Raw genomic sequence first — 57,671 nt, 5'->3', positions numbered from 1 at the left:
TTCGAGATAATTATAATTGTCAATAAAATTCAATAACTCCTGTCTATCTTCTTTCCTAGTGGTTCTAAATATTTTTATCAGAATATGCTCGGAATCTGCGTCTAAATCAAAATAACCATCAAAAATAAGACCTGCGTCGGAAAAAGTTCTAATAATCTGTTTCCTATCATTTATATCTAATTGATTCCAAAAGCAATCCCAATTATCACTATAGATATTATTATTTACATTCGAATCTTTAAATAAATCAACGATTCCATCGGCAGATGCATCTTCAGGAAGCCTGAAACTTTTCACAGCCTCCGCAATAATAGGGTAGTAATTGACGTCGTATAGCTTCCAATGATTAACCAAGCTATTTACATTATTTTTTTCTGCATCTGGCTCAAAAGTATCTTTAAAGGCTGGCACCTCGCTTGTTGATGCATATTCTCCAGCATAATGACCAGATGTATATGTAGTTACATTCTTAGTTATAAATTTCAACATTTCTCCGGGCACTCCTGTTTTAAAGCATCCTTTTAAAATATCATAATACTCTAATTGGGTAGCATGAATAAAAATATAGGCATCGTTCTCGTAAGACCTTTGACCATTAAAAACTTGTTTATCCAATTGGTCATAAATAAATTGTCTTACCTCTAGACTATATTCTGGTGAATACCTTGCATAGAGCTTCTCAAAACTTGCTATGGCATTAATTTTTTCAATTAAGAAGTCATATTCCTGAATCATTCCAGAGCCTCTATATTCAGAAGATCCTCCTTGTGGTTCTATTGGAACCATTCCAACTTTATAATGGATACTTCCCGAAGGCTCAACAGTAGGTATACCAGTGATAGCATTCTTGATAGAATTATTAGTGAATGTATCTATGTAATATGAGCTACCTCCCTCAGGGATATAGCCAAGAAATCTCTCATCACAATCCCACCGACCGGTATATTCTTTGTTATCAAGAGAAAAAGACATCAATATTCCGAAAGGAATAATGTTGAATTTGGAATTATTACTGCAGCGATCCTTGTTATATATGTCCCCAGTGCTAAAACTAGCTGCAGTTATATTAGCAGGCACTGTAATTGGGTTTCCTGCTGATGTGATAAATGTAAATGTGCCATCCGCATTCCTAAAGCCATTTAAGGCCTCAATATTAGTAACTACCGCTTTTTCCCCTTCCTCATCCTTATCAAAGAAATACAGACGGATGCCTTCAAAGCCAAGGCTTTTCCAATTTTCTTGTGATAAGGCCGTACCATTACCATAGTCCATTAACCAATCGGTTCCTGCTCCATCTACGCCTGCCTTAAACGGATGTTTTAAATCGAACACCCCGTGGCCTATTTCATGGGCCACCACCTCTTGAACACTACTTTTGCCTTCAACTTGACCGTTGGTTATGCTCGTAAATACAAAGCCAAACTGGCTGCCTCTAGGCATAAAACCAGCAATGTCTTTGCTAGGGATTATCCCTTCGTCTAAAACAAACACATAATAGGTTTGCTGTGCATAGGAAGCATACTCTTGCTTAAAGGTCTGGTATATTTTTCTGAATTCCTCTGGATGGTTGGATAGCAATCCACTGCCATCATAATTTAAATGACCGTTCCCATCCAAATCCCATGTACTTGGGCTCAAAGAAAAATTGGTAGTAGGGGCAACGGTAATATTGGCTCCTGCGGATGTAAACAAATCACGTACCTGGTCCTTTATTCCAGATACGTTTGCACCGTTTACGGGAACCAAGGTTACATTGATATTGTTCCATGGTTTTAGATGATGTATAAAGAAACTGGCTACCACCACTTGGGTACCATCTTCTTTTTTATAAGTAATAATGGCTTCTTCACTGTGGTACCCATTATAACCGCTAATATTTATTTTAAAGGTGTTCTCGTCTGTATTCTCAGCGGTTAATTCAAGACCATTTACTGTTTTAAAGACCAAATCTTCTTTGGTAATAGTTTGTTCTTTAAATTCAATATCCACTAAAAAAGTATCGGCCTGCCCATCTGCTACTGCTTTGTGAATTGGATAGGCTTTTTCGCCACTGGCTAGGTCTACTTTTGGGTAATTGGATTCTTCATAATCATTGTTTACCGCATCATATCCATAGCTTGCAGAAGCGTCTTCTCTAAAGGATACAACTACATCTGTATCTTCCCAAATCGTCACCTTTGGGTCTTCTGCAGTGCCTCCATCTCCGCTACCCAAACCAACGGTATTATCTGAATTTGGCACCCCACCCTCGGCTAGATCTCCTATCCGAGTAGTTCCATCTGGACCCACATCAAAAACACCATTGGTTCCGGTAAGTTGGTAGGAATCAGTGTCATCATAAGGCACTCTATGTTCTACTTCATTTCCGTTTGCATCGGTTCCTGTAATGATAAGTTCCTCTCCGTCTTCACTAACCCTTGCGTCTGTAATATCAAAGTCTACTGGATCTAGAACAAGGGCATCTCCTCCATTAATAATATCACCTACATCATCTATAAAATCCCATGGGTCTATAATCCCTTTTAAACTTGGGTCGTATAGTGTTTGTACATTTCCTTGTTTTAGCTCTCGTAATTCATTGATAAATATATTTGTAAACTCAACCGCTACTTTTATGTTTTTTAAATAAGGAATGCTTACATAGCCCTTGCCATTGAAATAGCCATTACTGCCGTTAACTTCTGTAACCGTTACAGGAAAATCGCCTGCTGTAAATTTTTCACCTGTGTTTAAATTAGCTAAAGGCGTTTCATTGGTTACATTAATATCAGGTGCAATACCACATTCATAAGCGCTGTCATCAGCATCAAAAAGAGTTGTTCTAAAGGTTTTAACAGGAGAATAATCACTTTCCGATAAAGTACAGGTTTTAGCCAATTGGTATTCGTATTCAGTACCCGCTTCCAAGTCCCAAAGGGTTACTAAATTGGCAGTGGTTTTGGAGTAGAACCATTCTTTATTGGCTCCTAATTCCCGATATCGTATTTGAAATTCTGGAGATTCCGTTGTAATATCGTCCCAAAAAATATTGGCATTGGTAGCGCCTTTTACTTCGTGTTTGATACCCAATGGCAAATCACAAACGCTCGTATTTCCAAAAACGAAAATAGTGCTATAACCTTGGTTTTCAAATAATCCAATTTCTTCTGCACCTTGTTTCGCCTTTGCTTGAACACGCCAAGCATAATTTTTATCAGAGAGTAAGGGCGGGTCAGCAGGTCCATATATATAAGTGGTTGCTTGGGTTGTAGTTGTAAAAATAGGAGGGGAGCTTAAAAATGCTGCCTGATGGTCTATTTGATTATCCCATATTTCAACAATACTCAACTCATATTCTACATTACTAACATTAATATGTCTGGGTGTCCATTGGAAAACAATATTTTGCGGATTTCGTTCTTCAACAATTGATTTATTCAATGGGGTAATTAGTATGGGTGGATCATTCTGAAAGATCACTGTACCAGCACAAGTTCTATCACTAATACGGTTCCCAGAAAAGGCATCAAAAACTTCAAAACAAAAACGATAAGAACCTTCAGGAATGGGTTGCCCATAGACATTTGGAGAGATCCCAATGATATTTTCAAATTTAAAGTAAGGAGCAAGTTCTACATTAGTGAGGTTTAATGGAATACCAGATTCTAAAAATAATAATGGGGCTCCAGAAACAATGGTATTACTTTCAAACGCTATTCCATTTCCCTCAAACGAAGTTTTTAAGCGAACTTCTTTACTAGCTACTTGTAAATCGTTAAGAATAAGCTGTACTCTTAACGGACTACTCACAGTACTTTCGTTTGCATAATCCGAAAAATAGATAGGTGCTGGTGGAAGTGCTTGCGGTATCACTTGTACAGGAAAAGACTGCGCACAAATTATTTGCGTTCCTGTTAAGAACATAGTAAGGATAAAATGAAAAAGAAGGATAAGCTTCTTCATAGTCTGGTTTGTTTAGTTTTTGTTGATATATTTTAATTCAAAAGTTTCTGGATTTACAATATCCAAAGATTTTTTATAATAAAAATCAATAAGTTCTTGTTCTAAAAAGGACTTTAATTTTTGTAAGTTAGGGGCTTCCTCAAACATTTGATATGTTTTTTCAGTCATCCCCTTTTTAAATTCTAATAAATAGCCATTTGGGTGTTCAATGGTCTCTTTAGAAGTAAAATTGGTAAACTGATTTTGCATCCACCGATGGCCTACCAATTTTTCCAAACGTTCTTTTTGCTCTGCAATAAGTGCTACAAAATTTGCTTCTAGTTTTTTATCTTCATCAGTATAATGCTGTTTTGCTTTATCTTTTAAGGAGTGTTCATCATACGCTAATTTTTTTTCTACAAAACGCTTTTCTAAAGCGATATCTATTCTTTGCATATCTTTCTGAATTTTTAGAACAACAGCATACAAAGCCTCATCATATAATTTTAAGAAGTCTGTATAGCTATAGAGTTCATCTAAGAAAATAATAGCATTTTCTTTAAAAGGGGCTTCTTTGCGTTGTTTTTTAACGGTAGAAAGATTCTGATTGAGTTGTTCTTTTTTAAATGAAGGGATATCAGAAAATTTTGAGCTTCCGTACACGTTTGTGAGCTGGGTATTTATTTCTTCCATTGTTCCATTATACGTTACCCCTCGATGTCTAAAACTTAAAGTACGCAGTGGGTTGTTAGGAACTTTTTCACGTTTTTTAAGTTTTAATTTAAAATTATCAAACGCATAACTATACCCAAAAGTTACTGTAAAATCGTTGTTTTTTGCTAGCATTGTATTTCTAAATAAAGACAAAGCATTTAAATTAAAATTATGCCGTTCTAACCATACATATGTAGCACTTACTCTAAAGTTATAAACATTATTTTGTTGTGTACCATTAGTAAAAGAAGTATTGTATGAGCTAGAAAAATTAGTACGAAGCTTTTTATCAAAAAATTGTTTTGATATGGCTAGAGTAGGTCCAAGCGTTAGGTTTTGATCTTCTGGGCCAATTACATTATAAGATGTATTTGCCGCTAAGGAAATATTTAAAGTGTTTTTTGGAAAGCCCCATGTATGAGATATAAGACCATTATAAAAACTGCTATTGCCTCCTTCTACCGTTTCTCCTTGTTGCTGATTTTCAGAATTTTGATAGATAAGATTTAAATTTGCACTATGTTGCTTTGCTTCTGTTTTTTTGGTGATTAGATTAATACCAATATTTGCATTTTGTGAGATTTGACGGTAATTTAAAGTATCTACATTATCTAATGCACCAACTTGATTGATAAAGTCGAATTGATCTTGAATATTAGTAAAAGACTGAAAATTAGAATAAGAACCGTTAATACCAAGCCGTTCTGATGCGGTATAGTTAAGATTAATAGAAGCAACAATACGCTGTAATTCTGATGATTTGCTTTTATCTAAATTATCTTGTTGTAAACCTGTATCTACACTTATGTTAACTTTATTATCAAAAATACTTTGACTGGCATTTATGGTGATATTTTCTAAATCATTATTAAAAAAATAAGCCCCTAATGTATTATAGTTAGGATCTATACGTTCGTATCCTACACCTAAGGCACCGTTTCCTGCGGGGTAATTAAATGAAGCATTAAATGCATTATAATAATTGGTAGTGATATTTTCTTTTAGTAGAAATGATAATAGTCCTGGATTGCCGCTTCTTTCTGTTAGTCGAGCATCTTCTGTAACCCCAGAAATGGCATATTCAAATCTAAATTGTGCTTTTTCGAATAACCGGAATTCTGACTCTAATGAAACTACAGCATTGTCTTTAGGAGCTAGTCCTATTTCTACTGGAAACGGGTTTTCTAAAGAACTTTCATCATCACTAGCTTTAAAAAAAATAAGACCTAATTTTATTTTTTTAAAATCGTAAGCAGTTTTTATTCCATATCCAGTTCTTCTGTAAGCGGTTATTGCCTGTGGCTCCTCACTATTGTATTCGGTTGCTCTTAAAAAACGCCCATACATAGCACTGATTTGAAAAGGACCTTCTGGAGTTAAATCAACTCCAACACCTGTAAACTGATGACCACTCAGGGTATAAGGCGAAAATGTCATATTAGCGTCACCAATATGTGCTGCTACCCACTTATAAGAAGGGTTAAAACTAAGTCTGTTAAATTTAAACGGACTTGGAAAATTAAAATCTTGATTAGAATAGGTAAATGAAAGAGGAATATTGTATAGACCTGCAATATTAAAATTAAGATTACCCGTTAAAAAATAGGTAAGTGCTTGTCTATTTGCAGTACCGTCATAATATACTGCATTAGCAGCTACGCCGCCGTTATAGCGTAGTAACTTATCTTTTCCTACCTCATCAAAATTAACGCTTTGAGAAAAGCAATTATTGACAACAAAAAGTAGAACAATTATATACTGAAATAGGGTGAGTTTTTTAATTAGTTGCAATTTTTAGGTTGACGAGCTTCGTGAGAAAGCTCTTATCAATAATAGAAATAATGCTTTACTAGTATAAGTTTTTGTTGTATAAGTGCTTTTTTTATGGTTTTTAAAAGGTAAAGTTGTGGTTTAACTCCTAAAACCATTAAAATTAGTCATAATTTTAATGTGTAATTGTAATTTAAATCTTACAAATATTAATTGTGATTATAAGAATATTTATATATGGACTTTGGATGACTTTTTAAATAAAGAAAAGAGAATAAGTTTAGTTTTCTCGTTCAATTTACTTTTAAGTATTTTAAACCCTTTACTAATATGACCTTCAACAGTTTTTACCGAAATGCCTAAAAATTCGGAGATCTCTATATTAGAGAGTCCTTCTTTTTTACTCATAATAAATATTTGCTTGCATTTACGAGGTAATTTTTCAATTTCATTATTAATCATCTTTATAGCCTTCTCCGTAGGTATTGTTTCATTTTGATGAAAAACACGATGCTGCGAATTGCTATACATTATTTCTAGCTTACTCATTTGCTGCTTGTGTTTATATTGATTAATAAACTCATTATATAAAGCCTTATATAAAAAGCTTTGCATAGAGAAATCTGGATTTAGTTTTTTACGGTGCCTCCAAGTTTTTAAGTAAACATTTTGGAGGATGTCTTCTGCAAATGCATGATCATCAACTAGCGTAAGGGCATAAGCATAAAGCTTTCGGGAATAGGTGTTTACCAAATGTATATACGCTTCTTCTTTCCCTTCTTTAAGGGCAGTTACTAAAGCTTTATTACTTTTAAGATCTTCCATTCTCATCAATAATTAAGTAATTATAGTAAAAAAAAAAAACAAAAAGCAAGGGTTGTTCAAATTTGTTTTGTTTTAGTAGTATAGAATCAAATTAAATGGTTGAGAAAAAAATAGAAGCTATTATTATTAAATGCCTTAGTCGCTCATTAACGGCAAGTGAAATAGAAGTATTGACAGATTGGTTGTCTAAACCAGAAAACGAAGTTTTATTTGATGAATATGTAAAAACGAATATAGACATCACTATGGCACTAAATGAGCCAAATGTTGAAGCCATCAAAGAAAAATTATTTTCTGAAATTAAAAAAGAACGATCAGTAGTAAAACTTCCTAAAAACTGGTCAATTATGAGATTGGCTGTTGCTGCTGCTATTGCATTACTTATTACTACGGCTATTTTCTTTTTTACTGAATCACCAGAAGCAGAGTCAATACCTTTGGTTAAAACCGATACTGCCATACAGCCAGGCGCTAATAAGGCTACGCTTACTTTAGCAAATGGTAATCATGTTATCTTGCAAAAAGGAAAAACTTTTCAAACTACTACTGTAAAAAGTGAAGGCGAGACCCTTCTTTATGCACAAAACACAGCTAATAATGAAGAAGAGTTAGCATATAATTATTTAACCATACCTAGGGGAGGGCAATTTTTTATTAAGTTATCTGATGGCACTCAGGTTTGGCTCAATGCTGCATCTAAAATTAAATACCCAGTAACTTTTGCAAATCAAAAAGATAGAGTTGTTGAATTAGTCTATGGGGAAGCTTATTTTGATGTTTCTCCAAGTAGTGCCCATAATGGTTCTCCATTTAAAGTAGTAACAAAAACGCAATTACTAGAAGTTCAAGGAACTGAGTTTAATATTAAAGCAATTAAGGAAAAAGATAAAGTATTTACTACGCTGGTAGAAGGTAAAGTAGCCATAAGTAATGGTGTTAAAAACCAAACTTTAGCACCAGGACAACAGTCTGTTGTAAGTGTTGCTGATGAAAATTTGAATGTTGAAATTGTAGATGTTGAGGTTGAAGTAGCTTGGAAAAATGGATATTTCATTTTTAATAAAATGCCTCTAAAGGATATTATGGAGGAGCTATCAAGGTGGTACGCTTTTGAACCTATTTTTCAAGATAAAGAAAAAGAAACAATCACTTTTTCTGGAAAATTAAAACGATCTGATCATATTTCTGAACTTTTAGATTTTATAGAAAAAACTGGAACAGTAGGTTTTGAAAATACTGGTGAAAAATTAATTATAAACTAAAAAACAAATAACTAAACTAAAAATATACAGATAACTAAACTAAAAATAAAGGAATAAAGGCCATAAACTTTCCACGGCTTCGGCTTTATTCCTTTGTATATGCTAATTAAACTAATGTCTAACTAACTTTTCAAATTTATGAAATTAAAATTAACCCATGCGCCGTTTTATTTTAAAACGAGTTTCTATCGTATAATTATGAGAGCATTTATTTTCTTTTTTTGTACATCATTATTAAGTTTTAGTCCAAAATACACCTTCTCACAGGACGCAAAAATTACTATTGATGCCGATTTTACAGCCTCAATTGAAGAGATTTTTAATCTTATCAAAACACAAACAGATTATAGATTTGTGTATAGTAATGAACAAATTGAAAATGCACCTTTGGTAAAATTAAAGAGAGGTATTATTTCTACAAGAAAATTATTAAATATGGGCTTAGGTCCTATTAATAGTTCGTATGAATTTATCAATAATACAATTATATTAACTAAAAAACCTTTAGTACAGGATTACTTTACTATAGAAGGAGTTGTATTGGATGAGAATGGAGATCCTATTCCTCAAGTTACCATATATACCAGTAAAATAGAACCTATTAATGGTACAGATAGGACCCAAGACAAAATTATTAGAGGTACTACTACAGATTTTGATGGTAATTTCGCAATAGAAGTTGCTTTAAATGAGTATGTAGGTTTCGTAAGCTTAGGCTATGAGTTCTATTACCAAAAAATTACATCTACACAAGAATCATATACTATTACCATGAATTCACAAGTAGATGAATTGGAAGAGGTGATTTTAGTAGGGTATGGTTCTACACGAAAAAAAGACCTTACAGGTACTGTAGGATCTATAGAAGCAGAAGAAATTACACAATTAAAAGCACAAACACTAGATCAAGCCTTAGTGGGTAGAATACCTGGTGTATTTGTACAATCAGCAGGCGGTGCTCCCGGTAGTGGTGCTACCATAAACATTAGAGGTTTAAGTCAGATTAATGGAACCAACCAACCTCTTTATGTAATAGATGGAATACCAATACAAGTAATTCAAAATTCTAACTCAAATGGTTTGGCTACATTTAATGAGCGTGAGAGTCCATTACTTTCTATTAACCCTAATGATATTGAGCGTATTGATGTACTTAAAGATGCTTCTTCAACAGCTATCTATGGATCTAGAGCAGCTAATGGAGTAATTATAGTAACCACTAAGCGTGGAAAAAAGAATCAGGCACCAAAATTAACTTTTTCGCATAATGCAACAGTTCAATTTCCTACTGCTGTTTTTGATGCACTCAATGCAGAACAATACAGAGAGGTTGCTACTGAGCAAACGAATTTAACTGTAGATTTTCTTGAAAGAGGACTACCAGATTATCTGCTTCCGTTCTTACCTCTGTTTTTAGAACAAATTTCTCCAGGACAAGCAGCCATTTTTAATGATCCTGATGGTTTTTTTGGGAATGCAGATACGGATTGGCAAAACGAGATTATCAATAATGCTGCCTTATGGACCGAATATAGTCTTGGCGTAAATGGAGGTACAGAAAATGTAAATTATAATCTGTCATCACGGGTATCTAGCCAAGATGGAGTGCTTAATGGGGTTAATCTTACGCGATATAATATTATTAGTAATATCGATGCCCAAGCAACCAAAAAGCTGCGTTTAGGTGCAACTTTTAATTATAATTATTCGGTAAACAAACAATCAGGTTTTGGTACAAGTGGCTTAAGTCAAGGCTTATTTAGACCAGACCTAGCCATATTTGATGAAAATGGAGATTTTACTTCATCTAATCTTTTGGGTATAGGCAATACACGTAATCCGTTAGGTGATGGTGCTACAATACGGAATAGGGCTATCTCGCAAAACATTATTGGTAATTTATATGCAGAGTACCAATTGGTTAAAAATCTTAAATTTAGGTCTCAATTCAGTACTAACCTTAATAGCAACAGAAGATCCATATTTAGCCCATCAGGAACGCAAAGCGCACGTTTTAATAACAATGCGTTTGGTAATAATGTACCGATACCAGCTACTTTAGATATTAACCGATCGGAAAGCTACAACAATTCGTTTGCAAATACCTTAAGTTATAATGCCTTGTTTAATGCAGATCATCGTATAGATGCCGTGGCAGGAGTTTCTTGGGATCGTAATTTTGTAGAATTCGAAAGTCAAACTTATAGTGGTTTTCCTGATGACGAATTTTTAACTGATATTCGTTCTGCTGAAGAGATCATTGCGTTTAGTAGTGATGCAGTTGAGGCAGGTCTTAATTCATTATTCGCTCGTTTCAATTATGGCTATAAAAATCGTTATTTGTTAACCTTTACTGGGCGTTCAGATACTTCAACCAAATTTGGACCCAATAACCAAAGAGCATTTTTCCCTTCTGGAGCATTTGCTTGGAATGCGCATAATGAATCTTTTTTAAAGGAAAGTAATTTTTTAAGCCAATTAAAATTACGGGCTAGTTTAGGACGCACAGGTTCTGACAACTTACCTTCTTTTTCTTTTATACCCTCTATACGAGCAGAGGCACTTAATCGTTCCACCTATAATGGCAGAGCTGGTATTGTACCTATCAATGTACCAAATCCAAATATTCAATGGGAAACTACTGATCTGTTTGATTTAGGATTGGAGTTTGGCTTATTGAATAATAGGGTTTTTGGAGAAGTGGTTTATTTTGAACGAAAAACAAATGGTGTTATTTTACCAACACCTATCCCAGCAGAAACCGGATTTTTATCTGTGAATACTAATGTTGCTGATGTAAGCAATACAGGTTGGGAATTTTCGTTAACAGCAGACCTTATAAAAACTAAAAACTTTATATGGAATTCTTCTTTTAATATTTCGTTTGTAGATAACAATGTAGATGCTTTAAATGGTAGTTTAGCACCAAATAATGTACGCGAAGGCCAGCCGATTGGATTTATTTTAGGCTTTGATGTAGCATCAATTGCGCAAACAGATGAAGAGGTTACCGCTTTAAACGATGCAGCTCCTAATGGCCAATACCAAGAAGGTTTAGGAGTGGCAGGAGATTATATTTATAGAGATGTAGATGGCGATGGCGAAATTACTCCAGAGGATAGAGTGTCTTTAGGGGATATTAATCCTGATTATTTTGGAGGATGGAGCAATACCTTTACCTATAAGAATTTTGATTTATTCGTTAACTGGCAATTTGTACAAGGTAATGATAGGCTATGGATAAGACCACAAAGTTTAGCAAACTTTGATCCAAGTCTTAATTATACTACTTTAGTTTTTGAAACTTGGACTCCAGAAAATACTGATGCCAACTTTGCAAGATTAGGTTCGGATACTCATTTTGATGCGAATTCTAGGGCTGTAGTAGATGGTTCTTATATGAGATTACGTTCTGCTGGATTAAGCTATAATTTTCCAAAAAAATTACTTCAAAATATTGGACTCAGCAGTGCACGTTTAACCTTAAATGGAAATAATCTTATTACTATTTCTAACTATCCTGGTATAGATCCAGAAGCAGTAGATCAGCCAAGAGGTGGTGCAACTTTAGATTTAACTACTGATTCTGGTATTGCATTTCCACAGGCAAGAACATACAGTCTTGGACTTAACATAAGTTTTTAAAATAAAAAAATAAACTAATGAAAAAAATATATAAATACATTTCAATTACGCTATTAACAATTATGCTGTCCTTAGCATTTTCTTGTGAACTAAGCAGAGATATAGACGATTTTGAACCTTTATTTACCTTACCAGCAGATACTGGTATTGATTCTGAAGCTATAGCAGAACTTACTTTAAACGGGGCTTACGCTGCATTTAGAAGAAATTCAATTAGTAGCGGTTTTCCAGATTTATGGTATGTGCCCTCCAGATTAAGTGGTGTAGCCACTATTACGGTAGACAATCAAGGTAACTCAGAACAAGAAGGTTTTGATGAAAATAATCCTGTAGTGTTTAATGGTGATGTTAATTTAGGAATGTACACTAATTTGTATAACCTAATCAATCGTACCAACTTAATTATTGAAACTGTACCAGCATTAGACAATGCTATTTTTAGCACAGAAACCCGCAGGGATGAAATTGTTGGCGAAGCTCAAATTTTAAGAGCTACAGCTTACTTTTATTTACTGCGTTTGTATGGTCAGTTTTACGATGCAAATTCTACTTTTGGTGTAGTGGTTAGAACAAATTTTGCTAGAGATTTGGAAATATTACCAAGAAATACCGTAGCAGAAACCTATGCGCAAATTATGCAAGATTTGGATGCCGGTATCGCTACGGCACCAGAATTTAGAGAAGCTAAATTTTTTGTAAGTAAAACCTATGCCAATGCACTAAAAGCTAAAGTATTGCTATACCAAGGTGATTATACACAAGCAGCAACTTTAGCAAGTAATATTATTAATAATCTTGATTCCAATTTTGGACTTTCACCTACCTACGATGAGTTATTTGATAATACTTCAGAGGCCTTATTTAATAATCCTGAAATCCTGTTTGGTTCTAGAGGTGATGCACGTACAGAAAGTTTAGGTCTTGGTGATGCATGGAATGATGCTGATGCAAGAGTTAATGTTCAATTTGCTAGTAATATAGTTAATGGAGAAGTAGCTATTAACGGACAAGCTATTACGCTTGATGGGTCTAGGGTAGAGACACAATTAGGGTATTTCTATGACGATTATTATTACGAAGAGGCAGCAGCAATGCAAAAATTCAGTAATAATCGTGTCAGCGAACCTTTTGAAATGATATACCACCTGCGTTTGGCAGAGTTGTACTTAATTTTTGCAGAAGCAGAGGCACGGTCAAATAATACCGTCTCTATTGCTGCATTAGATGCTTTAAATGCTATTAGAACACGTGCTGGTGCAACTACAACAGGCGATGACGGATTTGAAACCTATCCTGCAAGTATTTCATTGGCTGAATTCTTAGAAGCTGTACGTGTTGAAAAAAGAATTGAACTTGCTGGCGAAATGGGTGAAGATTGGTTTGATTTAATACGATATGATTTTGCAGATGGTTTTGGTACAGGATTTCAGGTGTCTGATGTAAAGGAAACTGCAACCGATTCGGATCGGTTTATTTTACCAATAGCCCAAGAGAATATAGATGCAACTAATAGTGTTGTTGTACAAAACCCTGGGTATTAATAAATAGGCTATCATTATTATAATATGATGCGATAAAGCTTCATTAAAGGCAAAGACAATTTTTTAGTTGTCTAAAAGCAATTGTCTTTGCCTAAAATGTACATTCCAAGTGTAATTACATAAAATTGTTTTAAGAAATAGAATTATAAATAAAAAAATAAAATGAAACAGATTAAAAAAATAGGAACACTATTGACATTAATTTTAGTATTGCTATCATGTACAGAAAAAGAACCTCAAGGGTATAGCGTTACAGGCGAGATAAAAGGCGCTGAAGACAGCATGGTTTTATTATACTATTATGATTATGTAGAAAAAGAACCAAAAGTAATTGATAGTACTGAAATGAAGGCTGGTAAGTTTAGCTTTAAAGGGCATATTGATCAACCCGTTTATGTAGACCTAAAATTAGCGGAGACAGCAGCAATTGGTTTCTTTTTAGAAAACAGTCCTATACATATAAAGGCAGACCTTAATCAAGAACGAGGTCCTTATGAGCCTGTAAAAGGTGAAATAACTGGATCAAAATCTGAAGACCTTTTGGCTTCTTTAACAGAAAAATTAGATGCCATTTTCAATGAACCTAAATACAATGCGTTCACTAGCTTAGTGAAAGACTATGAGGAAGCTGCAGAAAAGGAAGACGATTCCTTAGCAAAACAAATTTATGATCAAATAAATGAATTAAATCACTTAAGTCAAGAAATTGATGATCGTAAGCTGAATACTACTTTAGATTTTGTGAAGACAAATGCCTCATCTGTTGTGGCACCTTATGCCTTACAGGGCTATTTTACGGAATATGCAATGGATTTTGATCAAATGACAGAAACCATAGGACTTTTTAGCGGTGCTGCTAAAAACACTGGTGTTTACAAAGCTTTTGAAGATGAATATACTATTATTAAAAGAATGCGTCCAGGGAACAAGGCTCCAAATTTCACCTTGAAAAGCCCTGAAGGAAAAGATATTTCATTAGGTGATATTAAAGATAAATATGTACTCCTTGATTTTTGGGCTTTTTGGTGTGGACCTTGCCGAGCATCATATCCGCATTTAAAAGAGGTATACAGTAAATATAAAGATGCTGGTTTTGAAGTGTTAGCTATTTCTACAGATGTTAATGAGAAGAAATGGAAAAAGGCCATTGATGAAGACCAAACAGATTGGATTCATGTAGTAGATACACGGGCAGATGAGAATTCTACCACAGACGTGGCCAACATTTATGCAGTGCCGTATCTCCCCACAACATATCTTCTGGACAAAGAAGGAAATATTCTTGCCAAAAACCTCAGCGAAGAAGAATTAGATGACAAACTCAAAGAAATATTTGAATTCTAATCCAATAATCTAATGAAACATAAACTACATATTTTCTTCATATTATCCGCTATAATTTTTTTGTCGGGATGCGCTTCGGAAACACTTAAGAGCTATACCATTGATGGAAAGATAAAAGGTTCTAAGGATGGTACTAAGGTTCGTTTAAAACTTGTGGAAGATGATTTTATACACAGTGTTTTTGATACCACATTTGTTGATGTAGCTGTCATAAAAAATGAAGAATTTCAATTTACAGGAATCGTAGAAAACCCTGATTTATATACTGTTACTATTGATCATATTAAAAATGAAAAAGATGAAGATCTTGTATACCAACCTGTAATTCCAATTTTTTTAGAAAATACTAAAGTGACGATAACAGCTCATATCGATAGTATCACTAATGAACAAGAATTATTTTCACAAGGAAATTTAAATCATGGAAAAGTAGCAATTTTAGGGTCAGATTTGCACGAACGTTATAGGCAATATGAAGAAAATTTAATAGAATTAATCAATAATAATAATTCACAACGAAATATAGGAGATGCTTCTGCAGAAAAAGGGGCTATTGCTCAGAAAAGAGAGGCTATAAAAAGAAGAGAATATAATGAGCGTAGTGAAAAGAAATATAAATTAAATTTTACGGAGCGCAATGCAGATAATATGGTTGGCCTTTATGCAGCAAATAAGGCTATCCCTTCCCTTTCTTTAGAAGAATTGACAACGTTAAGTTCTACACTTTCTAATGAGATAACCAAAACAACAAAAGGTAAAAAAGTTTTAGAAAAAATTAAAGAGACACAGCGTGTAGCAGATGGAGCAATTTTTGTAGACCTCCCTTTTAAAGGCCCTAAAGGTAATAAAGTAAAACTATCTGATTATGTGGGGAAAGGCAACTATGTATTACTCGATTTTTGGGCTTCTTGGTGTGGACCTTGCCGAGATGATATTCCTCATCTTAAAAAAGTTTATCAAAGTTATTATCCTGAAGGTTTTGAAATGATAAGTATTTCAATGGATGATAGCCATGAAGATTGGTTAGAAGCTTTAGAAGAAGAACAAATGCCTTGGCTACAATTGTCTGATGGAGAAGGCTTTGATGGAGATTTAGCTAAGGTGTATAAAATACCTTTTATTCCTACTTGTATATTATTTGATCCCTCCGGAAAAATTGTTACTCGAAAAATGAGAGATGATTTTATGGATATAAAACTAATAGACCTTTACGGAAATAAATTTAAAAAGAACTATAACTAAACCATATCGCTATTAAAATAGCATAAAATAGAATAATACTATCATGGAATTATCCATTAGGTAAAATACTCCAAGATTTTTTTATTTAAAACATTAAACCTGTGTTTTCATAAACGTAGTTTTAAATATTAATTTTTTCATGTTAGTCAATGTGTATAGGGGTTACTCCAATATTGTAACCCTTACACATACCAAATTAAAATAAATACAAAGCTTTATGAGAATAAAATTAATCACTCTTTTAAGTTTGTTTATTTGTGTTTTTAATGCAACTTCACAAATATATAATCCAGTAAAATGGTCTACCGCTGTAGAAAAAATAGCTACAGATGAGTATCTGCTGATTTCTACGGCAACCATACAAAAGGGTTGGCATCTATACTCGCAAGAGGTTCCTGATAATGGACCTTTAGCTACTACTTTTAGTTATAATGAAACCAACGGTATTGATGCTATTGGTGATACTGTAGAGGATGAAGGACGTACCATCCTTGATCCAATCTTTAACATGAAGATTAAATTTTTTGAACATAAAGCAGTATTTAAGCAAAAGGTGAAAGTAGATGGTGCTGTTAACTCAATTACAGGTAGTGTAGAGTTTATGGTCTGCGACGACACTAAATGTCTTCCTCCTAAAGAAGTAGATTTAGTGTTTAAACTTTCTGAAACTAGTTCTGCTACTATTGATAAAAGCACAAAAAAGGGTTTAGGAACTACAGTAGATAAAGATCTAGAAACAAAACAAGAATCGTCTACAAATAATAATGGCCTTTGGACTATTTTTTTTCTAGGCCTTGGAGCAGGTTTTATAGCCATTTTTACTCCTTGTGTCTTTCCATTAATTCCTATGACCGTAAGTTTCTTTACCAAGCAGAGTAAAACTAAAGCAGAAGGGATACGAAATGCCATTATTTATGGTATTTCTATTATTGTTATTTATGTGCTTTTGGGAACAGTTGTAGTGGCTATTTTTGGACCAAGTTCCCTAAATGCATTGGCAACTAATGTCTGGTTTAACCTCATTTTTGGAATTATACTGATTGTATTTGCCGCTTCTTTTTTAGGCGCTTTTGAATTGATGTTGCCTAATTCTTGGGCAAATAAAATAGATGCTAAAGCGGATAAAGGAGGGTATATTGGCATCTTTTTTATGGCATTAGCACTAGCTATTGTTTCTTTTTCATGCACAGGCCCATTTGTGGGGAGTATTATAGGAGCTGGTTCTGCAAGTGGGGGTATTGGTCCTATAATAGGAATGTTTGGCTTTTCATTGGCTATAGCCTTGCCTTTTGCCTTATTTGCAGCTTTTCCAGGATGGATGAATTCTTTGCCAAAATCTGGAGGATGGTTAAATACAGTTAAAGTGGTCCTTGGATTTTTAGAATTGGCATTTGCATTTAAATTTCTTTCCCAAGCAGATCTTGTATTACAGTTACATGTTTTAGAACGCGAAGCTTTCTTAGCCATTTGGATTGCTATTTTTGCAGTATTGGCTTTATATCTTTTCGGAAAACTTAAATTACCACATGATTCTCCTTTGTCTCATATTTCTGTAGGGAGATTGTGGCTAGGGCTTGTAACATTTGCATTTACCATTTACCTTATACCAGGTTTATGGGGTGCACCATTAAATTTAATAAGTGCTTTTCCTCCTCCACAAGATTATAGTGAATCGCCGTATGGAGTAGGGAACTCAAAAAATACAGGAGTAACAGCAAGCCATAATGCCTTACCCGATGGAGCACATTTGTTAGCTCCACACGATATTTTAGCTTTTAACGATTATGAAAAAGGGTTAGACTATGCAAAAAAAGTTAAGAAACCAGTGATGATAGATTTTACAGGATGGGCTTGTGTTAATTGCCGTAAAATGGAACAGAATGTATGGCCTAAACCTAAGGTATTAGAACTTTTGAAAAACGAGGTGGTGCTCATATCATTATATGTTGATGACAAACGAAAACTGACAGCTGATGAAGTTACCATATCTAAATTAAACCCAGGAAAAAAATTAAAATATATTGGTCAAAAATGGAGTGAATTACAGACGCTTAAATACAAGGCAAATTCTCAACCTTTTTATGTATTAATGGACCATAATGAAGAAAACTTAATTGCTCCTGTTGCGTATACTCCAAATGTAGATGAATATTTTGGATGGCTCAATAAAGGTATAGCAAAGTTTAATAGGGTAAACTCAAATTAATGTAGAAATACAATTAAAATAAACTACTAATAGTTCTTTATGTAACACATTTTAATGTACTTAAATTGATAAAAAAATAATTAGCGACTATGAAATATTTAAAAAAACACATGCAGCACATCTCATTTTTTGTTTTAGCCTGTTTCCTATTCTCTTGTGAAGCAGAAACTACAGTCATAGATGAAGATCCAATGCAAATGCAAGAAGATCCAATGCCAGTAATTGAGGGTTTAGAAGTAATTGATGCAGATAAGATATATGATGGTCTTATTTTAGTTAATGATGCAGGAGCAAATCGTGTATATCTTATGGATAAGGAAACCGAGATTGTATTTGAATGGGACCTAAAAGAACAAAAACTGGGGAATAATGCATTTTTATTGCCAAGTGGAAAACTATTAGCGATGTTCGAATCTAAATCACCAGATATAAAACTTGGTGGTGTTGGAGGTATTCTTGCCATTATTAATAAAGATAGTGAGGTAGAATGGAGTTATGAATATGCAGATGAAAACCATATTGCGCATCATGATGCGGTGATGTTGCCAAATGGTAATATTTTATTTCTTACATGGGAAAAAAAGACCGTTGAAGATGCAGATACAATTGGTTTTTCTCAAGAAACCCCTATAATTTATGATGCGATTCTAGAAATTGATCCCACCACAGATGAAATTGTATGGCAATGGCACATGTGGGATCATTTGATACAAGATTTTGATGATACCAAAATGAATTTTGGTGTTGTTGCCGATAATCCGCAATTAATTGATATTAATTATTTAGGAGTACCCAATGCGCAAGGCGATGTAAGCCATGCTAATGGCCTGGCATATGATAGCGAAAATGACCTTATTTATTTAAGTGCTAATTTTTATAGTGAAATTTGGGTAATAGATCATAGCACTACAACAGCGGAAGCACAGACCAATTCAGGAGGAAATAAGAGCAAAGGAGGAGATCTTATTTATAGATTTGGAAACCCTGAAGCTTATGATAATATTGGAGCTAAAAGGTTTGATAGAAACCATTTTCCTAATCTATTATCGGGTGAAAGAGCAGGAAATATTTTAGTATACGCCAATGGTGTTTCAGCGAAACAATCTGTTGCTTATGAATTGAAAATTCCTGAAAACCTATCTTTACAGTCTGGAGTAGACAACGAACCAGAAGAAGTATGGAGTTTTACCGATTTAGATTTATTTTCTAGAAATGTATCAGGAGTTGATTTATTACCAAATGGAAATCGCTTGATTACCGAAGGCGATTTTGGTTTTTGGGAAGTCACTGAAGCTGGACAGGTAGTTTGGAAGTATACCGAACCAGGTTTTTTTTGGAGAGGATATCACTATGATAAAGATGCACCAGAAGTTCAAATTCTGAATCAATGAAGAAAACTAGAAACAAAGTCAAAATAGAGGCGACTTCGTTTACTTTCAGCTAGATAAATATTATTATTTGTACAAGTATTCTGTATTCAAAACAAATTAGAAAAAGTCAAGCATACTTAATAGCGTATGCTTGACTTTTTTATACCAATAAAATTATCTGGATTTTTAATAGTACTATAAATACTATGGCATATCAATTACAAAATTTAAAGTAGCTGTGGATAATGCTCCCGTCTGATTTAACCATATGGAATATTGACCAGCGGGTAATGGACCCGTAAAACCAGTTGCACCATCTAACATCCCCATTGCGGGTAATATATTTGTTCCAACATTTGTGTCACCATATATTAGACCTCCTAAAAGATCACCTGCCGTTGCCCCAGGAACGGTTGCTCCATTAGCAATACCTATAAAAGCTGGATCTGCAGCTTCATATGCATCTAAATTTATTTGACTTAATTGATATCCATCTGGAACAACAAATGTGATATAATCGGCATTACCACTTACCTGATTAGAAATAATAATATTACCTCCTGTAGCAAGAGTAATCATTGTTGGAGCATTTGCATCATTGGAAAGGTCTCCATTAACACTTTCATCATAAATGATATTTTCTGTTGGAGCTGTCGCTGTTGTAATCACAAAATTTAAGGTAGCTGTAGATCTAACACCTGTTTGGTTTAACCATACCGAATATATACCAGAAGGCAATGCTCCTGTAAAGCCTGTGGCGCCATCTAACATTCCCATTGCAGGAAGGATATCTGTATTTAACTCTGGGTCTCCATATATTAGCCCCCCTAACAGATCATTTGCTGTTGCTCCAGGAACGGTTGCTCCATTAGCAATACCAATAAAAGCAGGGTCAGCCGCTTGGTACGCTTCTAAATTTATTTGACTTAATTCAAACCCATCAGGGACAACAAATGTAATATAATCTGGATTGCCCATTTCTTGATTGGAAATAATACGGTTATCACCAGAAGTAAAATCTATTGATGTTGGAACAGCGGCATCATTAGAAAGATCACCATCAATACTTTCATCATAAATAGCATTTTGTGTAGTTGTAGTGGCTACTGTGATAACAAAATTTAAGGTAGCCGTAGATCTAGCTCCTGTCTGATTTAACCATACAGTATAGAGACCAGCAGGTAGTGGACCAGTAAAGCCAGTAGCTCCCTCTAACATTCCCATTGCTGGAAGTATATCAGTATTTAAATTTATATCACCATATATTAGTCCTCCTAAAAGGTCGCTTGCCATTGCTCCAGAAACCATAGTCCCACTAGCAATACCAATAAAAGCGGGGTCAGCCGCTTGATACGCTTCTAAATTTATTTGACTTAACTCAAATCCGCTAGGCACAACAAATGTAATATAATCTGGATTGTCCATTTCTTGATTAGAGATAATACGGTTATCACCAGAAGTTAAATCTAACATTGTTGGCGCATTAGCATCATTAGAAAGATCTCCATCATTTGCTTCATTATATACCAAATTCTCTGGATCTGGAATTACCTCTGGAGCCATTGTAAGTACTAAATTTATGGTAACAGTAGAAATACCTCCTGTTTGATTTAACCATATTGTATAAGGTCCAGTTGGTAGAGGAGGAGTAAAGCCTGTAGCCCCATCTAACATTCCCATTGCAGGTAGTATATCTGTATTTACATTTGCATTACCATATATCAGACCACCTAAAAGATCACCTGCCATATTACCAGAAATAGTTGTTCCTCCAGCAATACCAATAAAAGCAGGGTCACCTGCTTCATAAGCTTCTACATTTATTTCACTTAATTGATATCCTTCTGGTATAATAAAAGTAAAATAGTCAGGATTATCCATTTCTTGATCTGAAAGTATGCGGTTATCCCCTGGAGCTAACGTAACGGAAGTAGGTGCTGTGCCATTATTCGAAAGATCTCCATCTGCATCTTCATTGTATACCACATTTTCTGGGAGAGTAGGACTATCAATTGGATCATCAATTGTAGGTGTTTCAGTGTCAGAGCTACAGCTATAGGTAATTGTTAAAATTAAAAAAATGTAAATTAATTTTTTCATCATTATTTTTGTTTAGTATTTTAATATCACTACTGTCGTTGCATTATTATTAACATAACAAATATTACTTGGTGTTTTTACATAGTTTTATCTTCTTAATAATAAGGAATCATATAACTTATAAAAAGAGAACTATTATTGGTCTACTTAAAAATGCTTATTAAGTTTAAAATGCAATATATGATCTAAGGCTTTAAGAATAATTGGATAAAATTAGTTCATATCTGCCACTACATCTATTCGTTATTTAAATAATGAATCCATTCCAGGAATATTTGGCATACCGTCCTTTGCTACAGCGGCAAGTTCAGTTTCATTTACATTAGTGGCCTTTTCTATAGCTTTATTTATGGTTAAAATTAGATAATCTTCTAATTGTTCTTTATCGTTTAGTAAAGATGCATCAATACTAATATTTTTTACAGTTCTATTAGCAGTAATCGTAATTGCAATATTTCCATCACTAGATTTTTCATCAATTAGAACCGTATCAAGACGTTTTTTTGTTTGTGCTACTTTTTCTTGGGTTTCTTTTAATTTCCCCATCATACCCATTAAATCTCCGAACATTATATTTAGTTTTTAGTTAAAATTAGTTTACAAAATTAATAAAATGTGTTAAACCCTGTATTAAATATAAAATACTAATCCTCAAAAAGACCTTTATTTTTTATTAAGTGTTAGTTTTGCGTTCGCTGTAAAAATTTAAAAGACAAGATGTCACAAAAAAAGATACCCTTTGCTAAAAAAGAACTAAAAGAATTAGAGAAACATGGAGATGTTCGTATGGATGCGTATTATTGGTTAAATGAAAGGGATAACAAGGATGTACTCGCTTATTTAAACGAAGAGAAGCAATATTATGAAGAACAAACATTGCATACTAAAGATTTTCAGAAAGTTCTTTTTGATGAAATGAAAGGTAGAATAAAAGAAGATGATTCTTCTGTACCCTATAAGAAAAATGGATTCTGGTATATAACGCGCTACGAAATAAATAAAGATTACCCAATCTATTGTAGAAAAAAAGGAACTTTAGAAGCCCAAGAAGAATTACTTTTTGATTGTAATAGTATGGCAAAAGGTCATGAGTATTTTAATTTAGGAGGACTCAGTATTAGTACAGATAATAAATTAGCTGTTTTTGGAGTGGATACGGTTTCTAGAAGGCAGTATACACTAAAAGTAAAAAATTTAATTACAGGAGAAATTTTAACTGATAAGATAGAAAATACAACTGGAAGTGCAGTATGGGCTAATGATAATAAAACTTTTTTTTACACTAAAAAAGACCCAGTAACATTACGATCAGATAAAATTTACAAGCATATTTTGGGAAGGCCAACTTCTGAAGATGTATTAGTATATCATGAAAAAGATGAAACTTATAATAGTTTTGTGTATAAGACTAAATCTAAAGCATATATTGTAATAGGATCTTCAAGCACCTTAACATCAGAATATAGATTTATTAGAGCAAATGAGCCAGACAATGAATTTACAGTATTCTCAGAAAGGGAAACGGGTGTAGAATATTCTATAGCGCATTATAATGGAAACTTCTACATTTTAACGAACAAAGACGGCGCTACCAATTTTAAATTGATGCGAACAGAAGAAGATAAAACGGCATCCAATTATTGGAAAGATTTTATTCCGCATCGTGAAGATGTACTTTTAGAAGATATAGAAATATTTAAGGATTTTTATGTGATTTCTGAACGTAAAAATGGACTTAGTTTAATTAAAGTTGTTGAATGGGAAACAAATAAAAGTTACTTTTTACCTTTTGATAATGAAACATATACTGCTAATGTAGGTGCTAATCCAGATTTTGATACAGAAGTATTGCGTTATGGATATAATGCTATGACGACTCCAAGTTCTGTTATTGATTTTAATATGAAGACCAAGCAAAGTGTAGTAATGAAAGAACAAGAAGTTTTAGGAGGTAAATTTCAAAAGGAAAATTATATCTCTGAGCGCATATGGGCAACAGTAAGAGATGGTGTTAAAGTGCCCATGTCTATTGTATATCATAAAGAAACTAAATTAGATGGTACAAGCCCCTTATTACAATATGCATATGGTTCTTATGGTTATACCTTAGATCCCTATTTTTCTTCTACTCGTTTAAGTTTATTGGATAGAGGTTTTATATTTGTAATTGCGCATGTAAGAGGAAGTGAATATTTAGGTAGAAATTGGTATGAAACAGGAAAACTTCTTAAAAAGAAAAACACTTTTACAGATTTTATAGATTGCTCTAAACATTTAATAGCACACAACTATACTAGTGACGACCATTTATATGCTTCTGGCGGTTCTGCAGGTGGCTTATTAATGGGAGCGGTAAGTAATATGGCTCCTGAATTGTATAAAGGTATTATTGCATCTGTACCATTTGTGGATGTTGTAACTACCATGTTAGATGAAACAATACCCTTAACAACTGGTGAATATGATGAATGGGGCAACCCTAATATCAAAGCATATTACGACTATATGAAGTCCTATTCGCCTTATGATAATGTAACTCCAAAAGACTATCCTAATATGCTAGTTATTACAGGGTTTCATGATTCTCAAGTGCAATATTTTGAACCAGCCAAATGGGTTGCTAAGTTAAGAGAATTAAAAACAGATAAACATCAATTGCTTTTTGATATTAATATGGATGCTGGTCATGGTGGTGCATCAGGAAGGTTTGAATCGCTAAAAGAACTCGCTAAAGAGTATGCGTTTTTAATGGATTTAGAAGGAAAAATAGCGAAGTAAAAAAAAAGTGATAAATTTGTGCTGTTATTTTGTGTATGATTAAAACAAATCAGAATAACCGCTAAACATATAACATTCCTAAATGGCAAATAAGATTAATGCTTATAATAATGTTCTTGAACTTATTGGCAATACACCATTGGTAAAACTAAACCGAATAGCAGAATCACTTACTGGAAATTTTTATGCTAAAGTAGAAGCATTTAATCCAGGACATTCCTCAAAAGACAGAATTGCAAATTATATCATTGAAGAGGCAGAAAGCAGAGGAATATTAAAAGAGGGTAGTACCGTTATAGAAACTACATCAGGCAATACAGGATTTAGTATTGCAATGGTAAGTATAATAAAAGGCTATGATTGTATTTTGGCTGTAAGTTCTAAATCATCTCCTGATAAAATAGATATGTTACGTTCCATGGGGGCAAAAGTTTATGTTTGCCCTGCCCATGTTAGTGCAGACGATCCTAGATCGTACTACCAAGTAGCAAAACGCTTACACGAAGAAACTAAAGATAGTGTTTATATCAATCAATATTTTAATGCATTAAATACCGAAGCACATTATAAAACTTCTGGTCCCGAAATATGGAACCAAACAAACGGTGCCATTACACATTTAGTAGCCTGTAGTGGAACTGGTGGCACAATTTCCGGAACTGCTGCTTATCTAAAAGAACAAAATCCAGATATTAAAATTATAGGTGTTGATGCTTACGGTTCTGTGATTCAGAAATATCACGAAACTAGAGAGTTTGATGCTAATGAGATTTATCCATACCGTATAGAAGGATTGGGTAAAAACTTAATACCTTCTGCAACTAATTTTGACGTTATAGATAAATTTATCAAAGTAACAGATGAAGCGAGTGCGCATACTGCTAGAGAAATTTCTAGAACAGAAGGAATGTTTGTAGGGTATACTAGTGGAGCTGCATTTCAAGCTATTAAACAATTAAATGCCGAAGGCACATTTACAAAAGATAGTAATGTAGTTGTTATTTTTCCCGATCATGGTTCAAGATATATGAGTAAAGTATACTCAGATCAGTGGATGGAAGATCAAGGTTTCTTTGATAGTAAGACTGTAGAAGCTCCCCAAGAAATTCAGTTTGTAAAATAGAACCACCTCAAGATATATTTTAAAAGCAATGATATACAGTATCATTGCTTTTTTTATGAAAACAGCACAAAAACGCTTACTTTTGTGCAAAATCAATTTAGGATAAATGAGAGATTTATTTGAGAGAATAATTGAAAATAAGGGACCTTTAGGAAAATGGGCTTCACAGGCAGAAGGTTACTTTGTTTTTCCAAAACTAGAAGGACCAATTTCTAACCGAATGAAATTTCAAGGAAAAGAAGTTTTAACTTGGAGTATTAATGATTATTTAGGACTTGCCAACTTACCAGAAATTAGAAAAATTGATGGTGATACTGCAGCAGAATATGGTTCTGCTTATCCAATGGGCGCTAGAATGATGAGCGGACATACGGATTTTCATGAGCAATTAGAACAAGAGCTAGCCACTTTTGTTAATAAGGAATCTGCATATTTATTAAACTTTGGATATCAAGGAATAATGTCTACAATAGACGCTTTGGTTTCTAAAGACGATATTATTGTATATGATGTAGATGCACATGCATGTATTATTGATGGCGTACGTCTTCATATGGGAAAACGTTTTACGTTTAAGCATAATGATATCAAAAGCTTAGAGAAAAACCTTGAGCGCGCTACTAAAATGGCAGAGCAAACAGGCGGAGGAATTCTTGTGATTTCTGAAGGTGTTTTTGGAATGCGAGGAGAACAAGGAAGGTTAAAAGAAATTGTAGCACTTAAAGAAAAGTATAATTTTAGACTTTTAGTTGATGATGCACATGGGTTTGGAACACTAGGCAAAACAGGAGCAGGAGCAGGAGAAGAACAAGGAGTACAAGATGATATAGATGTTTATTTTGCAACTTTTGCTAAATCTATGGCTGGTATTGGTGCTTTTATAGCAGCAGATAAAGAAATTATAGATTATTTAAAATACAATCTACGTTCTCAAATGTTTGCAAAATCATTACCAATGGTTTATGTAAAAGGAGCATTGAAACGTTTAGATATGCTTCGTACAATGCCACAGCTAAAAGAAAAGTTATGGGAGAATGTAAATGCATTGCAAAATGGATTAAAAGAGAGAGGTTTTGATATTGGAACAACTACAAGTTGTGTTACGCCAGTATATTTAAATGGGAGTATTCCTGAAGCAATGGCCCTTGTAAAAGACCTGCGTGAGAACTATGGAATATTTTGTTCTATAGTGGTATATCCAGTAATTCCAAAAGGATTAATTCTATTAAGAATGATCCCTACAGCTACACATACTTTAGAAGACGTTGCAATTACACTAGATGCATTCTCAGCTATTAGAGAACGTTTAGAAAATGGCACTTATAAAAGGCTTTCAGCGGCTGTAGCTGCTGCAATGGGAGAATAATCTCATGTATTTAAAACTTTTAGAAATATAAATTCTGAGATGTTTTAAGTTTTATAAGTCTTTAGTTTAAAGAAAAACTAACCCCGAAAAAGAGTAATACCTTTTAAATCGGGGTTTTTTATGTTTGAAATATTTTTTAATGTATTCGCTTTGATTGATTTGTAAAAGGAGAAAAACAATAGCGTAAATTTAAAATAGTGCAATACTAAAAGGGAACATGCTCTACAATCTCTAAGCCATAACCAACAATACCAACTCTTTTGGTTTGTGATGTATTGGTTAACAAACGTACTTTAGAGATATTTAAATCATGTAAAATCTGTGCGCCAACACCAAAATCTTTGGCATCCATTTCTATTTTTGGTGCTTTTAAAACTCCTTTAGATTGAATATTTTTTAATTCTGATAGTCTGCCTAGTAAATTTAAAGATCTAGATTCTTGATTGATAAATACAAAAGCGCCTTTTTCTTCTGCATTTATCGCGTTAAACATATCTTCTAACTTTTTGTCGGGGTTGTTGGTAAGTGTGCCAAGAATATCATTATTAATTAAGGTAGAATTAATTCTGGTTAATACCTTTTCATCTTTTTTCCACGTTCCTTTAGTCAATGCAATATGTACCTGATTGTTTGTGGTTTGTTTGTAAGCCCTAAGTCTAAATTCACCAAAACGTGTAGAAATTTTAAAATCTTCTTTCTTTTCTATAAGACTATCGTGCTCCATTCTATAAGCAACCAAATCTTCAATGGAAACAATTTTTAAATCAAATCTTTCAGCTACTTTATAAAGTTCTGGTAAGCGGGCCATGCTTCCATCTTCATTCATAATCTCTACAATAACACCAGCAGGTTTTAAACCGGCAAGTCTTGCAAAATCTATGGCGGCTTCTGTATGCCCGGTTCTTCTTAAAACGCCACCTTCCTTAGCTACTAAAGGAAAAATATGTCCAGGTCTAGATAAATCATAAGCTTTTGTATCGTCTAAGGTAAGTGCTTTGATGGTTTTGGCTCTATCTGAAGCAGAAATACCAGTGGTTACTCCATTACCACGTAAATCTACAGATACGGTAAAAGCGGTCTCCATATGGTCAGTATTGTTGCTCACCATCATTTGGAGTCCTAGTTCTTTGCAACGTCCTTCAGTTAATGGAGCACAAATAAGACCACGGCCATTAGTAGCCATAAAATTTACCATTTCAGGAGTAATGGCCTCAGCAGCAGCTAAAAAGTCACCTTCATTTTCCCTATTTTCATCATCAACAACAATAATGACCTTTCCCTTTTTTATGTCTTCGATGGCATCTTCTATAGTATTTAACTGGATACTCATTTTTTAGTTTTTGATTCTTTACTTTATTAGATTAATATCCTTTTGGATTTTGGATCTGGAATATAAATAAATAATGAAAAATACAATTGCCCCCAAAAAGTATATAATATATATTAAGTTGCTAGATTTTGTTATTTTTTTATAACTATGAGCCGCAATCATAATATAAACAATTGTTGTAAGCTGTAAAATGTAACTTATCAAATTAAGTAAATTAAAAACAATTTCTTTTGAAGGAAAGAAAGAAATTATTAAAAGTATGATTGAGCTTAAATAGAGTATTAAACCAGTATTAGAATACCTTTTGTAATCAGTAAAATCTCTGTCTGCTTCATCAAAGAGATGGTTACTTAATTTACCTGATAATTTTAACTCATCTAAAGAAAAACCTCTATTTTCTAAAATTTTCAAAGAAGTATCTCTATACTCTATGGAATATTTCTTTTGCCTATAGTTTCTAGCAGTTTCAATTAATTCTTCAGCAGAATAACTCTCTAGAAGCAAATATTCAGAGGAATTATCAGGAAATATTTTTGCAAGCTCTTGTTTTGGACTTTTAGTATTTTGTAAATCTTTTTTCTTAAACGTTCTACTAAAGAAATCTATAATACTTCCAAAATTAATAAGTCCTTTATCTTTAGTGGCTCTTTTGGTTAAAAAGATACTTAGAGGTAACATTATCATTGTAGAAACCCATGGACCTAATGCTGGGTTAATACTATCATCTTTGGCGGCATTTTCACCAAAAACACCAATAAAATAATACGTAAGAAATAAAATAATAGCAATTACCATGGGTAAGCCCAAACCTCCTTTACGGATAATAGCTCCTAGCGGTGCTCCAACAAAGAAAAGAATAATACAGGATAGTGCTAAAGCAAATTTTTTATGAAACGATATAATATGTAAATTATAAATTTTATAGCGTCGTTCAATTTCTTGTTTTTTTCCTTTCACAGAATTAATAACATTATCTGTTGTATTTTTTGCAGCAGATATAATTTGAGATTTTTGCCAAATTTCGTACAAGCCGAGTATATTTAGCGTATCTATTTGAGTATTCTTTTTTACTTGAAGAGTTTTTGTTTTTTGGGAATCTATTTTTATTTGATTTGCATTTTTAAGATCTTTTGCTGCTAAGACAAATGCACCCATCCTAACAGCAATTGTTTTGGAAAATGTTTCAACGATAACTTTATTGTTTTTGTAAAGTGAATCTGCATCTTTAACAAGTCGCGTTACATTTTTCATCTTATCAGTAGTAATCGCTCTTTCTTTCTCCAAGTCTACATCTAAACCAGAAATATCTTGGTAAATGGTGTATTTTTCAAAACTTGCTTTAGCAAAAGGGTATTTTCTGTTATCCTTACTCTTTTTTTTCTTGATATCTTCATAATAATGGCCGTCTTTTAGCACCAATTTTAAAATATCGGAGCCTTCACGACTAATAAGTTCGCCGGTTTTTGACTTTATTACAGTACTATTTAATTTTGTTTTAGATTTTTTATGAATCACAACATTGTCCAAAAAACGCTCGTTTTCTCCATACTTTCGATCTACTTTCATATTCATATCTGAGCCTTCTAAATCACTAAAAGCTCCTTCAACTATTGCAGTAGATGGTTTTACTTGTCCAATATTTTTCCTGAGGTTATAAATTTTTTGTTCAGATGCAGGGATGACACTATTGGCAAAATAAAAAGTTAGAATACTTAGAAAACCAATAAAAATAATAAGACTAAGCATTGCGCGTTGTAGCGAAATACCTGAAGCTTTCATAGCAGCAAACTCATAACTTTCTGCCAAGGCACCAAAAGTTAAGATTGAAGAAAGTAAAACGGTTAATGGTAATACTTTTTCGGTAAGATTTGGCATGATATAAAAAAGAAACTTACCAATAATAATAGCATCCAAACCTTTACCAGCCAAATCATCTATAAACAACCAAATTGTTTGGAAGATAAAGATGAACATTAAAATAGTAAAAGAACTAAAGAAATTATATAAAAATCTTTTTAGGATGTAAGCGTCTAATATTCTCAATGGTTTAATTTCTTATGATATAATATCCATCGTTTTCATACTTGGATTCATCAAAAGTAAATAAGGTTTTTGACAAAGTCTGATTTGTTTTAAAAGAATTAACAGTGATTGTGGTTTTTGTACTGTTTTTTCCTGTTTCTATAAGTTTATAGATGTGTTTTGTTTCAATATCTACCCCTAATAAAATAGATTTCGTTTCAGAATTTGTATCAATAGGGGTTAATTTTACAAATTGTATTTTTCTGCCTTGTACATTCTGTAAAATATCCCACGCATAGGTATGTCCTGTTTTATAAAATGTAAGCATTTTAGAAGCTGTAACAGTGTTTTCTTCAGTTGATTTATTTTCAATGGTTACTTCTTCGTTTTCTGGTACAATGGTATATACTTTTTCCCCATCATATATTTGTTGCGAGCCTAAGTAATTTAAAAAATATTTGTCACCTTGCATGGTAACGTCTCCGCGCGTTTCTTGCTTTATATTTGCTTCTGTATTGTTTAGCGCATATTTAAAATCGATAAAAATATTATCATAGCTTTTTACTTTATTGTATACCTGATCTAATAGTTTTTTAGCTTTATCGGAACCTTGTCCAAAACTACTTTGAATACTAAATGCGATTATTAAAAGAAATACTATTTTTTTCATGTTGTTTAATTTCATTTTTTAAGCTTCTCCTTTTTGAGATTCGTTATTTAAAAATTGTTCTAATGCTAAAATATCAGGAATAAGTACTTGCCTTGCTTTACTGCCTTCAAACTGACCTACTATTCCAGCTGCTTCTAATTGATCAATAATTCTACCAGCTCTATTATATCCTAATTTTAATTTTCTTTGAATTAAAGATGCGGAACCCTGCTGTGCTATTACAATAACTTCAGCAGCTTCACGGAACTTAGCATCTCTTTCTGAAATGTTATAATCAACAGTTGTGCCAGAATCTTCACCTACATATTCTGGTAATAAATGTGCATCTGGATAAGCTCTTTGCGAACCTATAAATTCTGTTATTTTAGCAACCTCTGGAGTGTCTACAAAAGCACATTGTATTCTTGTAACATCATTACCTTGTGTGTATAGCATATCTCCACGACCAATTAATTGATCGGCGCCTTGTGCATCTAAAATAGTTCTAGAGTCTATTTTAGAGGTTACCCTAAAAGCAATACGTGCTGGGAAATTTGCCTTTATAATACCAGTTATAACATTTACAGAAGGTCTTTGCGTTGCTATAATTAGGTGAATACCAATGGCACGAGCTAATTGTGCTAAACGCGCTATAGGCGTTTCTACTTCTTTCCCTGCGGTCATAATTAAATCTGCAAACTCATCAATTACCAAAACGATATAAGGTAAAAATTTATGCCCTTCATTTGGGTTTAATTTTCGCGCCTTAAATTTCTCATTGTATTCTTTAATATTACGAACTAAAGCAACTTTTAATAATTCATACCTATTATCCATCTCTATACAAAGTGAATTTAAGGTGTGAATTACTTTTGTATTATCAGTAATAATAGCATCTTCTGAATCTGGTAGTTTTGCTAAAAAGTGACGTTCTATTTTATTAAAAAGGGTTAATTCTACCTTTTTTGGATCAATTAATACAAATTTTACTTCTGCGGGGTGTTTTTTATAAAGTAGTGAAGTTAATACAGCATTTAAACCAACAGATTTACCTTGCCCAGTTGCACCAGCCATTAAAAGATGGGGCATCTTTGCAAGATCAACTACAAAAGTTTCATTACTTATTGTTTTACCAAATGCAATGGGTAATTGCATTTCTGCTTTCTGAAATTTACTTGATGTAATAACGGAACGCATAGAAACTATTGTTGCGTTTTTGTTAGGAACTTCAATACCAATAGTTCCTTTGCCAGGTATTGGAGCAATAATTCTAATTCCTAATGCTGCTAAAGACAATGCAATATCGTCCTCTAAATTTTTAATTTTAGAAATGCGCACTCCAGCTTCCGGAACAATTTCATATAGTGTAACTGTAGGGCCAATGGTAGCTTTTATTTGCGCAATACCAATTTTGTAGTTTTTTAAAGTTTCTACAATTTTATTTTTATTTTCTTCTAATTCTTCTTGGTTGATTGTAATTCCTCCAGATACACCATGTTGGTCTAATAAATCAATGTTTGGAAATTTATAATTTCCTAACTCTAAAGTCGGATCAAATTCCCCATAATCTTCCACGAGTTTATCGGATAAGTTTTTCTTTTCTTCTTTTTCTACTACCACTTCTTTAATTTCCATAGCTAAATTTTCTTCTATAGATTCTTCTTCTACAGGAATACTAACTTCAAAACCATCAGTAGTTGTAATTTCGGGTGCTATTTTTGGAATATCTTTCTTGTGTGTATAGGTGTCAATAATAATTTCTTTTGAAGTATCTTCTGTAGTGGCAAATGATGGATTATTTGTAGCATTGTCGCTAGTATTGAATTCTGCTTTTAAATCTTTTTGTTTTTTTTGCAAAAAGGATAAAGCAGGTAGTGTTGTTAGTTGAAATCTTTTTACGAGAATAAAAATTAAACCGAATACTAAAAGTAATAAAACACCTATTTTACCACTATAATCCTGTAAAAAATCATTCATTTCAGAACCAACTAATCCGCCTAATAAAGGTCTAGATGCAGCAAAAAAGCCAAGTGCTATAGAAATCCAAATGACAAAAACTAAACCCCAAACCCATCTTTTTAATAGATTTTTTCGATCAAGATTTAAAAAAAGATGCAATCCAGAAACAAAGATCAATCCGGGAAAAATAAGCGATGCTAAACCAAAACCTTTGAACATAAAAATATGACTAATTCCGGCGCCAATTTTATTTAGTAAGTTATTAGCGGGTTCATTTCTATTGGCAAAATCATATAGAATACTTTGATCATCTTTCCAGGTAAAATAGAATGAAATAAAAGAAATGAAAAGAGCAATGCTAAGAATCATAAAAAAACTACCCAAAATAATTTTATTCTGTTTGGATAGGGTATAGGATGCCTTTTTTTTTGGAGTAGCTGTTTTTGACTTTTTTGTCTTTTTTGCCATAAAATGTTCATCTTCTTTGAGGCTAAATTACAAATTTACATCAGAATTTGTGGTATCTTTTACGTTTAGCCTTCAAATAGTTATACAGTGTTTCTTCAATATAATTAAAACTCTTAACACTATAAAATAGTATGATTTTACTGCTATATTTATCAAAAAATTAGATTAGAATATTTTGGGGATATAAATAATGAGTCCTATAATAGATGAGGCAATAGAAACCAACATTACTGCTCCAGCGGCTATATCCTTAATAAATCCAATTTTAGGATCAAATTCTGGTTGTATATAATCGCAAATTTTTTCTATTGCTGTATTTGCCCCTTCAATACCCATTACTAAACCAATCGCAAAGATTTGTATAATCCACTCGGTTTCTGATATGTTATAATAAAAACCAGCAATGGTAACCATTATAGCTATAGCAACTTGAATTTTTATGCTAGCTTCTGTTTTTATTAAAAGGTAGGCTCCGCGAAAAGCGAAGCCTATACTTTTTATTCTATTTACTAAAAAAGAATCTTTAGGCATTTATTAAGGCATCTAAAGCGGCTTTGTAATTAGGCTCATCAACAATTTCTGGAACTTGTTCTGTATACACTATATTTCCGCTTTCATTTAAAACAACTACAGCTCTAGAGTGTAGGCTTTCTAGTGGTCCATCGGAAAAACTTACGCCATAATTTTTTCCAAAATTACCATTTTTAAAATCAGATAGCATTTCTACATTTTTAATGCCTTCTGCTCCACAAAAACGGGCTTGTGCAAACGGTAAATCTTTAGAAACACATAATACGGTAGTGTTTTCTAATTCTGCTGCTTCTGTATTAAATTGTCGTACAGATTGTGCACATGTGCCAGTATCTATACTTGGAAATATATTTAGTACTACTTTTTTTCCTTTGTAATTGGCTAAGGATACTTCTGATAAATCTTCTTTTACCATAGTAAATTCTGGCGCATTTTGCCCTGCTGCTGGCAAGTTACCAATAGTATGAATTTCATTTCCTTTTAATGTTACTGTAGCCATTTTTATTTGTTTTTTAAATTAGCTGTGAAAGTAAAAAAAAATGCTTAGCAAAATGTTATTAGAAATACGAAATTTTTTATAAAATTTCTTTGAAATGGTACTTTGCTAGATGTTTAACATTGTTATTTTTTTACCAATTGTCTTATTTTAATATTGAAAGCTGCGAAAAGTAATGTGGTTATTGGACTTAACCAATTAAATATAGCATATAATGCATATTCTCCCACGCCAACGCCTAATACACTAGATTGATAGGCGCCACAAGTATTCCATGGTATTAGCACTGAAGTAACAGTACCAGAATCTTCCAGAGTTCTACTTAAATTTTCGGGCGCTAGACCTTTATCTTCATATGCTTTTTTAAACATTTTACCTGGGATAACTAAGGCGAGGTACTGATCACTTGCTACTACATTTAATCCTAAACAACTCACTACAGTACTTGCAAATAAACCAAATACAGAACTAGCTACAGAAAGTAGAGCTTTTGTAATTCTTGCCAAAGCACCGATACCATCCATAATACCACCAAAAACCATAGCGCAGATAATGAGCAAGATGGTCCAGATCATTCCTGCCATTCCACCAGCGCTGAATAGTTTTTTTAATCTTTTTATAGTAATTAATTTATTTAAGCTGTCAACTTTATTTTTTAAAACAGTAGTTTCTAGTTTTTCAGAAGCAAAGACCTTTTCTAAGTCAGCATTGGTGTAATTTTTATCTAAATCATCATCAGTAAATATATTTTTTAAATCGTTATGCTCATTTAATAGTTTTATTTCTTGTTCAGTAAAAGATGCTACATATGCTGCATCGTCTATTTGAACGCTAGTATCTGTAAAAATTGAAGTAAATAAAGCGGTTACCTCAGATTCATTTAATTTTTTAAGCACATTGGTTTGAAAAATCATTGCAAAAATTGCAGCTAATCCAACACCAACACCAAGTGCAATTAATGGCTTAGTTTTTAAAACGATTAGTAGAATAACTACGGCAGGAACTATAAAAAGATAGGGCGTAACATTAAAATTAGTTTGTATAGTCTCTAATATAAAAGACGTATCGGTACCACCTGTAGTATCAATGCTTAGATTTATAATACTGAATACTACTAGTGTAATCACTACAGTTGGTACAGTAGTAAATGCCATATATTTAATATGAGTAAATAAGTCAGTCCCAGCCATAGCAGGGGCTAAGTTGGTAGTATCACTCAGAGGCGACATTTTATCACCAAAATAAGCTCCAGAAATAACAGCTCCTGCTATCATGCCACTAGGAATTCCTAAAGCAGCACCAATACCAACTAAGGCTATCCCAACGGTAGCAGAAGTCGTCCAAGAACTACCAGTAGCTATAGAGATTATTGCTGCGATAATAACTGATGCTGGTAAAAAAATACTTGGATTTAGCACTTGTAAACCATAATATACCATTGCAGGAATAATGCCACTAACTAACCAAGTACCTGCTAAAGCACCAACTAAAAAAAGAATCATTATAGGCATTAAAACACTTTTTAAGTTTGCCCATATTTCTTTTCCCATGGCTACTATAGTAGCTTTATTATAAAGCCCAACAATAGCTGCAAATGCACCACCAATTAATAAAATATATTGATTAGAATATCCTCCAAAAACTTCTCCGCCAGCAAAAAATATATTGTATGCTAGCATTCCCATTAGTAGGATAACAGGAATTAAAGCCTCCCAAATACTAAGTTCTTTATTTTCTACTATATGATCATTTTGCTCCTCTAATGATTCGTTATTATGGTCTTGCATCAATCGTATTTTAGTTCTTTGTAATATTACGATTTTGCATAATCTAAAGCAAAAAATTAAACGCTAACTATATCTTTTTGCAAAATACCTAAATCTACCATACAAGATTTCATGGTTTCATAAGTTCTTTGGATATTGCTATCTAGTCCTATAGAAAAGCGTATTAAACCTTCTGATAATCCCATTTGTTGTTGCTCTTCCAATGGTATTTCTGATGAAGTTGAAGTGCCAGGAGCACTAAATAATGTTTTGTAAAACCCTAAGCTAACGGCTAAATACCCTAAATTTTTATGCTGCATTAATTCCATCAATGCGTTTGCTTTTTCTAAAGAACCAACATTAAGAGTAAGTAAACCTCCATAGCCATATGCTGTATTCATTTGCCTGTTCATAATTGCATAACCTTGGTGCGATGCTAGTCCGGGATAAGAAACTTTGAGACCATCTTTTTCAAATTTTTGAGCTAAAAACAACGCATTTTCACTATGCTTCTGTATTCTAATATGTAATGTTCTCATATTTTTTAGAATAGAGGAAGCTCTAAGGCTATCTAAAGTACTCCCTAAAAGCATTCCTGCTCCGCTATTTACATCTTTTAAAGCCAAACAAAACGCAGTTGTACCACACACCACTCCGGCAACACAATCACTGGTACCATTAATAAATTTTGTTAAACTATGAATAACGATATCTGCACCTAATTTTCCAGGCGCTATCGATAAAGGCGTAAAAGTATTGTCTACAACTAATGGCAAATTGTATTTTTTTGCCAAATTTGCCAACGCTTTAATATCAGTTACTTCTAAAAGCGGATTGCTTACTGCTTCGCAGTAGATCATTTTAGTCTGTTTAGTAATTGCTTTTTCAACAGCTTTGATATTTGTAGTATCAACAAAAGAAGTATTGATATGAAATTTCTTTAAAAAGTTTTTCATAAATGCATAGGTACCACCATAAATAGTTCTACTGCTTACAATATGTTCTCCTGCATTTGCCAATTGCAAAATTACAGAAGTGATGGCACCCATTCCACTAGCATACACATTTGCAGTTTCGGTGCCTTCTAATGCTGCTAAGGCTTCCCCTAAGTATAAGTTAGAAGGAGAGGAGTGTCTGCTATACAAGTAACACCCTTCTGTATTCCCCTCAAAAGTATCAAACATTGTTTTTGCAGATAAAAAAGTATATGTAGAAGAATCTGAAATAGAGGGGTTTACGCCTCCATATTCTCCAAAATATTGCAAATCTTGTATGTGATCCTCGGCCTTATAATTCATAGTGAAAAGTTTAAAAGTGTATGTTGATATTAAGAAATAGTACTATTAGAGTAGTTAATTTATGAGGAGCTGAGAACTATTAGATTTCTAATAGTTCTTTAGCTCAATCACTTAAGAAACTATAATTTAAATTAGTCAGTATAAACTTAAAGTATTATAATTTTATTTTCAATATAAAATAAAAATAGATGAAAATAAATCTATTTATTTTAATTAAATTAGATTTTAAATTTAATATTCTTTAAGTTTAATTATTAATAATGAAAATTTGTCTGTATGAAATTTGATGCGATAGATGTGCAATTACTAGCACTTTTACAAGAAGATTGTAAAAAGACCACAAAAGAGTATGCTAATAAGCTAAATTTATCAGTAACAGCTGTTTATGAGCGCATTAAACGTTTAGAAAAGACAGCCGTGATTAAAAATTATGTTGCCTTAATAGACAAACAAAAAGTTAAAAAAGCGTTTACCATACTTTGTCATGTAAAGTTAGCGCAACATACAAAAGAATTTGTACATCGTTTTGAACGAGAGGTTATTAAATTAGAAGAAGTGGTAGAGTGTTTTCATATCAGTGGGGATTATGATTATATTTTAAAAATTCATGTTACAGATATGCAAGCCTATAGAGATTTTATGGTTGCAAAACTAACGGCAATTAGCCATATTAGAAGTACTCAAAGTTCTTTTGTAATTACAGAGGTAAAGAACACGACTGTAATATCAATTTAGAAGAACTATTATTATTTTGAGACGCAAATTTGATTAATAGGTTTCAATAAAAAAAGAAATTACGAATAGAATAGTATAAGTTTAGACTTGTTTCGTTTTTAAAACAGAAAATAGTACTAATTTTGTGGAGCAGATAAAAATTTAAATATTTATGAGTTTATATGATGTAGCCGTTATTGGCTCTGGACCTGGAGGATATGTTGCAGCAATACGTTGTGCGCAATTAGGAATGAAAGTAGCAATAATAGAAAAGTATAGTACCTTAGGCGGTACTTGCCTAAATGTAGGTTGTATACCATCTAAAGCATTGTTAGATTCTTCTCATCATTATGAAGATGCAATAAAACATTTTGAAGAGCATGGAATTGAAATACCAGGAGAAGTAAAAATCAATTTAGAAAAAATGATTTCCCGTAAACAAGGAGTGGTAGATATGACCACCAAGGGGATTGAATTTTTAATGGATAAAAATAAGATTGCTGTTTTTCAGGGTTTAGGTAGTTTTAAGGATGCTACACATATAACAATAACAAAATCGGATGGTGACGCTGAAACCATTGAAGCCAAAAAAATTATTATAGCAACTGGTTCAAAACCATCTATCTTACCTTTTATAACCTTAGATAAAGAACGTGTTATAACTTCAACAGAAGCTCTAAAATTAAAAGAAGTGCCAAAACACATGATTATTATTGGTGGTGGTGTTATTGGTTTAGAACTAGGGCAAGTATATAAAAGATTAGGAGCAGAAGTTACTGTTGTGGAGTATATGGATCGTATCGTAGCTGGTATGGATGCTGCGCTTTCTAAAGAACTAATGAAAGCGATGAAAAAACAGAAAGTAAAATTTGCGTTATCCCACAAAGTTAAATCTGTAGAACGTAATGGAAATGAAGTTATCGTAAAGGCAGATGATAAAAAAGGGAAAGAAATAACATTTACTGGCGATTATTGTTTAGTTGCTGTTGGACGTAGCCCCTATACAGACGGATTGAATCTTGCTGCTGCAGGTGTAAAAATGGATGATAGAAATAGAGTAGAAGTAAATGCTCAGTTACAAACTAATGTAAGTAATATATATGCTATAGGTGATGTAGTTAAAGGAGCAATGCTAGCGCATAAAGCATCTGAGGAAGGAACTTTAGTAGCAGAAGTTCTTGCCGGGCAAAAACCACATATAGATTATAACTTAATTCCGGGTGTGGTATATACTTGGCCAGAAGTAGCAGCTGTTGGAAAAACAGAAGAAGAATTAAAGGAAGCTGGAGTCGCTTATAAAACAGGACAATTTCCAATGAGAGCTTTAGGAAGATCTAGGGCTAGCATGGATACAGATGGTTTTGTAAAGATTTTAGCTGATGCAAAAACAGATGAAGTGCTAGGTGTGCATATGGTAGGTGCACGTTGTGCAGATTTAATTTCTGAAGCAGTAGTTGCTATGGAGTTTAGGGCGTCGGCGGAAGATATTGCACGTATGAGTCATGCACATCCTACCTATGCTGAAGCAGTAAAAGAGGCCGCATTAGCAGCTACAGAAGATAGAGCTTTGCATGTATAGGTAAGGAAATAATATTTATTTAAAAGACTAGTATTTTCATTAGAACATGCTAGTTTTTTTTTGAGTACTGCTCCAATGATATTTAAAAACTAAAAAAATAGAAGATTGTTTAAAAAGAATTATCAAATATTTATATGAAATTATACTATTGGATATAAACTTTTATTATTTTCAATAGCATCAAAAACACATAAGTGGTATAATATATTCGATGTCTCGTCTGTTTGTAGTTATTAGTGAATCATATAATATCATTAATAAATCATATGTTATGGTCTTATTAAATTGGTTTTTTTAACTTTACTATAGCAAATTAATAGTGCTGCATTAGCTTTTTTTGCTAAAAATTGCTTGAAGATTATTTAAATTAAATTGTAATACACATGAATAAAGTTTACCCCAAAATGTTGTTTTTTATTGCTCTTGTGGCATCACTAACAACTTTTTCCCAAACAGTTAATGTTAGTATTGATCTTGAAAAACAACGTTTTTTAGGAGCAGAATCTAACTTAGATAGAGCCAAGTATTTTAATATTCATGCTCTTAATGAAGAACCTGCTTTTCCTACTTTTCTTCGGGATAATAATGTAGGGGAAGGACGTCGTTTTTTTGGCCCTTTTGCGGATGGAAGCTTTACGAGTCCACGTGGTAATTTCCCTACCACTCCTGCAACTTCTGATGGTTTTGTTAGACCGGTAAGAAGATTTATTGCTACCGCTAATACTGGTGTATGGCAACCTTCTGATGATCCTGCTGCTGCTGCTCGTGCAGCAATTAGGTATTGGATCGATGAAGTAGATACACAAAATAGACCTGAGTTTTGGGAACCTTTTAACGAGCCTTTTATTAAAGCTGGTGGTTTTGAAGCAACTAGTGGTCTCACTAATTCACAAATTGTTACAAGAATGAGTGAGTGGTTTAGAGAAATGGCTAGAGAAGTACATGCAACACCTGAGTTAGCCAATATGAAAGTGATCGGTTTTTCTAGTGCTTTCCCTTCATATGCCAGAAGAGACTTTAGTGAAACTTGGCAAAATCATATGAAGAAATTTATTGATATCGCAGGAGTTGATATAGATGCATTATCAATTCACCCTTATGATGGGGTAAACCAAGTAGGGCAATCAAATGGTCGTTCTGGAAGTAATTCCGAAGCTATTTTAGATTTAGTAGAGACCTATACTGCTCAACTTTTTGGTACCCCTAAAAAAATAGCGATCACAGAATTTGGAGTAATAGGCGGTAACGACCCTTTTCCTCCAGGTCCTGCACCTGATTTTAATAATGAAGCGAGAAGTGCTGTCTCAATAGGTGGTTTTAATAATATGTTATTTAACTTTTTTGAACGTCAGGATAATATTGAAATCTGTATTCCTTTTACAACAGGGCGAGGTGATTTCTATTATAATAGTGGTTTTACTGCAGATGGCGGAGATGGAGATTTAAGACCATATCCACCAGCGTACCTTCGTCCAACAGAACTTTTCCCTAATGCGCCGTTTAGAAATAATGATTTTGTACTAACATTTAGAGCAAATTTCTACACATTTTGGAAAGACGTTAAAGGTGACCGTGCAAAAATCTTTAGTGACGATCTAGATGTACAGACACAAGCTTTTGTTGATGGAAATACAGTATATATAGCACTTAATAATTTAGATACTGTTGGTAAAACGGTAAATTTAAATTTTTTAAGTGGTGGATCAGGAATTACAAATGTTGTAACGTCATCAATTGTTACAAATGGAAATAATACGCCTATATTTGAACCTGGGATAAGTTCAAACAGTATTCCTGCTTCTGTACCACTATTAGTTGGAGAAACTAAAATCTTAACCATAACGTATAGTTCTCCTGTGAATTTTACGAGTAGCATTAGGAGGACCAAGTACTATGCTTCCACTTCAGAAGCGCCAACTGACAAAGCCCCTACTGTTCCAATTAGTGCAAATCAAGCAAGGACATTTACCCTAAGCAATGTTGTAAAAGGAACTACTGGAGATGCTACTTTAAGATTAAGTGTAGGAATTCCTTTGAGAACTGGTATTAATCCTAATTCTCCTGCGACTGGATTAAACAGGTTGCCTAGTCAGGTTACTTTTAATGGAACCCCATTAACTATTCCCAGTAATTGGAGAGGAGGCGATCAAGCCAATAGAGCTGATTTTTATGGGACTTTTGAGTTAAATGTACCTTTTAACATAGTGAATAATGGCACCAACACAGTTACCGTGACTTACGCACAAACTGGAGGACGTGTTGCAGCCGTGGTTTTATCTCTTGAAAACGATGAAGCGCCTTGTGTGCCAATGACACTTTATGCTGATGAAGATAATGACGGATTAGGAGATCCAAACGTTACCATACAGAGTTGTAGCCCAGTAAGAGGTTTTGTTGATAATGCAGATGATTTGTGTATTGATGATGCTGAAAATATTTGCTTGGCCATAAATATTCCTGGAATAGTAGAGGCCGAAGAATTTGTTGAAAATAGTGGAACAGTTGTAAATGCAGGTATTATTGAATCTATTAATAACGGAGATTCTTCTACATATGATGTTAATCTTTCAATACCTGGTAGTTTAGATTTAACTGTCCGTGCTAGTACTCCTGTAGGCGGTGGCGGTACTATTACTGTATTTAATGGTGTTAATGAGTTAGAAACTATAACGATAACAGATACTGGGGGAATTGGTAATTTTCAAGATTTCACTGGGGTTATTACACTTAATAATAGAGGGTTGAATAGACTACGTTTTGAATATAGTGGTGCCGCAGGTATTGACCTTTTTGCTATAGATTCTTTTGAATTTACAAGTAATGAAGCCTTTGTAGTATATACAAATCCTGAATCTAGTGAAATCGCTTTAACAATAACTAATAGTCAAACTATGTTTTCTATTGAGGTAGACTATGCAACATTAAAAACAACTCAATCTGTTGATTTAAATCTTAGAACGGGAACAACTGGTGTTACTGGTGGTTTTGCTTCTATTCGTCCAGGTGCAATTACAGCAGATAGAGGGACTTTTGAGGTAACATTAAGTGGTCCCTTGCCTGTAGGCGATTATGAAATGTTGATTTTTATTAATTCTCCTGGTGACTCACCACAATTTTTTGGAGGGCCTTCTCCTCAATTAAGGTTAAATGTTATTGAACCTGAAGTTACAGCAGCTGATGATGTAAGTAGAAGTAACCCAAGAGGAGCATCAATTGTTTTTAATATTTTAGCAAATGACACCAATGAAGCAGGTAATACACCATTGGCCAACGAAGTTCTTATAGATATAGATGTAAATACGGATGGTCAACAGACACAATTAATTGTTGGTAGTGAAGGTGTTTGGAATTATGATACTTCTAATGGGAATTTAACTTTTATGCCAAATACAGGTTTTATAGCTAACCCAACAGATATCACATATTCCTTAACAGAAATTGCAAATGGTTTATCAGATTTAGGAAATGTAAATTTTGAATATGTACAGGACCCAACAGCTACTAATGATACGAGTTTAAATAATGATGCAGGAGCAGTATCTGTTAATATTCTTGCAAATGATGTTTCTGATAACGGTGCTGGTTTAACAGCAACTCAAGTAACAGTTGATTTAGATCTGTCCACTCCTGAAATAGAAACAACATTAAGTGCTGGTGTTCTTGGAGATTGGTCATACAATACTGCTTCTGGAGTTTTAACTTTTACACCTTCAGCAGAATTTTCAGGTAACCCACCGGCAATAGCATATAGGCTTACAGAAACCGCTACTGGTTTAAGTGATACTGCATCAGTAACGATAACTTATAGAGAATTTACTTTGGCAGAATTTACTGTAACAAATACGGGAGAAACTTGTGCCAATAATAATGATGGATCCATTCTTATAAGTTCTTCTATTGTTGGAGATTTTACAGTAAATGTAACAGGCGCTGCAGCTTCTAACCAAGGCTTTACACAAAATGCAACTATAGATGGTTTAGCTGCAGGTGATTATCGTATAGAAATTACAGATAATAATTCTAACGAAGTATTTATATTTAATATTACTATTTCTGAGCCTCAAGATCTTTCAGTTAGCTCTAGAGTATCTCAAGTAAATAAAAGAGTTACTTTAGATTTCTCAGGAGGAGAGGAATACACTATTATTTTAAATGATACTGAATTTACAACAACAGAAACTAGTTTAACACTCCAATTGGAGGATGGTATAAACAGTATTTCTGTTCAAGCAGAAAAAGAGTGTCAAGGAAAATTTGATCAAAAAATTGTAATAGGTGCCATAACTGCTTATCCAAATCCGGTTGTTCATAATTTAATGATAGAAACAGGAACTACAGAAGAAGTAGAGATTAACGTTTTTAGTCTTTCAGGAACTTTATTAAGTTCTCAAAAATCTTCTTCAACTAATGGAGTTTCTTCAGTAGATATGCAAAATTTAGCCTCTGGTATTTATTTGGTAAAAGTAAATGCTCCTCAATCAACATCAACATTTAAAATTGTTAAATAATGAAAAAGATATTTTTAATTATAACGTTCGTTAGTTTATTTGCTTCCTGTGGTAGTTCAGGAGACGGAGGAGAAATGCCATCACCAACACCAACACCAACGCCAATGCCACCCACCGCAGTGGATCCACCTGCGCCAGCAAACTTGACATTTCCTATTAACGGAGAAATATGTGCGGAGGCAAAAGATTTAACAGGAAACGATGGTGATACAGACAGAACTTATACTATAACTCTTCGATGGACTGGAGATGCAAGTGCCAGTAATACTGTTACTTATACTGTTAATTTAACAAATAATGATACTAGTGATACCAATAGTCTTGAAACTACTGTAAATACCAGAGAGGTCACTTTAGATGTTACAGAAATAATTCCTCAAGGGAATTATACGTGGCAAGTAATAGCTTCTAAAAATGGGACAGATGAAACCGCTACCTCTACAGAGCAAACTTTTACGGCAGCAGGAGTAGCTTTAGTGTCATTTACACCAAGCACTGCAAACCCAATTAATCCTGATAGAAATGAAGTATTGGCAGCTAATACTACATCAGTAACATTAGAATGGGAAGGTAGTGATGCTAATAATGATATTATGGAATATGATGTATTTTTTGGTGATACAAACCCTCCAACTGATATGGTTAGAGTGCCTAGTAATATTACTACAAGAGATGTTACAACAACATCTAATACGATTTATTACTGGAGAGTAATTACCAGAGATGATGTAGGTAATGAATCTAGTTCAGCTATTTTTGAGTTTACAGTACAGTAACTTTAAAATAAATTAAAAGTTAAAACCTCCTAATTACAATTTGTAATTAGGAGGTTTTTTTATAACAACCCAACTGTTATTTTATTAATTTTGTATTAGGAAAAGCAGCTTTATAACCAAACCAAAATGCATTATGAGATGGCAAACGTTCCAAAGTATCTCCATTAGCGCTTTTCATTAGTTCTTCTGAGATAGTCCAATCTGTTCCATTCTCATCCATAGCAACATATCCGTCATATGTTGTAAAACGTAAGCCTTTATTTTTATAAACTCTGTGTGCTCCTGTATTGTCGGTAAAAACAACAAAACTTACATCCTTTATAGTAGAATGGTAAATAGGATGTTTTCTTAAAAACTTGCTAGCTATCGCTATATTTTCATCTTTTACTTCGGTTAAGCGTATGGCTAAGATTTCATCTTTATTCTTTAGACTTTTATCTATTTTAGGAATGGTAAACATTAATTCATCAGTTGCAAAATAATCTTTATAAGCATTTCCTTCTGCATAATTTCTTCTATGCCCAGTACTTAAGGATAATACTGTAGTTTCTGGATGTCTTTTTTTCCATTCTCCCCAAGTTGTGGTTACGGTGCTTAAATACTCTAATTTAATGCCTTTCCCAACTAATGGTCCAATAGCAGGTTCTCCTTCTAAAGTGCTCCATAAGGATTGCGTTTTTTTATCATACATTAATTTATTAGAGCGGTATAGAAAACCGCTAGTCCCTAATTCGTAATTAGTCCCTTTATGTGTGGTTTTATATAATATTGCAGTGCCACATAAGGTACAATATACTCCAGCAACGGGTACATCACCAACAGTATCTACAAACATTTCATGCCAAGCTAAAATACGTTTAGGATATGCTCTAGCATCACCGTTAACTTCTATTCCAAATACAATATTACTATCATCTAAATAAGTGGCTTGCGCTGCAGTAATCATTAAAGGGTTTCGTAAAGGAGGGATACCATCTTGTTTTACGCCTCCCCAACGTACTTCATCTAAACGAATAGTGCTTTGTTTTGCTCTCTCATTAAAATAAGCAGCAAATTTTGGGTCTATTTGCTGATGTATAATGGCTTTAAATTGATAATATTCTTCGGAATAACTTGCTTCTTTACTCCAAATGTATTGAAACCATTTATCAAAATCATCACCATAATATTTACGTGTTTTCTTTTCTAATATTTTTAACAATTTAGTGTAAGTGTTTTTATCTTGTGAGAAATAAAGTGTTTCTAAAAGCAGTATTTCATAAGCTTCTTTCCAATTTTCACTTATTTTACTAATAGTGTTATTTAAAACAACATTATCTTTTTCTATAAATAGGGTTAAAAAATCTTCTATCCCCACTTCTTCATCAATACTAATGGCAGGAGTACTATTTTTAGAAGTAGATGAAGATAAGTTATTGGAGAATCCAAAAAAGAAGAGGATAACTATACTTATTTTTAATTTCAATAGCATTTTGAGTGATTTTAATGAATCAGTCGAAAATAAAAATGAAGTCTTTCTAGTTTAAGAATATTTTGTGAGCATATTTATTGATATTTAAATACTTCTATATTAATCTTATAGCTCAACTCAATTGTATAAAAAAAGAAAACCTCGAGAGTCAATCTCGAGGTAGTTTGTTTTAAAAGTGCAAAAAAGAATTTCCTGAACTTTAAAAATATCATTTAATTGTTATGAGAACCATCACAATAAGGTGGGTTCTTTGTTAACTTACAAGTGCATAAATATGCTGATTTGTCTTCTTCTACTGAAAAACCCAATGATGGTGTTGCATTGTTAGCTCTATGTGAACCATCACAAAATGGTTGGTCTTTACTATGACTACAGGTACACCACGCATATTTCTTATCTTTTTCTAAGTCTACTTGTATTGGAGAAAATCTTTTATCGCTCATGTTTCTTATTTTTTTCTACTAAAATAATAGAAACATTTATAGAAAAGAATAGCAAGGCCTAATTCTTAACTAGTCTAAACAACTTTAAGAGGTAAATTCTAGCTTTTAAAAAGTATATTTTTATGAGTTTAAGTGTAAATAGAGACCACGGGTCTAATTTTAAAAGTGCTTTCTTTTGTATAGCCTGTATTTTAATGTTGATAATAGCTTTCTTATTTTCATACAGTAGGGCTAAGTAAGTACAGCTTATCATAAACAGTATTGCGCCAGAAATTGCCCATACTGGTGCTAAAGTATGATGTAAGAAAAAATACAAACCTAAACCAATAAAACTTCCATATAGTATAATAAAATGAATCACATAGATTGATAAGGTACTTGCACCGATTTTCAAAATAGTTGCATTCGTCATAAAACGTCTCAATAGCATAAAAATAGCAAAGACAATGAATACATCTCCTAAACGAATAAATAAATAGTTATTAAAATATACATCAGCCAATACTTGCATTTTTGTAAATCTTGCCAGTACCAGTAGAAGAGGAGAAGAACCATAAATGAGTGCAATTCCAAAAAGGAGAGCAGAAGAAATTGCTGCAGGATATAAATACCTGTAATTCTTGTATTTTGTAAATAATATTGCCATAAAAGCACCAAAAGAGGCATAGCCAAACCATGGCAGAATAGTAAAAATAGAACCGTTGTTTTTAGTAAAAAAATTAGCAAGCATTTTTGGTAAAAAGCTAAAATTATAGCTACTATAGATGGGTTCTAAAATAAATAACAGAACAGTTATTGTAAGTAATAGTATAGATAATAGTGTTTTTCTGGCTTTTGTAATTAGATATAAGCCTACAATACCTAAAATAGATAAACCTATACAATGAAGCACATCTATTTTATAGAATTCAGGATATATTTGACCAACTAATAAGCCAAAAAAGTTTAAACGGAGCAGGTATCCAATAACTATAAGTTGCAATCCTCGTTTAATACCCTTTTTTACTCTAGGATTATGAAACCCAATTGTATCTCCTTTTACAAGTAAGTAAGTAAATATAAAACCAGAAACAGTAAAAAATACAGGAGCCGTAATTCCTCTAAAATACTGCCATATAGAAAAGCCTAAATTAGTGTTGTCTCTAAAAGCATTGTCTAGTAAACCATCTATAAAGTGACCTTGCAACATCATAAGGATAGCCCATGCGCGCATTGCATCTACAAAATATAAGCGTGTTGTTTTTTTATCCACTTTATAATGATTCATTTTAAATAACCAATACTTAAACACCTTATTTATGATTTTAGTATAAATTTGGTTTCCCTATATACTTGTAATTGAGTATGTTTGGATGTTTATTTTGCAAAATTAGATAAAATATGTGCAATTAAATGGTATTTGAGGTATTTTCGTTGAATCAACGTATAAAAAGAGTATAAATGGCATTTATTTTAGCTTTTGCAGGTAGTAATTCATCTACTTCTATAAATTTTAAATTGGTGAAACATACTGTAAACACAATTAACGATAAGGATATAGAGCTTTTAAATATGGTGAACTTTCCTTTTCCGATGTATAGTGAAGATGAGGAGAAAAATAATGGTTTTTCAAATTCTTTAATAGAGTTTACAAATGATATAAAGCATGCAAAAGGACTTATTATTTCTGTTAATGAACATAATAGTAACCCATCAGCCTATTTTAAAAATGTCTTAGATTGGTGTTCAAGAGTAAACAAAAACTTTTTGGCAGACACGGCAGTTTTGTTAATGGCTACCTCTCCTGGAAAAAGAGGAGGAATTGGTGCTTTAGAAGTTACTGAGAAACTACTCCCACGATTAGGCGCTACAGCTATAGAAAGCTATTCTTTACCTTCATTTTACGATAATTTTGATGAACAAACTGGAATTACTGATCCAGAATTATCAAAAATGCATCAGGAGAAAGTAGCCTCTTTTTTAGCTAAACTCTAATTTATATTTTGCGAAAAATAACATCATTTTCAGTTTCTGACATTGAGAATTTTAAAGCTTCCCTTTTACAGTGGTCGCAGCAATTTTATGATGTAGTCTGGTTAGATAGTAATGGACATCATACAAAATACAGCTCTTTTAACGGAATACTTGCTGTAGATGCACTAACTGCAATAACAACAGATGCAACAGCCGCTTTTGAAGATTTAAAAACATACCAATCGGAAACGAAAGATTGGATTTTTGGCTACCTCTCTTATGATCTAAAGAATGATGTAGAAGAATTGACTTCTACAAATTTAGATGAGATAGCATTTCCAGATTTGCATTTTTTTCAACCTAAAAAGATAATTAGAATAGTAGGTGATACTATTGAATTCCACTATTTAAATATGGTTGATGATGAAATTGAGACCGATTTTATTGAAATACAAGAATATAACGCCTTTACTGAAGATAAGGAGAAAAGTCAAAGTCCTATAAAAATTAAAATGCGAATTTTTAAAGATGAGTATTTTAAGCAAGTGAAGGCACTTTTAGCACATATATACAGAGGAGATGTATATGAAGCAAATTTTTGCCAAGAGTTTTATGCCGAAAATTTTAAGATCCATCCTTTACAAACGTATCAAAAGTTAAATCGTATTTCTAAAGCTCCTTTTGCTACTTTTCTAAAGTTGAATACTAAGTATTTACTTTCTGCATCTCCAGAACGCTATTTAAAGAAAATAGGTCCAAAAATTATTTCTGAACCTATAAAAGGGACTGCAAAACGTTCAGATAATGAAAAAGAAGATATCGCCTTAAAATTAGCGCTCTCTCAAGACGAAAAAGAACGAGCAGAAAATATAATGATCGTAGATTTGGTTAGAAACGATTTGTCTAAAAGTGCTTTAAAGGGTTCTGTAACTGTAGAAGAGTTGTGTAAAGTCTATTCGTTTCAACAAGTACATCAAATGATATCTACAGTTACAGCACATGTAGCAGAAAAGAAGAATCCTGTAGAGATTATAAAAGAAACATTCCCTATGGGAAGTATGACAGGCGCTCCAAAAGTATCTGCCATGCAGATTATAGAAGAACTAGAACATTTTAAAAGAGGGCTGTACAGTGGTGCAGTTGGGTATTTTACACCAACAGGAGATTTTGATTTTAATGTAGTTATACGCAGTATTTTGTACGATGATGCCACACAATACACTTCTTTCTCTGTAGGGAGTGCTATTACCGCTAAAGCTGTACCCGAAAAAGAGTATGAAGAGTGCTTACTGAAAGCTAAAGCGATGCGAGAGGTGTTGGAGAGTTAGTGTTTTAGATTTGTTATATTTAGGACTAAGGATATTATGAAAATACTAAGAATCAGTTTTTACATCATAATTTTTGGGATTATTTTTTCTTCTTGTAAAAGTGAAACTCAAAAAAATAATTTAAATTTTTTCATAGAAGATTTATCAATAAACCTTAAGATTGATTTTATTCCTAAAGATATAACTAAAGCTAAATTTGACTTTAATGAAGAGAATTTAGACCCTAGTATTTATGTCTATTTTGGGAAAGTAAAACCTGAATTTATGGATGAGTCAGTTGAAGTTTTCAAAGGAAATTTTGCTTACCAGCTTAATAATCAATTAAGCATAGAAGAAAAGGAACTTTTAAGCTATTTATACCCTGTTCATGGAGATCCAAAGGAAGTAAAGATCCTTTTAAATGTAGATAAAGATATTCCTAAAATATATATAGAACAGTTTTATACATCCATACAAAAAATAGGGATACGCAAAAACCAAGTATACTTTTTTAAGATGAATTCAAAAAATAAAACAGTTGGTTTCACTAAAGATTTCTAGTTAATAGTAAAGCCTAATTAATTTGTGTAGCTATTATAAATACAAAACTAAGTGTACAAAGAATTTGAAACAGAACGATTATTGATAAAACCAACTTTAGAAAAAGATGCTGAACTAATTTATGAATTGATGAATACCCCAAAGTTCATTGAATATGTAGGAGATAGAAAAATTAATTCAATTGAAGATGCCGTAAAATACATTCAGACTAAAATATGTATTCAATTAAATAGCCTTGGATATTCAAGTTATACTTTAATATTAAAAACTACTGGTGAAAAAATTGGGGTTTGTGGACTCTATAACAGAGATGGAGTAGATGGGGTTGATATTGGATTTGCCCTTTTACCACAATACGAAAGATTAGGTTATGCTTACGAATCTGCTCAGAGAGTATTGAAAGCCGCTTTTGAAGAATTTAATATTAAAGAAGTTAAAGCAATTACATCAAAGAAAAATAGTGCTTCTCAAAAACTTTTAGAGAAACTAGGATTAGAAAAGCTAGGTATCACAAAATTACCAAATGAAGATGATGAAATATTGCTTTATGCAAGAAAGAGTACTTGATTATGGTTTTAAAGTTTTGATGTTAAATTTCCAAATCTTTTGATTTAGAAACTAAAAAAATGAAAATACTTTCAAAATAATGAAAAACCTATTAGATTAGTAGTAGGGCTAAGAAGAATAATATCGATATTAGGCACAATCTGACTCATTAAAATGAATAAAAGAATTTCTAAAATACCTAATAATATTCAAGACAGAAATTCTATTGCTTGGAAAAAATTATGTAAGTATATTGATCAAACTGCTGAAAATGGTACAGATGAATTTGTACCTAGAGAATATTTAGGAGATGAATTGTTTTCGCAGATTTATACTTTGCCTGAATCTATTTCTAAACTTAAAAAAGTAAAAAAAATTGCACTTTACGGGAGTAATTTAAAGAGAATTCCTCCAGAAATAGGAGAAATGGAATCATTAGAATATTTTGATACATACACTTCTTATGATTTAAATTGGTTCCCTTTTGAGATTTACAAGTGCAAAAAATTAAAAGACAGTAGAATAAGTACAAGGGCACTTTATGGGAACTATAAAAATAGAATGGGTTTCCCGAGGCTTCATCACAATCCTGTAAGGTATTTTGGAGATAGTTTAAAATGTAGCGTTTGTGAAAAGGAAATAACATATGAAACTACTAATCAAATGTGGATTACTGCGCGCATAGGAACTGATACAATTCCTATGCTTGCGAACCTTTGCTCTACAGAATGTGAACAGGAATTACCAAAACCACCTGAATTTTATGTACAAAACCCTCATAAAGGAGGGGCTGATTTAAAACAACCAGAAATGGATGAATTAGATTACCATAAATTAAATGGAAAAACTGTCAAAATTGAGTTTATTCCTAAATCTAAAAAAATCAATTTTAAAGCTTTAAAAACTCTAAAGTTGATTAGAAAAATATGGAAAAAATAAAAGTTAATGCAAGTAAAAACTATGTAAAAATCATTAATATCATAGCTAGAATACTTCTAAATTCATTGTTGCAAGGGGTTTTGGTCCGTTTTGAATAAGCGTACAAGAAAAGTGAATTTTTGTATCAACAATTGTGAATATGAATCAAAACTGTAATTAGAAATGAACATCAAAGAATCAACTTTTTCTGCTTTTAATACTACTATTCATTATGGTTATACTGAACCTCATGAGATAAAAGCAGTATGTGTTTTGGTACATGGCTTTGGTGAGCATTCGGGCAGGTATTTCAATACTGTTATTAAAATGCTTTTAGCAAATAATATTGCTGTGGTTTTTTATGATCATATAGGACATGGAAAATCTGGTGGAAAACGTGGACATTGCCCTAGTTATGAATCTTTATTAGCTATTTTAGATTTGGTACTAGAAAAAGCAAGAACAAGATACCCTAAGCAAAAAATAATGCTATATGGGCATAGTATGGGTGGGAATCTAGTGCTGAATTACGCTTTAAGAAGAAAACCAGTACTAGCAACTATTATAGTAACAAGTCCCTATTTACGTTTGGCTTTTAAGCCACCCAAATGGAAAATGGTATTAGGGAAAATATTACTTAAGATAGCGCCGTCCATTACCTTATCTGCAGGCTTAGATACTAATTTTATTTCTAGAGTTCCTGAAGAAGTTAAAAAATATACCACAGATCCTTTAGTGCATGATCAAGTAAGCCCTATGTTCTCCTTTCCAATTATGGAAGCAGGGGAGTGGGTTATAGAAAATGCGAAGCATTTAGAAATAGAAACACTAATTACACACGGTACTGCAGACCAGATTATAGCTGTACAAGGCAGTGAAGATTTTCATCAAAATTCAACCAAAACCAAGTTAAAATTATTTGAAGGTGGCTATCATGAACTTCATCACGATTTATGTGCTGAAGAAATGTTATTGGTAGTTCAAGAGTGGATTAATGATCGTATTTAACTATTTACCATTATTTTTGCCTTGTGCTAGCAAATTTTAAACAACACATAGAAAAACAGTTTTCTAAACTACAAGAACAACCATTTCTTTTAGCCTGTAGCGGAGGAATAGATAGTGTTGTTTTGGTACATCTTTGTCATCAATTAAAACTCGATTTTTCCATTGCACATTGTAATTTTAATTTAAGAGGAGTAGAAAGTGATGCAGACGAAGCTTTTGTAAAAGCATTGAGTAAAAAAATAGACAAAAAAATTCACATAACTCATTTTAATACACAATTTTATGTTAGTAAACATAAAGTATCAGTACAAATGGCTGCACGTGAATTACGTTATGATTGGTTTTACAATCTAATGCATAAAAATGGGATTACTACTTTAGTAACGGCACATCAAGCAGATGATAATTTAGAAACCTTTTTAATCAATTTATCTAGAGGAACAGGAATAGAAGGTTTAACAGGAATCCCTGACCAAACCGATCGTATTGCACGTCCATTATTACAATTTTCTAGAAATGAAATTTTAGCCTATGCAAAAGCGAATGCTATTGCTTGGAGAGAAGATAAAAGCAATGCAGAAACCAAATATTTAAGGAATCACATTAGGCACACTATAGCGCCTTTATTACAAGAATTACACCCAACATTTGCAACTAACTTCCAGAATACCCAGGGTTTTTTGGGTCAAACAGCTCATATGTTGGAAAATCATATTAAAACGCTAAAAACGGATTTATTTCAGGAAGAAGCTAATGTGATTAAAGTTTCTGTTTCAGCATTAAAAAAACTTCAACCCTTAGAGGGTTATCTATATGAATTGTTTAAGACTTATGGTTTTACGCAATGGGAAGACATTTCATCTTTATTAACGAGTAGTAGTGGTAAAGAAGTACGCTCTAAAACACATCGGTTATTAAGAGACAGAACACATTTACTTTTGCAAAAAATAGTAAGGCTAGATACAGAGGTGTATACCATATCGGAACAAGAATCTACGATAGAAAACCCCATAGTGATACGAATTAAAGAAGTCCAAGAAATAGAAGAAATAGGACCCCAGATACTATATGTAGATAAAAATGCGTTAAAATACCCATTAAGCGTAAGAAAGTATAAAACTGGCGACTATTTCTACCCATTTGGTATGCAGGGTGTTAAAAAACTTAGTAAGTTTTTTAAAGACGAAAAATACAGCCAGATTGCTAAAGAAAACCAATGGTTACTTTGTTCAGATAACAAAATAGTTTGGGTAATAGGTAAACGAGCAGATAATCGCTTTAAAATAACTCAAAAAACAAAACAAATATTAAAATTGACCCTCTAAAATATGAAACAATATTTTTTAAGTTTTATCTTATTTTTTAGCACTTTTTTTGGATTTTCTCAAAGTGATGACGAACCTATAATCTGGTCTCAAGAGGTACATAAAATTACTGAAACAGAGTTTGAACTTATTTTAAAAGCAGCTATTTATCCAGAATGGCACTTGTATTCGCAACATACAGCAGAAGGTGGGTCTTTACCTATTGCATTTACCTATAATGAGGAGGGTACAGCATATGAATTAATTGGTGAGACTACAGAAAGTGAAACAACAACTTCATACAATGATATTTTTGAAGTAGAGGAAACCTATTTTAAAAATAAAGCAGTTTTTAAGCAAAAAATAAAGGTGTTAGATAGCACGTTAAAACAAATAACGGTTAATGCTTTTTTTCAAGTATGTAAGGAAGTTTGTATCCCGGGTGATGAAGATTTTGTGTTTTCTCTAACCAATGAAAAAGCTGAAGTAAAAGAAGTTACTATTGATGAAAGAAGTAAAACTTTAAGTGATGCCTTAGCTTTAAATTTAAAACATAAAGAACGGTTAACAGAAGGAACAACAAATGCGTTAGATGGTAATACAAGTCTTTGGGTACTATTTGGTTTAGGTTTTTTAGGGGGGTTAATTGCCCTATTAACACCTTGTGTATTTCCTATGATTCCGCTTACGGTATCTTTTTTTACCAAACAATCTGGAACTAGAAGTAAAGGAATCACAAATGCAATAGCTTATGGCTTTTTTATTATATTGATCTATTTTCTATTGAGTTTACCTTTTCATTTGTTTGATTCAGTAGATTCTCAGATATTAAATACCATATCTACTAATGTTTGGCTGAACATTGTATTCTTTGTGATATTCGTATTTTTCTCCTTTTCATTTTTTGGATATTATGAACTAACCTTGCCCTCTTCTTGGGCTAATAAAATGGATTCTGCTTCCTCTAAAGCAGGTGGTTTTATAGGAATCTTTTTTATGGCTGTAACGCTAGCTATCGTATCTTTTTCATGTACAGGTCCTATTTTAGGAGGTTTATTAGGAAGTACGGCTTTAGCAGATGGAGATGTTGCAACCAACCTTTCTGCTGGTATGGTAGGTTTTGGCACAGCATTAGCCTTGCCATTTGCCTTATTTGCCCTTTTTCCTGCATGGTTAAATGCACTTCCAAAATCTGGAGGATGGATGACCACTGTAAAAGTAGTATTAGGTTTTTTAGAATTGGTCTTGGCTTTAAAATTTATATCAAACGCAGATTTAGTAGGACATTGGGGAATTTTAAAACGAGAAATATTTATAGCAATTTGGATTGCACTTTTTGTATTACTTGCATTGTATTTATTTGGAGTATATCGTTTTCCACATGATGGACCAAAACAAAAAATGTCTAACGTGCGTAAGAGTATAGGTGTATTAAGTGCTGGTTTTGCGATTTATTTGCTATTAGGATTAACCAATGTGGTTCATTTAAAATTATTTGGTTTCTTACCACCAACGTTTTACAGCATTTTTGAACAAGAAAATGACTGCCCCTTAGGCGTTAATTGTTTTAAAGATTTTGACGAAGGCCTTGCATATGCTAAAGAAACAAATAAACCTATTTTATTAGATTTTACGGGTTGGGCCTGTGTGAACTGTCGTAGAATGGAAAATGAGGTGTGGAGTGAAGCAGATATTTTTCCGATCATAAAAGACGATTACGTACTCATCTCATTGTATGTAGATGATAATGAAAAAGCATTACCAAAAGAAGAGCAATTTAATTTTAAATATAAATCTGGAAGAGTAAAAAATATAAAATCAGTAGGGCAGAAGTGGGGCACTTTCCAAACGCTTAATTTTAATGCGGCTTCTCAACCGTATTATGTATTGCTTTCCCCAGAAATGGAAGTATTAAACTCCGCAATTCAATATACAGATAGAGATACCTATAAAACATGGTTGCTTAAAGGTTTAGAGCGTTTTAAAACAAAGTAAACTCTATGGCAAGCCCGCAACATATTCGTAAGGAAATAACTTAAAAATATCAAAGCAAGTCTTATAGCATTTAAATCTCGATTATTCAGTAAATAAGAACAGGTTTTTCTTGATATGAAAAAATAAATAAAAGGTATCTTTAGTCTCTAAATTTTTTATTTTGAAACGATTAAAGAAAGTTCTATATATTTTTTTGGCTATCGTAGTGTTGCTAGGAATTGCTGTATTAGTATTCATTCAGACGTTAAAGCCCCAATATAAAGGAGAAGTTAATTTAACAGGGCTTACCGAAGAAGTAACTACCTATTATGATTCTTATGGTATACCCCATATTTACGCTACTACAGAAAAAGATGCTTTTAAAGTATTAGGCTATGTACATGCTCAAGACCGGTTATGGCAAATGGAATTACTACGAAGAATTGGTAGAGGTGGCTTATCGGAGTTATTTGGGAAAGATTTAATAGCAACAGACAAATTATTCCTGTCTTTAGGGATTGATGAAGCTTCTAAAAAAACGGTAGCCAATTTAGATCTTGCTTCAGAACAGGTACAGCTTTCACAAGCCTATTTAGATGGCGTAAATCAGTTTTTAGAAGAAGGTCCCACTCCGTTAGAGTTTTATATGTTAGGGATTGAAAAAGAAAAATTTACCTTAAATGATATCTATAATGTAACGGGGTATATGGCCTTTAGTTTTGCTATGGCGCATAAAACAGACCCATTGCTAACAGTTATAAAAGAAAAATTAGGAAATGACTATTTAATTGATTTAAATATTGGAGTAGATTCCACCACTACCTTAATTCACTCCTATAAATCAAAAGACACCACTTTACATTATTTGTCTAAAGTAACTGCA

At 32.9% G+C, this 57,671-nt stretch carries 39 protein-coding genes (2 of these 39 running past the window's edge); 23 read left to right on the top strand and 16 right to left on the bottom strand.

What is annotated here, in order from left to right; translation table 11 throughout:
* The 3 genes from ACZ451_RS15690 to ACZ451_RS15680 all read right to left on the bottom strand — a co-directional run.
* Window positions 1–3,942: the 5' portion of a hypothetical protein gene (locus tag ACZ451_RS15690; RefSeq protein WP_464214093.1), read on the bottom strand. Its footprint begins 2,508 nt before the window's first position; only the first 3,942 of its 6,450 coding nucleotides appear in the window; it begins with the start codon at window positions 3,940–3,942; its stop codon lies off the left edge, out of view.
* 12 nt (window positions 3,943–3,954) lie between these two features.
* Window positions 3,955–6,426 (bottom strand): TonB-dependent receptor, encoded by a 2,472-nt coding sequence (locus ACZ451_RS15685; protein WP_464214091.1) that lies wholly within the window; start codon window positions 6,424–6,426, stop codon window positions 3,955–3,957.
* 210 nt (window positions 6,427–6,636) lie between these two features.
* Entirely contained in the window at window positions 6,637–7,230 is a 594-nt protein-coding gene (locus tag ACZ451_RS15680) for an RNA polymerase sigma factor (RefSeq protein ID WP_464214089.1), read from the bottom strand.
* 95 nt (window positions 7,231–7,325) lie between these two features.
* Between ACZ451_RS15680 and ACZ451_RS15675 the strand changes: the two genes are divergently transcribed.
* The 7 genes from ACZ451_RS15675 (at window position 7,326) to ACZ451_RS15645 (ending at window position 19,861) form a co-directional block, all read left to right on the top strand.
* Window positions 7,326–8,492 carry a FecR family protein gene (locus ACZ451_RS15675; RefSeq protein WP_464214087.1) on the top strand — a complete coding sequence of 389 codons (1,167 nt, stop codon included), beginning with the start codon at window positions 7,326–7,328 and terminating at the stop codon, window positions 8,490–8,492.
* A gap of 198 nt (window positions 8,493–8,690) precedes the next feature.
* Complete coding sequence (locus ACZ451_RS15670; RefSeq protein WP_464214085.1) at window positions 8,691–12,137, top strand: SusC/RagA family TonB-linked outer membrane protein; 3,447 nt, start codon at window positions 8,691–8,693, stop codon at window positions 12,135–12,137.
* 17 nt (window positions 12,138–12,154) lie between these two features.
* Window positions 12,155–13,678, top strand: a complete 1,524-nt coding sequence (locus ACZ451_RS15665; RefSeq protein WP_464214083.1) for a RagB/SusD family nutrient uptake outer membrane protein — start codon at window positions 12,155–12,157, stop codon at window positions 13,676–13,678.
* Between the two features lie 162 nt (window positions 13,679–13,840).
* Window positions 13,841–15,022, top strand: coding sequence for a redoxin domain-containing protein (locus tag ACZ451_RS15660; RefSeq protein WP_464214081.1), 1,182 nt, complete (start codon window positions 13,841–13,843; stop codon window positions 15,020–15,022).
* Window positions 15,023–15,034: 12 nt separating this feature from the next.
* A complete protein-coding gene (locus ACZ451_RS15655; RefSeq protein ID WP_464214079.1) occupies window positions 15,035–16,264 on the top strand; it encodes a redoxin domain-containing protein in 1,230 nt (409 codons plus the stop codon).
* A 217-nt stretch (window positions 16,265–16,481) separates the two neighbouring features.
* A complete protein-coding gene (locus ACZ451_RS15650; RefSeq protein ID WP_464214077.1) occupies window positions 16,482–18,470 on the top strand; it encodes a protein-disulfide reductase DsbD family protein in 1,989 nt (662 codons plus the stop codon).
* Between the two features lie 89 nt (window positions 18,471–18,559).
* Window positions 18,560–19,861 (top strand): aryl-sulfate sulfotransferase, encoded by a 1,302-nt coding sequence (locus ACZ451_RS15645; protein WP_464214075.1) that lies wholly within the window; start codon window positions 18,560–18,562, stop codon window positions 19,859–19,861.
* A 183-nt stretch (window positions 19,862–20,044) separates the two neighbouring features.
* Here ACZ451_RS15645 and ACZ451_RS15640 read toward each other — a convergent pair whose 3' ends face one another.
* Both ACZ451_RS15640 and ACZ451_RS15635 read right to left on the bottom strand, forming a co-directional pair.
* Window positions 20,045–21,940, bottom strand: coding sequence for a hypothetical protein (locus ACZ451_RS15640; RefSeq protein WP_464214073.1), 1,896 nt, complete (start codon window positions 21,938–21,940; stop codon window positions 20,045–20,047).
* Window positions 21,941–22,183: 243 nt separating this feature from the next.
* Window positions 22,184–22,510 (bottom strand): YbaB/EbfC family nucleoid-associated protein, encoded by a 327-nt coding sequence (locus ACZ451_RS15635; protein ID WP_464214071.1) that lies wholly within the window; start codon window positions 22,508–22,510, stop codon window positions 22,184–22,186.
* A 147-nt stretch (window positions 22,511–22,657) separates the two neighbouring features.
* Between ACZ451_RS15635 and ACZ451_RS15630 the strand changes: the two genes are divergently transcribed.
* The 3 genes from ACZ451_RS15630 (at window position 22,658) to ACZ451_RS15620 (ending at window position 27,207) form a co-directional block, all read left to right on the top strand.
* Window positions 22,658–24,718 (top strand): S9 family peptidase, encoded by a 2,061-nt coding sequence (locus ACZ451_RS15630; RefSeq protein WP_464214069.1) that lies wholly within the window; start codon window positions 22,658–22,660, stop codon window positions 24,716–24,718.
* Between the two features lie 82 nt (window positions 24,719–24,800).
* Complete coding sequence (locus tag ACZ451_RS15625; RefSeq protein ID WP_464214067.1) at window positions 24,801–25,841, top strand: PLP-dependent cysteine synthase family protein; 1,041 nt, start codon at window positions 24,801–24,803, stop codon at window positions 25,839–25,841.
* A 106-nt stretch (window positions 25,842–25,947) separates the two neighbouring features.
* The gene (locus ACZ451_RS15620; protein WP_464214065.1) at window positions 25,948–27,207 is read left to right on the top strand and encodes an aminotransferase class I/II-fold pyridoxal phosphate-dependent enzyme; all 1,260 of its coding nucleotides are present in this window, start codon (window positions 25,948–25,950) and stop codon (window positions 27,205–27,207) included.
* Between the two features lie 205 nt (window positions 27,208–27,412).
* Here ACZ451_RS15620 and ribB read toward each other — a convergent pair whose 3' ends face one another.
* The 8 genes from ribB to ACZ451_RS15580 form a co-directional block, all read right to left on the bottom strand.
* Window positions 27,413–28,537, bottom strand: coding sequence for a 3,4-dihydroxy-2-butanone-4-phosphate synthase (ribB, locus tag ACZ451_RS15615; protein ID WP_464214063.1), 1,125 nt, complete (start codon window positions 28,535–28,537; stop codon window positions 27,413–27,415).
* 18 nt (window positions 28,538–28,555) lie between these two features.
* A complete protein-coding gene (locus ACZ451_RS15610) occupies window positions 28,556–30,580 on the bottom strand; it encodes an LptF/LptG family permease (protein WP_464214061.1) in 2,025 nt (674 codons plus the stop codon).
* A gap of 4 nt (window positions 30,581–30,584) precedes the next feature.
* Window positions 30,585–31,229 carry an outer membrane lipoprotein periplasmic chaperone LolA1 gene (gene lolA1, locus ACZ451_RS15605; protein WP_464214059.1) on the bottom strand — a complete coding sequence of 215 codons (645 nt, stop codon included), beginning with the start codon at window positions 31,227–31,229 and terminating at the stop codon, window positions 30,585–30,587.
* An 18-nt stretch (window positions 31,230–31,247) separates the two neighbouring features.
* Window positions 31,248–33,635: an FtsK/SpoIIIE family DNA translocase gene (locus tag ACZ451_RS15600; protein WP_464214057.1), complete on the bottom strand. Its 2,388-nt coding sequence runs from the start codon at window positions 33,633–33,635 to the stop codon at window positions 31,248–31,250.
* A gap of 165 nt (window positions 33,636–33,800) precedes the next feature.
* Window positions 33,801–34,166, bottom strand: a complete 366-nt coding sequence (locus tag ACZ451_RS15595; protein ID WP_464214055.1) for a diacylglycerol kinase — start codon at window positions 34,164–34,166, stop codon at window positions 33,801–33,803.
* Window positions 34,159–34,665: a thiol peroxidase gene (gene tpx / locus ACZ451_RS15590; protein ID WP_464214053.1), complete on the bottom strand. Its 507-nt coding sequence runs from the start codon at window positions 34,663–34,665 to the stop codon at window positions 34,159–34,161. Before tpx ends, ACZ451_RS15595 begins: the two co-directional genes overlap by 8 nt.
* Before the next feature lie 122 nt (window positions 34,666–34,787).
* Window positions 34,788–36,449, bottom strand: a complete 1,662-nt coding sequence (locus tag ACZ451_RS15585; protein ID WP_464214051.1) for a Na+/H+ antiporter NhaC family protein — start codon at window positions 36,447–36,449, stop codon at window positions 34,788–34,790.
* 56 nt (window positions 36,450–36,505) lie between these two features.
* Window positions 36,506–37,726, bottom strand: a complete 1,221-nt coding sequence (locus tag ACZ451_RS15580; protein WP_464214049.1) for a trans-sulfuration enzyme family protein — start codon at window positions 37,724–37,726, stop codon at window positions 36,506–36,508.
* Window positions 37,727–38,002: 276 nt separating this feature from the next.
* Here ACZ451_RS15580 and ACZ451_RS15575 point away from each other — a divergent pair, with 276 nt between their 5' ends.
* From ACZ451_RS15575 to ACZ451_RS15560, 4 genes are all read left to right on the top strand, one after another.
* Entirely contained in the window at window positions 38,003–38,461 is a 459-nt protein-coding gene (locus ACZ451_RS15575) for an Lrp/AsnC family transcriptional regulator (protein ID WP_464214047.1), read from the top strand.
* Between the two features lie 151 nt (window positions 38,462–38,612).
* Entirely contained in the window at window positions 38,613–40,019 is a 1,407-nt protein-coding gene (gene lpdA / locus ACZ451_RS15570) for a dihydrolipoyl dehydrogenase (protein WP_464214045.1), read from the top strand.
* A 383-nt stretch (window positions 40,020–40,402) separates the two neighbouring features.
* Entirely contained in the window at window positions 40,403–44,527 is a 4,125-nt protein-coding gene (locus tag ACZ451_RS15565) for a T9SS type A sorting domain-containing protein (RefSeq protein ID WP_464214043.1), read from the top strand.
* Window positions 44,527–45,303: a hypothetical protein gene (locus tag ACZ451_RS15560; RefSeq protein ID WP_464214041.1), complete on the top strand. Its 777-nt coding sequence runs from the start codon at window positions 44,527–44,529 to the stop codon at window positions 45,301–45,303. The genes ACZ451_RS15565 and ACZ451_RS15560 overlap by 1 nt, the downstream gene beginning before the upstream one ends.
* Window positions 45,304–45,379: 76 nt before the next feature.
* Here ACZ451_RS15560 and ACZ451_RS15555 read toward each other — a convergent pair whose 3' ends face one another.
* From ACZ451_RS15555 to ACZ451_RS15545, 3 genes are all read right to left on the bottom strand, one after another.
* The gene (locus tag ACZ451_RS15555; RefSeq protein ID WP_464214039.1) at window positions 45,380–46,774 is read right to left on the bottom strand and encodes a DUF3179 domain-containing protein; all 1,395 of its coding nucleotides are present in this window, start codon (window positions 46,772–46,774) and stop codon (window positions 45,380–45,382) included.
* A 212-nt stretch (window positions 46,775–46,986) separates the two neighbouring features.
* On the bottom strand, window positions 46,987–47,217 hold the full coding sequence (locus ACZ451_RS15550) for a CDGSH iron-sulfur domain-containing protein (RefSeq protein ID WP_464214037.1): 231 nt from the start codon (window positions 47,215–47,217) through the stop codon (window positions 46,987–46,989).
* Between the two features lie 58 nt (window positions 47,218–47,275).
* The gene (locus ACZ451_RS15545; protein WP_464214035.1) at window positions 47,276–48,484 is read right to left on the bottom strand and encodes a heparan-alpha-glucosaminide N-acetyltransferase domain-containing protein; all 1,209 of its coding nucleotides are present in this window, start codon (window positions 48,482–48,484) and stop codon (window positions 47,276–47,278) included.
* Between the two features lie 173 nt (window positions 48,485–48,657).
* On the opposite strand from ACZ451_RS15545, the gene ACZ451_RS15540 reads away from it, so the two are divergent.
* From ACZ451_RS15540 to ACZ451_RS15500, 9 genes are all read left to right on the top strand, one after another.
* Window positions 48,658–49,191 carry an NADPH-dependent FMN reductase gene (locus ACZ451_RS15540; RefSeq protein ID WP_464214033.1) on the top strand — a complete coding sequence of 178 codons (534 nt, stop codon included), beginning with the start codon at window positions 48,658–48,660 and terminating at the stop codon, window positions 49,189–49,191.
* Between the two features lie 8 nt (window positions 49,192–49,199).
* Window positions 49,200–50,498, top strand: a complete 1,299-nt coding sequence (locus ACZ451_RS15535) for an anthranilate synthase component I family protein (protein WP_464214031.1) — start codon at window positions 49,200–49,202, stop codon at window positions 50,496–50,498.
* A gap of 36 nt (window positions 50,499–50,534) precedes the next feature.
* Window positions 50,535–51,038: a hypothetical protein gene (locus tag ACZ451_RS15530; protein ID WP_464214029.1), complete on the top strand. Its 504-nt coding sequence runs from the start codon at window positions 50,535–50,537 to the stop codon at window positions 51,036–51,038.
* Window positions 51,039–51,089: 51 nt separating this feature from the next.
* Window positions 51,090–51,605, top strand: a complete 516-nt coding sequence (locus ACZ451_RS15525) for a GNAT family N-acetyltransferase (protein WP_464214027.1) — start codon at window positions 51,090–51,092, stop codon at window positions 51,603–51,605.
* 153 nt (window positions 51,606–51,758) lie between these two features.
* The gene (locus ACZ451_RS15520) at window positions 51,759–52,523 is read left to right on the top strand and encodes a hypothetical protein (RefSeq protein WP_464214025.1); all 765 of its coding nucleotides are present in this window, start codon (window positions 51,759–51,761) and stop codon (window positions 52,521–52,523) included.
* A gap of 162 nt (window positions 52,524–52,685) precedes the next feature.
* Window positions 52,686–53,510 (top strand): alpha/beta hydrolase, encoded by an 825-nt coding sequence (locus tag ACZ451_RS15515; RefSeq protein WP_464214023.1) that lies wholly within the window; start codon window positions 52,686–52,688, stop codon window positions 53,508–53,510.
* A gap of 23 nt (window positions 53,511–53,533) precedes the next feature.
* The gene (tilS, locus tag ACZ451_RS15510; protein ID WP_464214021.1) at window positions 53,534–54,835 is read left to right on the top strand and encodes a tRNA lysidine(34) synthetase TilS; all 1,302 of its coding nucleotides are present in this window, start codon (window positions 53,534–53,536) and stop codon (window positions 54,833–54,835) included.
* Between the two features lie 3 nt (window positions 54,836–54,838).
* Window positions 54,839–56,809 (top strand): protein-disulfide reductase DsbD family protein, encoded by a 1,971-nt coding sequence (locus tag ACZ451_RS15505; RefSeq protein WP_464214019.1) that lies wholly within the window; start codon window positions 54,839–54,841, stop codon window positions 56,807–56,809.
* Between the two features lie 160 nt (window positions 56,810–56,969).
* Window positions 56,970–57,671 carry the start of a penicillin acylase family protein gene (locus tag ACZ451_RS15500; protein ID WP_464214017.1) on the top strand. The gene runs 1,686 nt beyond the window's last position, so only the first 702 of its 2,388 coding nucleotides appear in the window; it begins with the start codon at window positions 56,970–56,972; its stop codon lies beyond the right edge, outside the window.

The sequence above is a fragment of the Allocellulophaga tsushimaensis genome, assembly GCF_055383085.1.
The sequence above is the reverse complement of the archived record's forward strand: the minus strand, read 5'-3'. Positions and strand labels throughout refer to the sequence as shown.

Bases quoted from the DNA above. Each gene is read 5' to 3' on its own strand.
- ACZ451_RS15680 (WP_464214089.1), bottom strand. From the start codon at position 7,230: ATGGAAGATCTTAAAAGTAATAAAGCTTTAGTAACTGCCCTTAAAGAA.
- ACZ451_RS15675 (WP_464214087.1), top strand. From the start codon at position 7,326: ATGGTTGAGAAAAAAATAGAAGCTATTATTATTAAATGCCTTAGTCGC.
- ACZ451_RS15670 (WP_464214085.1), top strand. From the start codon at position 8,691: ATGAGAGCATTTATTTTCTTTTTTTGTACATCATTATTAAGTTTTAGT.
- ACZ451_RS15665 (WP_464214083.1), top strand. From the start codon at position 12,155: ATGAAAAAAATATATAAATACATTTCAATTACGCTATTAACAATTATG.
- ACZ451_RS15660 (WP_464214081.1), top strand. From the start codon at position 13,841: ATGAAACAGATTAAAAAAATAGGAACACTATTGACATTAATTTTAGTA.
- ACZ451_RS15655 (WP_464214079.1), top strand. From the start codon at position 15,035: ATGAAACATAAACTACATATTTTCTTCATATTATCCGCTATAATTTTT.
- ACZ451_RS15650 (WP_464214077.1), top strand. From the start codon at position 16,482: ATGAGAATAAAATTAATCACTCTTTTAAGTTTGTTTATTTGTGTTTTT.
- ACZ451_RS15645 (WP_464214075.1), top strand. From the start codon at position 18,560: ATGAAATATTTAAAAAAACACATGCAGCACATCTCATTTTTTGTTTTA.
- ACZ451_RS15640 (WP_464214073.1), bottom strand. From the start codon at position 21,940: ATGAAAAAATTAATTTACATTTTTTTAATTTTAACAATTACCTATAGC.
- ACZ451_RS15635 (WP_464214071.1), bottom strand. From the start codon at position 22,510: ATGTTCGGAGATTTAATGGGTATGATGGGGAAATTAAAAGAAACCCAA.
- ACZ451_RS15630 (WP_464214069.1), top strand. From the start codon at position 22,658: ATGTCACAAAAAAAGATACCCTTTGCTAAAAAAGAACTAAAAGAATTA.
- ACZ451_RS15625 (WP_464214067.1), top strand. From the start codon at position 24,801: ATGGCAAATAAGATTAATGCTTATAATAATGTTCTTGAACTTATTGGC.
- ACZ451_RS15620 (WP_464214065.1), top strand. From the start codon at position 25,948: ATGAGAGATTTATTTGAGAGAATAATTGAAAATAAGGGACCTTTAGGA.
- ribB (WP_464214063.1), bottom strand. From the start codon at position 28,537: ATGAGTATCCAGTTAAATACTATAGAAGATGCCATCGAAGACATAAAA.
- lolA1 (WP_464214059.1), bottom strand. From the start codon at position 31,229: ATGAAAAAAATAGTATTTCTTTTAATAATCGCATTTAGTATTCAAAGT.
- ACZ451_RS15600 (WP_464214057.1), bottom strand. From the start codon at position 33,635: ATGGCAAAAAAGACAAAAAAGTCAAAAACAGCTACTCCAAAAAAAAAG.
- ACZ451_RS15595 (WP_464214055.1), bottom strand. From the start codon at position 34,166: ATGCCTAAAGATTCTTTTTTAGTAAATAGAATAAAAAGTATAGGCTTC.
- tpx (WP_464214053.1), bottom strand. From the start codon at position 34,665: ATGGCTACAGTAACATTAAAAGGAAATGAAATTCATACTATTGGTAAC.
- ACZ451_RS15585 (WP_464214051.1), bottom strand. From the start codon at position 36,449: ATGCAAGACCATAATAACGAATCATTAGAGGAGCAAAATGATCATATA.
- ACZ451_RS15580 (WP_464214049.1), bottom strand. From the start codon at position 37,726: ATGAATTATAAGGCCGAGGATCACATACAAGATTTGCAATATTTTGGA.
- ACZ451_RS15575 (WP_464214047.1), top strand. From the start codon at position 38,003: ATGAAATTTGATGCGATAGATGTGCAATTACTAGCACTTTTACAAGAA.
- lpdA (WP_464214045.1), top strand. From the start codon at position 38,613: ATGAGTTTATATGATGTAGCCGTTATTGGCTCTGGACCTGGAGGATAT.
- ACZ451_RS15565 (WP_464214043.1), top strand. From the start codon at position 40,403: ATGAATAAAGTTTACCCCAAAATGTTGTTTTTTATTGCTCTTGTGGCA.
- ACZ451_RS15560 (WP_464214041.1), top strand. From the start codon at position 44,527: ATGAAAAAGATATTTTTAATTATAACGTTCGTTAGTTTATTTGCTTCC.
- ACZ451_RS15555 (WP_464214039.1), bottom strand. From the start codon at position 46,774: ATGCTATTGAAATTAAAAATAAGTATAGTTATCCTCTTCTTTTTTGGA.
- ACZ451_RS15550 (WP_464214037.1), bottom strand. From the start codon at position 47,217: ATGAGCGATAAAAGATTTTCTCCAATACAAGTAGACTTAGAAAAAGAT.
- ACZ451_RS15545 (WP_464214035.1), bottom strand. From the start codon at position 48,484: ATGAATCATTATAAAGTGGATAAAAAAACAACACGCTTATATTTTGTA.
- ACZ451_RS15540 (WP_464214033.1), top strand. From the start codon at position 48,658: ATGGCATTTATTTTAGCTTTTGCAGGTAGTAATTCATCTACTTCTATA.
- ACZ451_RS15530 (WP_464214029.1), top strand. From the start codon at position 50,535: ATGAAAATACTAAGAATCAGTTTTTACATCATAATTTTTGGGATTATT.
- ACZ451_RS15520 (WP_464214025.1), top strand. From the start codon at position 51,759: ATGAATAAAAGAATTTCTAAAATACCTAATAATATTCAAGACAGAAAT.
- ACZ451_RS15515 (WP_464214023.1), top strand. From the start codon at position 52,686: ATGAACATCAAAGAATCAACTTTTTCTGCTTTTAATACTACTATTCAT.
- ACZ451_RS15505 (WP_464214019.1), top strand. From the start codon at position 54,839: ATGAAACAATATTTTTTAAGTTTTATCTTATTTTTTAGCACTTTTTTT.